Origin of the sequence: Anaerosolibacter sp. (assembly GCF_029240175.1) — a bacterium.
Classification (GTDB): Bacteria; Bacillota; Clostridia; order Peptostreptococcales; family Thermotaleaceae; genus Anaerosolibacter.
In genome coordinates, this window is record NZ_JARBTM010000005.1 from 57,672 (window position 1) to 115,342 (window position 57,671).

General features: G+C 39.3%; 54 protein-coding genes (1 of these 54 only partly in view). 45 read left to right on the plus strand and 9 right to left on the minus strand.

What is annotated here, in order from left to right:
* Positions 1-16: 16 nt before the first annotated feature.
* From K0R93_RS04255 to K0R93_RS04270, 4 genes are all read left to right on the plus strand, one after another.
* Entirely contained in the window at positions 17-898 is an 882-nt protein-coding gene (locus K0R93_RS04255; protein WP_300298037.1) for a GNAT family N-acetyltransferase, read from the plus strand.
* A 164-nt stretch (positions 899-1,062) separates the two neighbouring features.
* Positions 1,063-1,986, plus strand: a complete 924-nt coding sequence (locus K0R93_RS04260; RefSeq protein ID WP_300298040.1) for an MBL fold metallo-hydrolase — start codon at positions 1,063-1,065, stop codon at positions 1,984-1,986.
* A gap of 7 nt (positions 1,987-1,993) precedes the next feature.
* Positions 1,994-3,169, plus strand: a complete 1,176-nt coding sequence (locus K0R93_RS04265) for an MFS transporter (protein ID WP_300298042.1) — start codon at positions 1,994-1,996, stop codon at positions 3,167-3,169.
* 79 nt (positions 3,170-3,248) lie between these two features.
* On the plus strand, positions 3,249-3,797 hold the full coding sequence (locus K0R93_RS04270) for a GNAT family N-acetyltransferase (protein ID WP_300298045.1): 549 nt from the start codon (positions 3,249-3,251) through the stop codon (positions 3,795-3,797).
* 156 nt (positions 3,798-3,953) lie between these two features.
* Here K0R93_RS04270 and K0R93_RS04275 read toward each other — a convergent pair whose 3' ends face one another.
* The 3 genes from K0R93_RS04275 to K0R93_RS04285 form a co-directional block, all read right to left on the minus strand.
* Positions 3,954-4,538, minus strand: coding sequence for a LysM peptidoglycan-binding domain-containing protein (locus tag K0R93_RS04275; protein ID WP_300298047.1), 585 nt, complete (start codon positions 4,536-4,538; stop codon positions 3,954-3,956).
* A 205-nt stretch (positions 4,539-4,743) separates the two neighbouring features.
* Positions 4,744-5,790, minus strand: a complete 1,047-nt coding sequence (locus K0R93_RS04280) for a LysM peptidoglycan-binding domain-containing protein (protein WP_300298050.1) — start codon at positions 5,788-5,790, stop codon at positions 4,744-4,746.
* Positions 5,791-6,121: 331 nt separating this feature from the next.
* Positions 6,122-6,298: a hypothetical protein gene (locus tag K0R93_RS04285; protein ID WP_300298053.1), complete on the minus strand. Its 177-nt coding sequence runs from the start codon at positions 6,296-6,298 to the stop codon at positions 6,122-6,124.
* Positions 6,299-6,499: 201 nt separating this feature from the next.
* Here K0R93_RS04285 and K0R93_RS04290 point away from each other — a divergent pair, with 201 nt between their 5' ends.
* The 3 genes from K0R93_RS04290 to K0R93_RS04300 all read left to right on the plus strand — a co-directional run bounded on the left by K0R93_RS04290 (position 6,500) and on the right by K0R93_RS04300 (position 10,999).
* On the plus strand, positions 6,500-7,225 hold the full coding sequence (locus tag K0R93_RS04290) for a hypothetical protein (RefSeq protein ID WP_330685014.1): 726 nt from the start codon (positions 6,500-6,502) through the stop codon (positions 7,223-7,225).
* A gap of 200 nt (positions 7,226-7,425) precedes the next feature.
* The gene (locus tag K0R93_RS04295) at positions 7,426-10,335 is read left to right on the plus strand and encodes an N-acetylmuramoyl-L-alanine amidase (RefSeq protein ID WP_300298056.1); all 2,910 of its coding nucleotides are present in this window, start codon (positions 7,426-7,428) and stop codon (positions 10,333-10,335) included.
* A gap of 1 nt (position 10,336) precedes the next feature.
* Positions 10,337-10,999, plus strand: a complete 663-nt coding sequence (locus K0R93_RS04300; protein ID WP_300298059.1) for a M48 family metallopeptidase — start codon at positions 10,337-10,339, stop codon at positions 10,997-10,999.
* A 72-nt stretch (positions 11,000-11,071) separates the two neighbouring features.
* Here the strand turns inward: K0R93_RS04300 and K0R93_RS04305 are convergent, their stop codons facing one another.
* Positions 11,072-11,650 (minus strand): hypothetical protein, encoded by a 579-nt coding sequence (locus tag K0R93_RS04305; RefSeq protein ID WP_300298062.1) that lies wholly within the window; start codon positions 11,648-11,650, stop codon positions 11,072-11,074.
* A gap of 195 nt (positions 11,651-11,845) precedes the next feature.
* Between K0R93_RS04305 and K0R93_RS04310 the strand changes: the two genes are divergently transcribed.
* The 11 genes from K0R93_RS04310 to K0R93_RS04360 all read left to right on the plus strand — a co-directional run bounded on the left by K0R93_RS04310 (position 11,846) and on the right by K0R93_RS04360 (position 23,806).
* Positions 11,846-12,610, plus strand: a complete 765-nt coding sequence (locus tag K0R93_RS04310; protein WP_300298065.1) for a MerR family transcriptional regulator — start codon at positions 11,846-11,848, stop codon at positions 12,608-12,610.
* Positions 12,611-12,749: 139 nt separating this feature from the next.
* Positions 12,750-13,613 carry an amidohydrolase family protein gene (locus K0R93_RS04315; RefSeq protein WP_300298067.1) on the plus strand — a complete coding sequence of 288 codons (864 nt, stop codon included), beginning with the start codon at positions 12,750-12,752 and terminating at the stop codon, positions 13,611-13,613.
* 163 nt (positions 13,614-13,776) lie between these two features.
* A complete protein-coding gene (locus tag K0R93_RS04320; protein ID WP_300298070.1) occupies positions 13,777-14,898 on the plus strand; it encodes a coiled-coil domain-containing protein in 1,122 nt (373 codons plus the stop codon).
* Positions 14,899-14,921: 23 nt separating this feature from the next.
* Positions 14,922-15,590 carry a cell division ATP-binding protein FtsE gene (locus K0R93_RS04325; RefSeq protein ID WP_300298073.1) on the plus strand — a complete coding sequence of 223 codons (669 nt, stop codon included), beginning with the start codon at positions 14,922-14,924 and terminating at the stop codon, positions 15,588-15,590.
* A gap of 7 nt (positions 15,591-15,597) precedes the next feature.
* The gene (locus tag K0R93_RS04330; RefSeq protein WP_300298076.1) at positions 15,598-16,485 is read left to right on the plus strand and encodes a cell division protein FtsX; all 888 of its coding nucleotides are present in this window, start codon (positions 15,598-15,600) and stop codon (positions 16,483-16,485) included.
* 420 nt (positions 16,486-16,905) lie between these two features.
* On the plus strand, positions 16,906-18,588 hold the full coding sequence (locus K0R93_RS04335; RefSeq protein WP_300298079.1) for an L-lactate permease: 1,683 nt from the start codon (positions 16,906-16,908) through the stop codon (positions 18,586-18,588).
* Between the two features lie 92 nt (positions 18,589-18,680).
* Positions 18,681-19,484 carry an electron transfer flavoprotein subunit beta/FixA family protein gene (locus K0R93_RS04340; RefSeq protein WP_300298081.1) on the plus strand — a complete coding sequence of 268 codons (804 nt, stop codon included), beginning with the start codon at positions 18,681-18,683 and terminating at the stop codon, positions 19,482-19,484.
* Positions 19,485-19,496: 12 nt separating this feature from the next.
* On the plus strand, positions 19,497-20,498 hold the full coding sequence (locus K0R93_RS04345; protein WP_300298084.1) for an electron transfer flavoprotein subunit alpha/FixB family protein: 1,002 nt from the start codon (positions 19,497-19,499) through the stop codon (positions 20,496-20,498).
* A gap of 1 nt (position 20,499) precedes the next feature.
* A complete protein-coding gene (locus K0R93_RS04350) occupies positions 20,500-21,915 on the plus strand; it encodes an FAD-binding oxidoreductase (protein ID WP_300298087.1) in 1,416 nt (471 codons plus the stop codon).
* 74 nt (positions 21,916-21,989) lie between these two features.
* Positions 21,990-23,267, plus strand: a complete 1,278-nt coding sequence (gene larA / locus K0R93_RS04355) for a nickel-dependent lactate racemase (RefSeq protein WP_300298090.1) — start codon at positions 21,990-21,992, stop codon at positions 23,265-23,267.
* 146 nt (positions 23,268-23,413) lie between these two features.
* On the plus strand, positions 23,414-23,806 hold the full coding sequence (locus K0R93_RS04360; protein ID WP_300298093.1) for a bacteriohemerythrin: 393 nt from the start codon (positions 23,414-23,416) through the stop codon (positions 23,804-23,806).
* A gap of 55 nt (positions 23,807-23,861) precedes the next feature.
* Here the strand turns inward: K0R93_RS04360 and K0R93_RS04365 are convergent, their stop codons facing one another.
* Entirely contained in the window at positions 23,862-25,466 is a 1,605-nt protein-coding gene (locus K0R93_RS04365) for a peptide chain release factor 3 (protein WP_300298096.1), read from the minus strand.
* A gap of 356 nt (positions 25,467-25,822) precedes the next feature.
* Here K0R93_RS04365 and K0R93_RS04370 point away from each other — a divergent pair, with 356 nt between their 5' ends.
* The 5 genes from K0R93_RS04370 to K0R93_RS04390 all read left to right on the plus strand — a co-directional run bounded on the left by K0R93_RS04370 (position 25,823) and on the right by K0R93_RS04390 (position 29,634).
* Entirely contained in the window at positions 25,823-26,461 is a 639-nt protein-coding gene (locus K0R93_RS04370) for a CPBP family intramembrane glutamic endopeptidase (protein ID WP_300298099.1), read from the plus strand.
* Positions 26,462-26,484: 23 nt separating this feature from the next.
* A complete protein-coding gene (locus K0R93_RS04375; RefSeq protein ID WP_300298102.1) occupies positions 26,485-28,026 on the plus strand; it encodes a response regulator transcription factor in 1,542 nt (513 codons plus the stop codon).
* 99 nt (positions 28,027-28,125) lie between these two features.
* Positions 28,126-28,737 carry a methyltransferase family protein gene (locus K0R93_RS04380; protein ID WP_300298105.1) on the plus strand — a complete coding sequence of 204 codons (612 nt, stop codon included), beginning with the start codon at positions 28,126-28,128 and terminating at the stop codon, positions 28,735-28,737.
* Between the two features lie 18 nt (positions 28,738-28,755).
* On the plus strand, positions 28,756-29,340 hold the full coding sequence (locus tag K0R93_RS04385) for a class I SAM-dependent methyltransferase (protein ID WP_300298108.1): 585 nt from the start codon (positions 28,756-28,758) through the stop codon (positions 29,338-29,340).
* A gap of 117 nt (positions 29,341-29,457) precedes the next feature.
* Positions 29,458-29,634 (plus strand): hypothetical protein, encoded by a 177-nt coding sequence (locus K0R93_RS04390; RefSeq protein ID WP_300298111.1) that lies wholly within the window; start codon positions 29,458-29,460, stop codon positions 29,632-29,634.
* 273 nt (positions 29,635-29,907) lie between these two features.
* Here the strand turns inward: K0R93_RS04390 and K0R93_RS04395 are convergent, their stop codons facing one another.
* Both K0R93_RS04395 and K0R93_RS04400 read right to left on the minus strand, forming a co-directional pair.
* Positions 29,908-31,179, minus strand: a complete 1,272-nt coding sequence (locus K0R93_RS04395; protein ID WP_300298114.1) for a sensor histidine kinase — start codon at positions 31,177-31,179, stop codon at positions 29,908-29,910.
* Positions 31,180-31,857, minus strand: coding sequence for a response regulator transcription factor (locus tag K0R93_RS04400; RefSeq protein WP_300298116.1), 678 nt, complete (start codon positions 31,855-31,857; stop codon positions 31,180-31,182).
* Between the two features lie 190 nt (positions 31,858-32,047).
* Between K0R93_RS04400 and K0R93_RS04405 the strand changes: the two genes are divergently transcribed.
* From K0R93_RS04405 to K0R93_RS04510, 22 genes are all read left to right on the plus strand, one after another.
* The gene (locus tag K0R93_RS04405) at positions 32,048-32,734 is read left to right on the plus strand and encodes a DUF4956 domain-containing protein (protein WP_300298119.1); all 687 of its coding nucleotides are present in this window, start codon (positions 32,048-32,050) and stop codon (positions 32,732-32,734) included.
* 210 nt (positions 32,735-32,944) lie between these two features.
* Positions 32,945-33,892, plus strand: a complete 948-nt coding sequence (locus K0R93_RS04410) for a prenyltransferase (RefSeq protein ID WP_300298122.1) — start codon at positions 32,945-32,947, stop codon at positions 33,890-33,892.
* Between the two features lie 201 nt (positions 33,893-34,093).
* Complete coding sequence (gene mtnK / locus K0R93_RS04415) at positions 34,094-35,320, plus strand: S-methyl-5-thioribose kinase (RefSeq protein WP_300298125.1); 1,227 nt, start codon at positions 34,094-34,096, stop codon at positions 35,318-35,320.
* A gap of 32 nt (positions 35,321-35,352) precedes the next feature.
* The gene (gene mtnA / locus K0R93_RS04420) at positions 35,353-36,429 is read left to right on the plus strand and encodes an S-methyl-5-thioribose-1-phosphate isomerase (RefSeq protein WP_300298127.1); all 1,077 of its coding nucleotides are present in this window, start codon (positions 35,353-35,355) and stop codon (positions 36,427-36,429) included.
* A gap of 11 nt (positions 36,430-36,440) precedes the next feature.
* Positions 36,441-37,412 (plus strand): transketolase, encoded by a 972-nt coding sequence (locus K0R93_RS04425; protein ID WP_300298130.1) that lies wholly within the window; start codon positions 36,441-36,443, stop codon positions 37,410-37,412.
* The gene (locus tag K0R93_RS04430) at positions 37,396-38,403 is read left to right on the plus strand and encodes a transketolase family protein (protein WP_300298132.1); all 1,008 of its coding nucleotides are present in this window, start codon (positions 37,396-37,398) and stop codon (positions 38,401-38,403) included. The genes K0R93_RS04425 and K0R93_RS04430 overlap by 17 nt, the downstream gene beginning before the upstream one ends.
* 23 nt (positions 38,404-38,426) lie before the next feature.
* A complete protein-coding gene (locus tag K0R93_RS04435) occupies positions 38,427-39,587 on the plus strand; it encodes a RuBisCO large subunit C-terminal-like domain-containing protein (RefSeq protein ID WP_300298135.1) in 1,161 nt (386 codons plus the stop codon).
* Between the two features lie 303 nt (positions 39,588-39,890).
* Entirely contained in the window at positions 39,891-41,009 is a 1,119-nt protein-coding gene (locus K0R93_RS04440) for a hypothetical protein (protein ID WP_300298137.1), read from the plus strand.
* A gap of 129 nt (positions 41,010-41,138) precedes the next feature.
* Positions 41,139-42,221, plus strand: coding sequence for an FAD:protein FMN transferase (locus K0R93_RS04445; RefSeq protein WP_300298140.1), 1,083 nt, complete (start codon positions 41,139-41,141; stop codon positions 42,219-42,221).
* A gap of 215 nt (positions 42,222-42,436) precedes the next feature.
* On the plus strand, positions 42,437-43,141 hold the full coding sequence (locus K0R93_RS04450) for a FadR/GntR family transcriptional regulator (protein WP_300298143.1): 705 nt from the start codon (positions 42,437-42,439) through the stop codon (positions 43,139-43,141).
* Between the two features lie 546 nt (positions 43,142-43,687).
* Positions 43,688-44,476: an electron transfer flavoprotein subunit beta/FixA family protein gene (locus K0R93_RS04455; RefSeq protein WP_300298146.1), complete on the plus strand. Its 789-nt coding sequence runs from the start codon at positions 43,688-43,690 to the stop codon at positions 44,474-44,476.
* An 11-nt stretch (positions 44,477-44,487) separates the two neighbouring features.
* Positions 44,488-45,708 carry an electron transfer flavoprotein subunit alpha/FixB family protein gene (locus tag K0R93_RS04460; protein ID WP_300298150.1) on the plus strand — a complete coding sequence of 407 codons (1,221 nt, stop codon included), beginning with the start codon at positions 44,488-44,490 and terminating at the stop codon, positions 45,706-45,708.
* A gap of 22 nt (positions 45,709-45,730) precedes the next feature.
* The gene (locus K0R93_RS04465; RefSeq protein WP_300298153.1) at positions 45,731-47,125 is read left to right on the plus strand and encodes an FAD-binding oxidoreductase; all 1,395 of its coding nucleotides are present in this window, start codon (positions 45,731-45,733) and stop codon (positions 47,123-47,125) included.
* Between the two features lie 107 nt (positions 47,126-47,232).
* The gene (locus K0R93_RS04470; RefSeq protein WP_300298156.1) at positions 47,233-48,888 is read left to right on the plus strand and encodes an L-lactate permease; all 1,656 of its coding nucleotides are present in this window, start codon (positions 47,233-47,235) and stop codon (positions 48,886-48,888) included.
* A 194-nt stretch (positions 48,889-49,082) separates the two neighbouring features.
* On the plus strand, positions 49,083-49,595 hold the full coding sequence (locus K0R93_RS04475) for an NADH-quinone oxidoreductase subunit NuoE family protein (RefSeq protein ID WP_300298159.1): 513 nt from the start codon (positions 49,083-49,085) through the stop codon (positions 49,593-49,595).
* Between the two features lie 11 nt (positions 49,596-49,606).
* Positions 49,607-49,999, plus strand: coding sequence for a (2Fe-2S) ferredoxin domain-containing protein (locus tag K0R93_RS04480; RefSeq protein WP_300298162.1), 393 nt, complete (start codon positions 49,607-49,609; stop codon positions 49,997-49,999).
* An 88-nt stretch (positions 50,000-50,087) separates the two neighbouring features.
* The gene (locus K0R93_RS04485; protein ID WP_300298164.1) at positions 50,088-51,734 is read left to right on the plus strand and encodes a NuoF family protein; all 1,647 of its coding nucleotides are present in this window, start codon (positions 50,088-50,090) and stop codon (positions 51,732-51,734) included.
* Positions 51,735-51,752: 18 nt separating this feature from the next.
* Positions 51,753-53,540, plus strand: coding sequence for an NADH-dependent [FeFe] hydrogenase, group A6 (locus K0R93_RS04490; protein ID WP_300298167.1), 1,788 nt, complete (start codon positions 51,753-51,755; stop codon positions 53,538-53,540).
* Positions 53,541-53,663: 123 nt separating this feature from the next.
* Positions 53,664-54,089: an FMN-binding protein gene (locus tag K0R93_RS04495; RefSeq protein WP_300298170.1), complete on the plus strand. Its 426-nt coding sequence runs from the start codon at positions 53,664-53,666 to the stop codon at positions 54,087-54,089.
* A 158-nt stretch (positions 54,090-54,247) separates the two neighbouring features.
* Positions 54,248-55,600, plus strand: a complete 1,353-nt coding sequence (locus tag K0R93_RS04500; protein ID WP_300298172.1) for a CCA tRNA nucleotidyltransferase — start codon at positions 54,248-54,250, stop codon at positions 55,598-55,600.
* On the plus strand, positions 55,593-56,102 hold the full coding sequence (locus K0R93_RS04505; protein WP_300298174.1) for a GNAT family N-acetyltransferase: 510 nt from the start codon (positions 55,593-55,595) through the stop codon (positions 56,100-56,102). Before K0R93_RS04500 ends, K0R93_RS04505 begins: the two co-directional genes overlap by 8 nt.
* Positions 56,103-56,248: 146 nt before the next feature.
* Positions 56,249-56,437, plus strand: a complete 189-nt coding sequence (locus K0R93_RS04510) for a hypothetical protein (protein WP_300298177.1) — start codon at positions 56,249-56,251, stop codon at positions 56,435-56,437.
* A 49-nt stretch (positions 56,438-56,486) separates the two neighbouring features.
* On the opposite strand, the gene K0R93_RS04515 is transcribed toward K0R93_RS04510, so the two are convergent.
* Positions 56,487-56,834 carry a hypothetical protein gene (locus K0R93_RS04515; RefSeq protein WP_300298180.1) on the minus strand — a complete coding sequence of 116 codons (348 nt, stop codon included), beginning with the start codon at positions 56,832-56,834 and terminating at the stop codon, positions 56,487-56,489.
* Positions 56,835-56,933: 99 nt separating this feature from the next.
* Positions 56,934-57,671, minus strand: the 3' portion of a protein-coding gene (locus K0R93_RS04520) for a YeiH family protein (RefSeq protein ID WP_300298183.1). 270 nt of this gene lie beyond the right edge of the window; the window shows 738 of its 1,008 coding nt (coding positions 271-1,008); its start codon lies beyond the right edge, outside the window; it ends in the stop codon at positions 56,934-56,936.

The window sequence follows — 57,671 nt, forward strand, 5'->3', positions numbered from 1 at the left end:
AGGCTGAACGCAGGGGATGGGATATAGTATAAAATTAACTGAAAAACTAAACAAACATGATTATGATGATATCAATCTACTTCAAAATATTTGCTTTGAAGTAGATCAAACAGCACTAAAGCTAGAGCTTGCCTATAAACTAGGTAGATCAGAAGGAAGTGATCCGAGTTTAAACAACATCAATGAATTTATGTATTATGAAAAGGATAATCTTGTTGGGTATATTGGAATTGGTGATTTCGGTGGTGCTGCCCTAGAAGTAAATGGCATGGTGCACCCTGACTATCGAAGAAGGGGCATATTTAAGAGATTGTTTTCTTTGGTAAGTGATGAGTGGAACAAAAGGGATACCAAAAACATGCTTTTACTGAGTGATCCTAATTCTATCGCTGGACGGGAATTTATTCAATATACAGGTGCCCATTATAAGAATTCTGAATATGAGATGTTTTTGAAGAGGAATGGAAAGACAGATTCAATTATGCACAATGTGACCTTGAGAAAAGCTTCAAATAAAGATGCAGAAGAGATTGCAAGGCAAAACGCAGTATATTTTGATATAGAATATAAAGAAGAAGATATTACTTTGCCTGAAGAAGATGAGAGGTGTGGCTTGACTGCATATTTAGCAGAGATTGATGGTGAAATGATTGGAAAGGTTAATGTACAGCTGCTCGATGGCGTGGGAGGTATCTATGGATTAGGTGTACTTCCAGCCTATCGTGGAAAGGGATATGGAAGGGCAATATTAACTTGGGCAGTTGAAAAGCTCAAGGAAAGTAATGCGAAGGAGATCATGCTTCAGGTGGCTGTGAAAAACAATAATGCTTTGAACCTTTACAAATCCTGTGGTTTTGAAGTGACATCTACAATGGATTATTATGAAATTAGCAGATAACAAGCATAAGTTCCCATGAATATAATGGGGACTTTTTATTAGAGAAAAAATCTGAAAATAATACGGGTGAATCTCGTAATAGGATGAAGGAATATGATCGTAGTTTAGGGAATCATTGTATAGGAAAAAAATCGAAGCTGGAAGTTATGCTAGGAGAGAATGAAATGGAAATACAAAACATAAAGGGAAATACATATTGCATTGATACGCGAATGACATGCATACCTTTTTACAAAATAAATGATCAGGATATTATTATGCTTGATTCGGGGTGGGCAGAAGGGGAACAAAAAGGAATCGATGGGCTTCTTGAAAAAAATAAATTCAAGGTGGTTGGTATTATATCTACCCATGCCCATATAGACCATATAGGTAATAATACATACCTAAAAAATAAATACGGCAGCATTATTGCCATGCCAGCTTATGAAGCTTATATTTGCAGTTCTATGGTAAATCTTAAAGCTTACTACAGCGGCCAGACATTGTCTGATCTTGAGAAGCATTATGGACATATGATTTGTGAAACGGATAAGATGATTATAGATAGCCAAGATCAAGTAGATCTGTGTGGCGTCAAGTTTAGAATTCTCCATACACCTGGACATAGTCCTGCCCATATATGCGTGATTACCCCGGATGATGTTGTTTACCTAGGAGATTCCCTCATAAGCTATGAAGTAATGGCGGGAGCAAAGATGCCTTATGCCTTTGTCTTAAGGGAAGATTTAAAAAGTAAGGAAAGACTATATGACGTAAAGGGCAGTAAATATATTGTGGCCCACAAGGGTGTTTATGATGATATTACGAAGCTCATAACGGACAATATCAATTTTTATAAGAGCAGAGCAAAAAGTATTTATGATGTCATAGAAGGTACCATGACCATGGAAGATATTATGAAGGCTGCGATTAAGTCTTTCAATATTCATCTGAAAACTATACATAAATATGTGGTAACAGAAAGAATGTTAAGATCCTACGTGGAGTACTTAAATGAAGAGGGCATGATCGAGCTAATCATGGAAAATGGATTCCTCAAATATTCAAAGAATATAACAGAACTTTCACAGCAGAATTTGGAGTGATAAATCAATGGGTTATATTGAAAAGGGTACAAAGGAATTTCTGGACACCAATGTTGCGTTATTTGCCGGTGGATTTAATACATTTGCAATTTTATACAGTACACAGCCAATACTTCCGTACCTCACCAAAGAGTTTGGCATATCGCCAACCATGGCCAGTCTATCCTTGTCAGTGACCACCATAACCCTTGCGGTGAGTATGCTGGTGATGGGGTCCTTATCAGAGGTATGGGGAAGGAAATCCATCATGACTTTTTCTATTACAGCTGCATCCATCTTGGCCATATTAACTTCTTTTACTCAAGGATTTGCTTCACTGCTTGTCATAAGGGTTTTGCAGGGAATTGTTTTGGCTGGACTTCCTGCAATTGCTATGGCTTATATCAGCGAAGAGGTTGAGAAGACAAGTCTGGGTATGGCTATGGGACTTTATATAAGCGGTAATTCTATAGGCGGAATGGGCGGCCGTATTATCATAGGCTTTCTTACAGATGCTTTTCATTGGAGGATAGCCTTGGGCAGCATTGGGGTTATCGGTATTGCAGCTAGTTTGTTATTTTGGCTGAAACTACCACCCTCTAGGCACTTTGAGGCTCGGGAGTTCGAAATAGGGAAACTATTAAAATCAATGGAGAGTCATTTGAAGAATCCCGGTTTGCTACGCTTGTATTGTATTGGATTTTTATTGATGGGGGGTTTTGTTTCATTATACAACTATATAGGCTTTCAATTGATCGATCCCCCATATTCCCTTGACCCAGCCCTCGTAAGCTTCATCTTCGTAATCTATATTGTAGGGACATTTAGCTCCACCTGGATGGGACGATTAGCCGATAATCATGGTCATCACAAAGTGCTTAGATATGCAATTTTATTAATGTTTGCTGGAGCTGCTACAACACTAAATATGGATCTAGCTTTAAAGGTTTTTGGCATTGCCCTTTTAACTTTTGGGTTCTTTGGGGGTCATTCCATCGTTAGCAGCTGGGTTGGAAGGTTGGCTTCCCATGACAGGGCACAAGCTTCTTCTCTTTATTTGTTTTTCTATTATGCAGGGTCTAGTGTTGGAGGGACTTCTGCTGGTATCTTTTGGACGAACTATGGGTGGGGTGGGGTTATCAGTATGATTACATGCTTTTTGATATCTGCGCTCTTTCTCTCAACTCGTCTTTCATCAAGATAGAGTATGCTTGAATCCCTGTGGTGTAGGTTAAGTATAAACATATGGAGATAAAGGATTGCATGGATGTGGAGGAGAATATATGACAGATATTGTATATAGACAATTAACATTAGAAGAATGTGAACGAATCAATGAAATGAATCCATCCCAGTATATTGGCAAAGCCTGGAGAGAGGTAGATGGAAAGCGCCAGTTGGTCGAGATTAATTATCATGATACAGATTGGCCCAATGGTTATGAACATCATTTAACCCATTTAAAAAGAACTATTTTAGATGGCGGCAGTGCAATTGGAGTTTTTGACAGCAAAGACAAGTTATTGGGCTTTGCAACTGTGGATCGAGCGTTCTTTGGTAATAAATTTAACTATGTTTTATTGGACCAACTATTTATTACGTTAGAGCACAGAAATAAAGGAATAGGTAAAAAGCTGTTTATGCTTTCTGCAAAAGCGGCGAAAGCGTGGGATACGGATAAACTATATATTTGTGCTGGATCTGCCGAGGAGACAGTGGCATTTTACTTTGCAATAGGATGTAAAGAGGCTGAAGAAATAAAGAAAGAACTATATGAAAGCGATCCAAGAGATTTTCAGCTAGAGTTCCCCTTAAGTTTGGTGAATGATTAATGGCCATAGCGAATGTAAGTTATGATTGCTCATAAACATGAAAATGGGGAGAGCCCTTTCGGTTGGGGCACGAAAGGGCTCTAGTGTAGAAATCTCTCAAGAAGAAATTTCAAAAATAATTATAACATACATTAAAACTCAATACAAAATAGTTTACTACGTCGATTGCAGCTGACAACTTCCACCTCGAATTACAGCTTCCAGGACTGGAGCACCAGATATTCCTGTTATTGAATTGGAAGGGCGAATGACCAACCGTGAGTTTGGAATGATGGAAGCAACCGTAGGGATATCTATTCTAGTTGACCAGGTTGGTGGGTCTAAGGGTGTAGGAAAGAGTTGGTTACCGAAGCCGCCAATATCGGGTATCAATATTTCACCGATATATATATCAAAATTGCCGAACATTGCAGGTTGTGGCAATGTTGCTGCAAAGGTTACCGACTGACCTCCCCTAGGAGCAAAACCCACATAAGCTACGCCCCCTGTTCCAAAAGGTACACGGGTTGAAGGTGTTAAAATGATTGAACAAGGATAGGGTATTCGCCCAGGAACACAAAGGACATCACCAGGGAATATGATGTTGGGATTTGGAATATGAGGATTATTTACTGCAAGGGCTTCTATTCTTACTCTGAACATTTGCCCGATCATAAAAAAAGTATCACCTGGCTGAACCGTGTATCTTCCTTGGAATGCAGGTGGACAATTTTGAGGAACTCGTGATTGCTGCCTAAACATAAACGATACCTCCAAACTATATGTTTATTTACATAGATTAAAAGTTAAGCATGATCTCAACCTTTAGAAATTGATAGAATATAATATGAAATAGAATGGAAAAATTCAACCCCCATCTTGTGAATTTCCTCACTTTGAGAAGAAAAATCACGGGATAGGGGTTAAATATATTCAGGATTAAATTCTAACAATGATATGTAAAGGATTATTTAACAGGAATCACAACTTCTACGCGGTTTTCATAAGCATTAGCCACAGCGCCTAGGAAATCGCCATGAGCATCTCTAACGGACATGGTAGCACCGGAAACCACGTCAGCAAGGACAGCCTTTTCTGCGTCAGTAAGCTTGGCTAGCTTTGCAAGCTCATCTTCTTTTTTTGTCGAAGCTTTTATTGGGCGACCTGCTGCAGTTGTATTCTTTTGGAACCATTCTTCTAACTCAGCTACAGTTTTGCCAACAAAGAATTTTTGGAAGAAATCCATTTGCTTATACCATTCATTGGATGGATTCATATGGTAGCTGTCTCCACGTTGACGCTTTGTTTGCCATGCAGCAACTTCAGCAGCAGCGGATTCTTTTGTGTTAACAGATACACCAGACACTTTTTCGGTATCGTGATCTGTTACATTGTACCCTTCTTTATCAGGCCAACCTGAGAAATGAGGCATTGATGCACCGTCATAGTTTGGTGTAGAAACTTCATAACCATCTATGTATACGCTAAGGATTCTTCCTTCTGCATCGAAGGTAGCTTGAGCCATAGCAATATTGAAGCTATATACCGGTACGCCTTCACTGTCTGAGCCAGGGCCATTTCTGAAAGCAGTAGTATATCCTAACCCTTGATAAACTTTCACGTTTCCAGCTGGAGCAGGAGCTGCAGCAGCGACTGGAGGCGTATGCTTAACAATGATTTGTTGGCCTACAGATAATTGATTTGGATTCTTTAATTGTGGGTTAAGTGCTAAAAGCTGTTCAAGGGTAAGATTATGCTTCTGGGCAATCTTCCAAAGAACATCACCGTTTACGACGACATATACCTGGTGGTCCCCTGAAACAGGAACTACTGTTTCAGTTTGTGTTACCTTGGGCGTTGTTGCTTTTGGAGCCGGTGCAGGTTTAACTGGCGCTTCTTCTACCCATGTAGTAGCTGCGGCAACAGTATCTACATGGGATGGTGGTTCAGCATAAACTACGGCTGACGATAGGAGAAGCAACAGTGTTAGAGTTTTTGCAATTTTCTTTTTCACGTGTGATACCCCCTACAATAAATTTAGCGTTGATTAACTTTTCATGAAGAATTAAAATTAAATTTCACAAAGAATTAATCGCTGATTAAATATTAGCACCTTTTGGAAGAATATTCAATTTATTTCCTGCAACACCAATCGATAAAATATGTCAAAAAATTAGAACTAGAGGGAGATTTAGCAACCTTACATTCGTGTATGGGTTTTAGAAATACAAATGAACTGAACTGGATAATATTTTACATGGAGTCAGAAAAAACACCTTACTATGAATGTATCATAGTAAGGTGTTTGTGGTGCATTGGTTCATGAGAGTCAAACCTAATAACGACTAGTCTTGGTATCCAGATAGTTGTTGTTGTGCAGAATTAAGTGAATTTATTGCTTGTTGAATTCTATTCTTATTATCTTGCTTTTCCGCTGAACTAAGAGCTTGTTGTAACGAGCTAACTGCTGTTTGAACAGTGGCCATGGTTTGATCAACTTGTTGCTTTGCTTTTCCAGGCATAGGTTTCACCTCCTTGATTTAAACACCTCAGAAATAGTATGATCTAAGTTCAAAAATCTATTCATTTTCTTTTATCTATACGTATTAGATAATCATATTCAATATTAATGAGTTACGATGATATGGGTGTACGTTAGCACATCTTCGCCAGAAAAGACATATGATAACAATAAATCTGAATTACTTTTGGAGGGGAATTGTGTGTACAATTGGTATCGTAATCCAAACCCGATGAATCCAAGAATTGTGTATTCTACGTGGGGAGATGTAAACGGTGATGGTATACTCGATCATGTCTATCTTACTGGAGTAACAACTCCTGATAGTCCATTTACTCAGAAAATTACGCTTATGATTCAAGACGGGAGTACAGGGATGACTCAACATGTTCCTCTTAAATCTGATGCTGGATATAATCCAACGCTGTTTTTAGGGGATTTCACAGGTGATGGGATAAAAGATATACTGATCAGCATTAATTCTGGTGGAAGCGGTGGAATCACATACTATTATGTGTATTCTGACGTCATGAACACACCTAGGTTGCTATTTGACTATGAAGTCTTTAACGATGCCTATAAGTATGATGTAGCCTATAAAGACCATTACAAGGTAGAAGTTGTTAACACCACGGAGCATACAAGATATTTGATTGATATCTCTGACAGAGGAAAAGACTACCTGAGTGAAATATATGATAAAAACGGTAAGCTGAAGGCACCTATTGAAGGTTGGGTAAATCCTTTAAGCGGTCTTTATCCAGTCGATTTTGATGGAGATGGTGTATATGATCTGTTTGGATTCCAAAAGATTGCAGGCAGGTACAATGCAGATTCATTGGGCTATGTTCAAACCACGTTGTATTGGGATAAAAGGCAATTTAATCTTTTAGACCAGTATGTAGCTATTTTCGGGTCAAAAAAATAGCATGTGATAGGATAAAAAGGGTTTTATATTGATAGTTAAGATAGAAATTCGCCAGAAAACTGAAGGGAAGTCCTTCAGTTTTTTTGATGCTCAGCAAATATTACAATTCCATGATAAATGGTTAAAAGAGGAGGTTGTTTAGACAGATATGTAGAAATATTGTACATATGATTGTTTTACTAAAAGATGAGGGGTGAACCATGAAAAAGACAGCAAAAATCACTATGTTTATTATTCTGGTTACGATGTTCCTGCATATGCTGCCTTCTGAAATTACTTCTAATGCAATGGCAGAAGATGAGATGCGGGGAGTATGGGTGGCAACGGTGCTAAATATTGATTATCCATCCCAAGCAACCATCGAACCTGAGGTTCTGAAGAATGAAGCCGTGCAAACACTTGACCATGCCGTTGATACGGGATTCAATGCTGTTTTCTTACAGGTTCGACCATCTTCAGATGCAATTTATAAATCAAAAATTTTTCCCTGGTCAAAGTATTTAACTGGAGCCCAGGGGTTGGCACCGAAAGATGATTTTGATCCTCTAGAATTCTGGGTTGAAGAAGCCCATAAGAGGGGGATAGAATTGCATGCGTGGATTAATCCTTATAGAGGAACAAAAAAAATAGCTGGAGAGCCAAATCATGACATAGCTGTACTAGATTCTTCAAATCCTATTCGTATGCATCCTGAATGGATCGTGAATCATTCTGATGGAAATCTATACTATGACCCAGGTCTTCCAGAGGTTAGAAAGCTAGTTATCGATGGTGTTTTAGAAATCATTGAGAATTACGATGTTGATGGAATTCACTTTGATGACTATTTTTACCCAGGCAAGGACTTCAATGATAAAGAGACCTATGAGAAATATGGTGGAGCCTTCGGAAATATCAGCGATTGGCGAAGAGAAAATGTTAATATACTTATTCGAGAGTTATCTCAAGCTATAAAGAGCACAGGAAAAGATGTGAGATTTGGGATTAGTCCTGTGGGTATATGGGCAAATAAAAAAACAAATCCCTTAGGCAGTGATACCCAGGGGATGCAGGCATATTATGATCAATTCGCTGATTCGAGAAAATGGGTAAAAGAGAAATGGATTGATTATATTGCACCTCAGATTTACTGGAATATTGGATACACAGCAGCAGATTATAGTAAATTATTGTCTTGGTGGAAGGCTACAGTCCAGGGTACAGGAGTAGACCTATATATTGGACAAGCAGCTTATCGGGCAGGAAATGCCAATCCATCCAGTCCATGGCATGGCAACTTGGAAATTGAAAGACAGCTTAAACTTAATGCGGATCATACGGAAATAAAAGGAAGCATCTTTTTTAGTCAAAAATCTTTGGTGAATAATCCAAGCCTTACTGCAATGATCACAGTTATGTATCAGCAGAAGGATGAAATGATTGCAAAGAAACCGCTAAGCATTTCGAGGCCCTCTGATAATATTCGAACAAGTTTAGAACAATTTTATTTGAATGGTTCTTCAGACCCACAGCAGCCGCTGCTTGTGAATGGACAATCAGTGGATAATCGAACGAAACAGGGATATTTCGGCGTGCTTGTGCCCCTTATTGAAGGGGAAAATGAATTTGTGTTTACCCAAGAGGGCACGCAAGTTATTCGGATAATCCATAGAGAGTCTTCTTCTACGACGCCAAAAGAAATGAACGAGGTAGAAATTCCTTCAGATTCTGTTTTTCCACAATCTCAGCAGTACTGGACGTCGGGAGAAAAAATAACCTTCTCTTGCCAGGCACCCATGGGAGCAGATGTAACAGTGAAGATTGATGGGAAAAGCTATGCTATGAAGCCATCAGGATTAGCACTCAAGGGAGAAAAAATTTATAAGGATACCTATACCTATGAATACACTATTTCTGACTATAAAGGTACACCCCGTAATATTGACCTAGGGGCGCCAGTATATACGATGAATTATAAGGGCACAGTAAATACACGAACGGCTCCTGAGAAGGTGGGTGTAATCATGAAGAACTCCCCTTTCTATGCTGAAGTAATCAAGGAGGTCATAGACACCTATGGGGTACCGACTTCATCTAATGGAGCGGAGTACGAAATCTACAGTGGAATGACTGATTACATTACGGGCATGACAGGTAACTTTTTACGATTATCTTCAGGGCAATGGGTAAATAAGGAAGGTGTGAAAACCTATACAACACCAGCTCAATTGCAAGGGGAGGTTAAGGCTGCTGAATATAGCATAGGGGAAAAATGGGATACGCTTAAAGTGAACATTTCATCCCCAGTAACAGCATTTTCAGCTTTTGATGGAAGATCCATCAGTCTTGATATCTTAAATACTTCATCGGCAGTGAAACCCGTTTTGCCAGAGGGAGCTCTCTTCTCATCTGTTGACTTTGTAAGCAATGGCAATAAAGCACAATATATATTGACATTAAAAGATCGTCATAGGATTGACGGATATTACATCGAAAAAATAGATACGGGGCTGATGCTGCATGTCAAGAGACCAGTAGCTGCGAAGGAAGGAGCAACACCCCTTGCTGGAATAACAATCATGGTCGATCCGGGCCATGGAGGAAGTGATACAGGCGCCCAAGGTCCTTTAGGACAGGCGTACTCAGAAAAAATAATAAACCTAAATACTGCCATGAAGCTGCGGATAGAGTTGGAGAAACTTGGAGCCGATGTTCTGATGACAAGGACTGAGGACAAGAATGTAACCCTTCAAGAACGCCTTTCAGCCTCAAGAAGTGCGAAACCCGATCTGTTTATCTCCATCCATGGGAACAGTATGGGGGACAATGTAGATATATCGAAGGTAGATGGATTCTCAGTCTTTTATCGAGAAAAATTTGCTCAGCACCTTTCAGAAGAAGTTTTGAATCATACGGTAAATAAATTGGGGAGAAATAACAAAGGAATTCACAATAAAAATCTTTATGTTACCAGGGCTACATGGGCACCCTCTGTATTAATCGAAAGTGGGTTTGTACCCAACCCATATGAGTTTGAATGGTTAATTAACAAAAACGAGCAAAAACGATTGGCAAAGACCATAGCAGATGCTGTTCTTCAATATTTTAGCATAAATAAGGATGTTGAATAAGATGGTACGCATGAAGGTAGAAATAGATCAAGGTGTTATAGAGTGCGATATCCAATATGGAAATCGGAAGAAATTATCCATTCACATGGATGCCATCGGTCTCATAACAGTGAAAGCGCCAAAAAATCTTAGTGAAGAGATTATTATAAATGCCATAAAGCAGAATGGCCAATGGATACAAGGAAGATTGGATGAAATTTCAAAGCTGCAAGAAACACCCCAAAAAAGAGCCTATGAGGATCATGGGAAATTCTTATACCTCGGCAAAGAGTATTCTCTCCATGAATTGATAAAGACAAGGGATTTGGAAGAGGAAGAACTAAAGAAGAATCTCAAAAAATTCTACATTACCAGCTGTACAAAAATTATTGGAGAACGAATAAAGATCTATCAGCAGCAGTTAGGCGTAAAGCCAAAAGCCGTTGAAATAGTTGAATCTGACAGCCAATGGGGAAGTTGTAATTCATCCAAAAAAATAACTTTCAACTATAGGCTTGCCATGGCCCCTATGGACGTCATTGATTATGTAATAGTCCATGAACTATGTCATTTGATTCATATGAACCATGATCGATCTTTTTGGCGACGTGTAGGGAGCATTGTACCTGACTATAAAAAAAAGCAGGAGTATTTGGCCAGGTTTGGGCATTATATGACACTATAAGAAAATAGAGAAGAAGTCCTAATTAGCATGGTTTAAGCCCATGTCGATTAGGACTTCTTCTATTTTAAAATATTACTGCTGTAATTTCGTTTCACCAGTTACCTTGCTGTTATCATCCATTTTGAAAGTATCTTGAGCTTCCTTTGTAGTAAAGAATAGGTTGCCTTCAACCGTTGCATCAACAAGTTCAAAGTTTTGAGCAGAAACATAAACATCGCCTTTAAAAGTACCGCTTTGAATTCTGGCATTAGGGCTATTGATTGTCAATTTTGGTGCTGTCAAAGTGAATCGTGCAGTTACTTTACGATTCTCATCTTGGGTGTAAAGGGCGATTTTACGTTGAATAATATCTTTACCCGCATCATCCTTCTTTCCATTTTTGAATTCTCCATCAAGAACAAGATCATTCTCTGTGGAGATGTCATTTACAGTAGCGATAAGCCATGTACCACTGTTGCTTATGGCTGCTTCAAAAGCTTCAGCATTGTCTACGATGGATGCTGTGGTGGTCACATCTGGTGTAGTTTCTGGCGGTGTTGTTTGTGGTGGTGGTGTTGGGTCTGGAGCAGGTGCTGGCGCAGGCTGCTGTGTACAGCCTACAAAAAGTGAAGTAATTAGAAAGAATGTTAATAATAAAGCTTTAACTTTCATTGAAAATCCTCCTTACAATAGTTTGATTTTTACTTCAAAAACATTATTTCCAAAATGATAGAAATTAATGTAACATGTCGTGCTTTTACACGTTTACGCCTATTGTCATATATTTATTGCAGAAAAAAATTGAAAATATCCGTTGACATTCACGTTACGTAAAGGTGTATAGTTGTATTATCAGGAGGTGATCACATGGAATATACAGTGCAGAAGTTAGGAAAGTTAGCAGGTGTGAGTACGAGAACGCTGCGATATTATGACGAAATAGGAATTCTTAAGCCGGCAAGGATCAATTCGTCAGGATATCGTATTTATGGCCAGGGTGAAGTAGATCGATTACAGCAGATATTGTTCTACAGAGAATTGGGGGTCAGCTTAGAAAATATCAAGGAAATTGTGACTTCACCTTCCTTTGATGGAGCAAGCGCACTTAAGGAACATCGTGAAAAGCTTCTTGAAAAGAGAACACAATTAGATTTATTGATAGCCAATGTTGATAAAACCATTGGACGCATAGAAGGGAGAATAAGTATGACAGATAAAGAAAAATTCGAAGGATTTAAGCAGAAAATGATTGATGACAATGAAACGAAATATGGAAAAGAGATTCGAGAAAAATATGGTGATGATGTAGTAAACAAGTCCAACGTGAAATTAAAAAATATGACCCAGGAAGAACATGAAGAAATTACACGATTGGCGGAACAAGTAATAAAAACCTTGGCTGAAGCCTTTAAGAATGGTGATCCAGCCAGCCCGTTAGCACAAAAGGCGGCCGATTTACACAAGAAATGGTTAACTTATTATTGGACTGAATACAGCAAAGAGGCCCATGCGGGGCTAGCACAAATGTATGTGGACGATGAAAGGTTCAAAGCTTACTACGATAAAGAACAGCCAGGTACAGCAGAATTTTTAAGAGATGCCATTTTGATTTACACAGGGATGACAAAATAGGTTCGTAGGGAATATGAAAAAGCCATTGTAAAAAAAGCAATGGTTTTTTCATATTGCTTAGAAGAAAAACAATATCTTATGCAGAAGGAACATAGAATATGATAAAATTTAAGAAAAGGTTGTGATAGGGGGATTGTCTTTGAAAATAATTGATGCACATCTGCATTTTTCCAACCACGATGGACTAAAAGAAACTGCCAGAGAAATTGGGCAGGTTGATTATAGTGCAAAAGGACTTATAAGAGAGTTTAAGGAGGCAAATGTGGTTGCGGGCATTGTAATGACCACGCCAAGGGATGATGGAAGTCAATGTGATGACACCATGTGGATGGATTTGAAGAAAGAGGCACCAGATCTGTTGTTTTCTTGTGTGGGGATTAACCCTATTCGATTACAAGAAGATCCCAACGAATTGGGTAGAATTGAAAAAGAACTAAACAAAAGCCATGTAGTGGGAATTAAGCTCTACGCTGGATATTTTCACTGTTATGTCTATGATCAAGTGTATAATCCTATCTATGGGTTAGCTCGAAAATATAATGTTCCAGTGGCGATCCATTGTGGTGATACCCAATCCCCACGGGGGGTATTGAAATATTCCCATCCGTTAACCGTTGATGAGTTAGCTGTAGCCCATCAGGATATTCATTTTATCATATGCCATTTAGGTGTTCCTTGGGTGATGGATACATCAGAATTGATTTTAAAAAATCCCAATGTCTACACCGATGTATCAGGACTTATTGCTGGAAACAAGGAGCATGTGAAGGAAATGAAAAACACAAGATTTTTTACAGATCCTGTTCAACAGGGATTCGTGTACGCCAATCGATATGATAAGATTCTATTCGGAACGGACTGGCCTCTAGCGCCGATTAAGCCCTATGTAGAATTTGTTAAACATATCATACCAGAGCGATATCAAGAGGATGTATTTTATAATAACGCCCTAAAGGTATTCCCTAAAATGAAAAGTATGATTGATGCTCAAACAAATAAATAAATGATAAAAATCGATAAAGGCACCTATAGGTGTCTTTATCGGTCATTAGGAAAGATTTTCTTATTGAAAGAGGATTGCATGATATGGCGTTGAACTATTATATGTACACTTAGAAAAACGGTAATACCTATGGATGAAATGATCGTGTCGAGAGGAGAACTTCATGTTTGCTATAAAGAGAATTAGATACAAAAGCGCTTTAATCTTGATATTGGTGATTATTATGATGGTCTTCCCAGCGAGTAGAGGTTCTGGCTTAGTAGATTCCAGTTTAGAAGTACAGAAAAAGCTGGCTGAGATTTCTGATGAGGAAAGAGAAATTCTTCAAAACTTATTTACCATAACCCAGGAAATCAAGGAACTAGAGAAAGAAGAAGAAGAAATCTCCTTGGAGAAGGGTATTATTGTAGAGGAAATTGAAGCTTTAAAAACGGTATTGAAAAATGAAACGATAGATTTTGAAAAAAAGAAAACCGTGTTAAAAGAGGTACTCAAGAGCTATCAAAGGAGAGGCCCAGGAACATATTTAGAGATTATTCTAGACTCGGACAGCCTGGTGAGTCTTCTAAGACGGATCAATGCTTTGCGTGATCTTACCCATAACACAGGGGAATTGCTTGATGGTTTGGAAGCAAGCAGAGGAAAACTAGCTATTGAAAAATCAGAATTAGAGGAAAAGCTAGCCTTAGCGGAAGAAAAACAAAAAGCTATAGATGAAACTTTAGGGAAAAAGTTACTGCGCATAAAAGACCTAGAGATTTATTTAGCATCACTTAAAGATGAAAAAGATTATTATCAAGGACAACTAGGGAATATTGAAAAGATGTGGGAGGAGCTCAAGGTTGTTTTCATGGATATTTCTCAAGAATTCTCTTCTATGATTGAATCTAATAATCTACCACCAAAAGCTATAAAAATGAGCATTTCTTTATTTGGGGTAAAAGGATCTGTAGAGGAACAAGTATTTAACGAAATAATTGTAGACAATCCTCGCCTTCCAAAGTTGACCCTTTATTTTTATCCAGGCCAGGTTAAAATGGATATACCTGAAAAGAATCTTGTACTGACAGGGACATTTATTATTGTAGAAGGGAACAAGCTGCAGTTTAATGTTGATGAAGGCAGTTTCTATGGGATTGCTTTGGGTCACGGGGCCTTGGAGGACTTGATGGAAGGTGGCTATCCTACTTTGGATCTGAAACCATTGTTAGGTAATTATGTGATGAAGTCTTTGCAAATAGAAGAGGGACAATTAGAATTTGTAGTAACACCTAAATCATTTTAGTACAGGGCTAGGAGGAGAACAACATGATCGAAGCACAAGGTGTTTGTTTAAAATATGGGGATGGAACGGTAGCATTAAACGATGTTGACTTACAAATTGACTATGGTGAGATGGTATATATTACTGGGCCCAGCGGTTCTGGAAAGACAAGTCTTCTAAAGCTTCTTATGGCGGTAGAATACCCTACATCAGGGTCTTTAAGGGTATTAGGTCAATGTATGAAGCCAAATCATGAAATAGATATTCAGAGATTGAGAAGGCGTATTGGCCCTGTATTCCAAGAGTTCAAGCTCATAAAGGGAAGAAGTGCCATGGAGAATGTGATGTTAGGTATGCGCTTTCTAGATATACATCCCAATAAGATAAAAGAAGATGCCTATCATGCGCTTGTAAAGGTGGGACTAGCACATAAACTGTCCGCCTCAGTAGAAAATCTATCTTGGGGTGAAAGCCAGCGAGTTGCCATTGCCAGGGCAATCGCTAGAAAACCAGCGCTTATTTTAGCCGATGAACCTACGGGTAATTTGGACACAGACAATGCTTTAAATATATTGGAGCTTTTGGCCTCCCTAAAAGATGAACAGACATCCGTAGTGATTACTACCCATGCAACCCACTTAATTGATGATAGAAACCTCGACAAACTTATTCAGGTTGATGGTGGGCGTGTTTGCTGTGAAAGGCTGGGATAATGTGAAGATGAAAAATTTTTTAAATAATATAGGATATTTTGTTAGAGAGGCGAAAACGACCATCAGATTAGATCTAACGTCTAATATTTTTTCACTTTTCAGTACCACGTTGATTTTCTTTATCCTTGCCATGGTCATATCTGGATGGTGGATGAGCAACCAAGTTATTGAAGTCATTCAAGGCGAAGCAGAAATAAATGCTTATTTCGATGAGCAACTTGAAAAGAAAGATATAATAGAGCTGGTTGAAAGTATGAATTCCATAAAGGGTGTGGAGGCAGCGCGATTGGTGGGTGAAGATGAAGCCTATGGGCGTATGGCAGAAATTCTAGGGAAGGATGCTCAGGTATTGGCGTATTTTGAGGATAATCCCTTCCATTCATTCGTAGAAGTAAAGATCCACTTGGATGAAATGGATTCTGTTCTATCCCACATAAGCGCCATGGAGGGGGTTTCCTATGTAAGGGACAACAGGGAAGTTTTAGAACGTCTTCATCACATAGCGGGAATATTGGAACTGCTAGGGTATGTGGTGGTAGGCGCTGTAGGAATATCCACTTTGGTTATTATATCCCATATCATTCGACAGGGGATATACAGCAATAGGGAACAAATAAATACCCTAAGGCTTCTTGGTGCCCCTGAAATGTTTATAGCGTTCCCTTTCGTATTGGAAGGATTGTTTCTATCGGCAGCAGGGGGGAGTTTGGCGGTAGTGTTGGCAGGCTTCTCCATAAAATATATGTATGTTCAAATGGCTGGGCCTCTTCCCTTTATTCCATTACCTTCCCAGGAAGTGTTGATAGTGAATATGGGGATATTGATCATAGGACTAAGTGCCTGCATGGGTATCATAGGAAGTATGATGGGGTTATCATCGGCAAAGAAAAATTAAGAGTGTAAATAATAGTAAGAGCAGGCTTTTTAGCCTGCTCTTACTATTATGGCATAAAAATGTATACAGGATTCAATATACTATTCGACAAAATTCGAGTAAGTTGACAAATGGATAACAAGCAAACTTGCAAAATTTATTGAAATTCAGATCTGCCAGCATGATTAAAATGGCCAAAACCGTTGAAAGTAGTTAAAAAAATAACGCTAAAAAGTTATTGGAATTTTCAAAAATAAGAAGGAATAATGAAATATAAATTGAATAAACTTCTATATGGTCAGACCATCGGATGGATGGATGACTATAATAAAAGAAAGGAGGATTTAATGGAAGATTGACATCAGATGAGTAGGCGATCTATTCTCAGGGGTGGGCAAACGTTACCAGCAGGATTAAATAAGAAAAAGGGGGTCTTTTTCAATGTTAGCTATTTTAGCAGCAATACCGATTTTACTAACGATAGTATTAATGGTTGGCTTTAACTGGCCAGCAAAAAAGGTTATGCCTGTGGCATGGGGTGTAGCAGTGGTTTTGGCCGCACTTAAATGGGGAGTGTCATTCCAATGGTTGGCAGGATCTACTGTATTCGGTGCCCTAAGTGCATTTAATATTCTTATCATTGTGTTTGGTGCAATATTATTGATGAATACACTAAAAAACAGCGGTGCAATCAAGGCGATCAATAAGACTTTCTATGGTATCAGCCCCGACAGAAGGGTTCAGGCTATTATAATTGCTTTCTTATTTGGTGCATTTATTGAAGGGGCTGCTGGCTTTGGTACGCCTGCAGCGTTGGCAGGACCACTACTGGTTGGCCTTGGTTTCCCACCATTGGCAGCAGCTATGCTGGCTTTGGTAGGAAATAGTACACCTGTAAGCTTTGGAGCAGTTGGCACACCTATTTTAGGTGGTGTATCTTCCATATTGGGCTCCCCTGAAATTATGGCAAAACTTGAAGCAGCAGGATTTACAGGACCTAGCTTCCTTCAAAATGTAGGGATATGGGCAGCATTACCCCATGCGATCATGGGCACATTTATGCCTTTGATCATCGTATGTATGATGACAAAATTGTTTGGTGAAAAGAAATCCTTTAAAGAAGGTTTTGAGGTTGCACCTTTTGCCATCTTTGCAGGTCTTGCATTTGTTGTACCTTACGTATTTATTGCATTTGTATTTGGTCCGGAACTACCTTCTTTAGCCTCTGGATTAATTGCCATTGCCATCGTTATCACAGCTACAAAAAATGGTTTTCTTCAGCCAAAAACAACTTGGGATTTCGCCAATAGCAGCAAATGGGACAGCTCATGGTTAGGTGCATCTGAAAGTGCAGCTACAACAGAAGATGATACCCCAGAAGTTAGCAGTTTCTTAGCTTGGCTTCCGTACATTCTCGTATCATTGATATTGGTTGTTACAAGGATTCCACAGCTAGGATTAAAAGCGATTTTAACAGGTCCAACCTTTACAATCTATTGGAAAGAAATCTTAGGAACGAAGTTGAATTATTCCTTACAATACTTATATTTGCCTGGAACAATAGCATTTATCTTGGTATCAGTTATCACAATCTTTATGCACAAAATGAGCAGCGTTAAGGTGAAAGAAACATGGAGAACCTCCTTTAAGCAGGTGATACCAGCGGCTATCGCTTTAAGCTTTGCAATTGCAATGGTGCAGGTAATGTTAAACTCAGGTAATAACGGCACGGGTGAAGTAGGTATGATGGTTGCGTTGTCAAGAACAACAGCTGATATTTTCCAAGGCGTATGGCCTATCTTTGCACCGTTTATTGGTATATTGGGGGCTTTCATGTCTGGTAGTAATACCACATCCAATATTTTATTCTCAGGCTTCCAATTTGGGGTAGCCGATCAAATAGGCATGTCTAGACTGATCATTCTTGGCCTGCAAGTAGTTGGCGGCGCAGCTGGAAATATGATTTGTATACACAACGTGGTGGCTGCATGTACAACCGTAGGCGTACTAGGTAAAGAAGGTAAAGTAATCCGTACCAACGTCATACCTTGTTTCGCATACGCTTTGGTAGCTGGTATTTTTGCTTACCTTGCCATGTATCTCTTCGTACCAGGACTATTCTAAAACAATCATGGCATAAATAGCTATTCAATAAAAGATGCAGGACGACTAGAAGCGTGTCCTGCATCTTAACAATCAATCATGATGAGGAGGGAATGAAATTGAACATTATTATTCCAATTAAGCAGGTCCCCGAAACGAGTAATGTAAAGATGGATAAGGAAACAGGCACTATGATCCGGGATGGAGTAGTAAGTGTAATAAATCCATTGGATCTCTATGCTATTGAGGCGGGCATTCAACTAAAGGAGCAGTTCGGCGGTAAGGTAACCGTATGTACAATGGGACCACAAACAGCTACAAAGGCATTAAAAGAAGCAATCGCTATGGGCTGTGATGAGGGAATCCTTATTTCTGATAGAAAGTTTGCCGGGGCTGATACATGGGCTACCTCCTATACATTGTCAGAAGCAATTAAGCATATAGGCGATTATGACTTGGTTCTTGCAGGAGAGCGGGCTACCGATGGTGATACTGGTCAAGTAGGCCCTGGGATTGCAGCATGGTTGAATATTCCCCTGGCTACATATGTCAGTAAGATCGATGAGATTACAACAGAAAGCATTACGGTTGAAAGATTGGTTGAAGATGGGTATCAGGTATTGCAAATGCCTCTGCCGGCGTTGCTAACGGTAGTGAAAGAAATCAGTAATCCAAGGCTTCCTACCCTTAGAGGTAAGAAAAAAGCAAGAGTAAGCGAAGTTCCAGTCATGTCAGCTGCAGATTTACAGTTAGAGGAATCTTATATCGGATTAAAGGGATCTCCTACAAAGGTAGTAAAGATTGGATATCCAAAGGTTACAAGGGGCGGCCAAGTTGTAAAGGCTGCAGGCGAAGAGGGAGTCAATGAGGCAGTCGAAGAATTGATTAGATTCTTGGAAGCAAAAGAATTGATATAGGGGGGATTATAGATGAGTTATGTATGGACGATTGCCGAGCAAAGTAAGGGCAAACTAAGGGAAGTTTCCTTCGAACTATTAAGCAGAGGAAGAAAATTGGCTGATAAAATGGATACAAAGCTTTGTTCAGTTTTATTGGGCAGCAATGTTTCTGATGAAACGTTACAAGAGCTGATATATAGAGGCGCTGATGAAGTATATTTTATAGACGACCCGCAGTTAGAAAACTTTATTGTTGAGACTCACAGCAATGTATTGTCGGATTTAATCAAGACGTATCATCCCCATTCAATTCTAGCTGCTGCCACTTCAAGCGGAAGAACCTTGATGCCCTATGTAGCTATTCAAGTGAGTACTGGTTTAACTGCAGATTGTACTGAACTAGACATTGAAGAAGGAACAAATCATCTACTACAAACACGTCCGGCCATTGGTGGGAATATTATGGCTACGATTAAAACACCAAGTCATAATCCACAGATGGCTACAGTAAGACCGAAATCCAGCAGGCCATTACCACTGGATACGAGTAGAGAAGGTAAAATCATACGGTTAGTATTGAAAGATGAACTTGTAGATCATCGTGTAAAAATGGTAGGCTTTAGAAAAGATGTAGAGGAGTTTGTGAACATTGAGGAAGCAGAAGTAGTTATCGCTGGTGGTAAGGGGATGAAAAAACAAGAAAACTTTGCTCTTCTGCGGGATTTAGCCAAGCATTTTGACGGGGTATTGGGCGCTAGTAGAGATGCCGTAGATAGGGGTTGGCTGCCATATCCTCATCAGATTGGTCTAAGCGGAAAGACAATTTCACCGAAATTATACATCTGCGCTGGTATCTCTGGCTCTATTCAGCACTTGGCAGGAATCAAAACCTCTGAATATATTGTGGCAATCAATCAAGATCAGGATGCAAATATATTCCAACTGGCAGACTTTGGTATCGTAGGTAATCTCTTCGAAGTGATTCCAAAGATTAATGCCAGGTTGGAAGCGTATAAGAAGGAGGCGAAATAAGATGAGATATAATCCCGTTACCATAGAGATTGTCGAAGAGTTGAAGGGGATCGTAGGCGCTAAAAATGTTTTCAGTGATGAAGAAAAAATGGAAGCCTACTCCCATGATGAAACAAATGCAGAAGAATATGGTCATATGCCTGAGGTAGTTGTTACACCATCCACAGCAGAAGAGATCGCACAAATTGTTAAACTTGCGAACCGAGAGCTTATTCCCATAACACCAAGGGGTGCAGGCAGTGGTCTTTCAGGCGGAGCTATACCAATATTTGGGGGAATTCTTTTATCTGTGGAAAAAATGAACAAGGTTCTGGATATAGATTATGGAAATATGATGTTGACGGCTGAGACAGGTATCGTAACCAACGAGATCAACTCACTTATAAAAGAAAACGGACTCTTCTACGCTGGCTATCCAATGAGCTTGGAGACTTGTTACCTGGGTGGTAATATAGCTGAGAATGCTGGTGGCGGTAGGGCTGTAAAATATGGCGTAACTGGCCGATACATTATGGGAATGGAACTTGTTACACCGAAGGGCGAAATTGTAAACCTAGGAGGTAAGCTGTCTAAAGATGTTACGGGTTATGATCTTAAGCAGTTGGTGGTAGGTTCTGAAGGAACACTAGGAATTGTTACGAAGGCAACGATTCGATTGACTGGTTTGCCTACAGCGAAATCTAATCTTCTTGTGTTATATAAAACACCAAAAGATGCCATCGACACTGTACCTGTTATTATGGCCAAAGGAACTATTCCAACTAGTATGGAATTTATGGATAAGTTGTCCGTTCAGACCGCTTGTGAATACCTGAATGAAAGTTTGCCATATCAGCAAGCGGGAGCCATGTTATTGATTGAAGTTGATGGTACAAACCAAGAACAGGTTGAGCTAGACGCAGAGGCTATAGGTGATCTGTGTATGGAAAATGGAGCCATCGAGGTTTATGTTGCCGATAACTATACGACCCAAGAGAGGATATGGAGCGTTAGAAGGAATATTGCTGAGGCGTTTAAAGTAGTGAGTCCAATTCAAAGCTTAGAGGATATTGTTGTGCCTATAGCAGCCATCCCTGATATTATTCCTGAGTTGGATCGTATTTCTGAGAAGTATGATATAAAGATTCCTTGCTATGGGCATGCAGGTGACGGCAATCTCCATGCAACCCTTGTAAAGAATCCAAATCATACCTTGGAGCATTGGCATGAAATCGAGCCAAAGGCTTTGAGGGAACTATATCTGGCAACGAAAGAACTGGGTGGTAAGATCAGCGGTGAGCATGGCATCGGTGTGAAACGTAAAGGTTATATGTTGGAAAATATGGACCCGGCTGAATTAGATTTAATGAAAGCAATCAAAAAAGCATGGGATCCAAACTATATCATGAACCCTGGAAAAATGTTTGATTTAGATTAATACAGATGGGAGTCTTCTATGAAGGAGACTCCTGCCAATATTTATCTGTAGGAAAATAAAAGGAGGTACTGACTGTGGCGACTATAAAAATACCCTATTCCAAAGGCTTTGTTGATTTAGAAGTAGCAGATAAGAATCTGTTGGCTGTATTAGAATCCAAAGCTCATCATTATAAGACAGATGAGGACCAAGTGACCATTGCAAGGAAAGCACTAGAGAATCCTATCGAATCACCTAGATTGAAGGAACTGGCAAAGGGAAGAAACAATGTGGTCATTATTACCAGTGACCATACAAGACCTGTACCCAGTAAAATAACACTGCCATTACTGTTAGAGGAAATTAGATCGGGTAATCCCAATGCGGATATTACCATATTAATTGCTACGGGTTTTCATCGATTAACAACTGAAGAAGAAATGATCAATAAATTTGGAGAAGAAATCGTTAGGAACGAAAAGCTCGTAAACCATGATTGTCGGGATAAAAGCAGCTTGGTGGATGTAGGGATATTGCCATCGGGCGGAAAACTGATATTGAATAAGCTGGCCATGGAGGCAGACTTGCTGGTGGCAGAAGGATTCATTGAACCCCACTTTTTTGCTGGTTTTTCCGGTGGCAGAAAAAGTGTACTGCCAGGTGTAGCTGCTGGTACAACCGTACTCGCCAATCATTGTTCTAAATTTATCGCCAGTGAATACGCTAGAACGGGAATCCTAGATGGAAATCCGATTCATAAGGATATGGTATATGCAGCAGAGGTTGCCAAGCTAGCATTCATTTTTAATGTGGTCATCGACAGCGAAAAAAGAATCATAAATGCATTCGCTGGCAATCGGGTAGCGGCCCATGAGAAAGGCTGCGGTTTTGTTGCTGAATTGGCCAGTGTGAAGGCCCAGCCGGCAGACATTGCGATTACATCAAATGGCGGATATCCATTAGATCAAAATATTTATCAAGCGGTAAAAGGTATGACAGCAGCAGAGGCTACTGCGAAAGAAGATGGGATCATAATTATTGCAGCTGCATGCAACGATGGGCATGGTGGCAAAGCCTTCTATGATACCTTCTTAGAAAACGCCACTGCCCAAATCATCATGGATAAAATTATGGAGATTCCCATGGAAAAGACGATTCCTGATCAATGGGAATCACAAATATTGGCAAGAATACTTATAAATCATAAGGTGATTCTTGTTACCGATCAATGTGATCCAAAGATGGTAACAGATATGCATATGCTCCATGCCTATACCCTAGAGGAAGCATTAAAGATGGCCTACGAAATAAAAGGAGCCGATGCAACCGTTACAGTTGTACCCGATGGTGTTTCAGTTATCGTACAAAGCTAGATTAGTCTGTTGAAAAAAGAGCCAAGGCTCTTTTTTTCTTGGAAAGTAAAACGTGTCGAATTGTAAAAGAATGTGTTGGAGATTTAATGTATTTATGGTATATTATTGATATTATGTAACTACGGTGGTGGAAGGGAGAAATCTACATGTTGGTATGGAAAGAGGAGTATGCCATAGGCGTTGAAATGATTGATGCCCAGCATAAACATCTCTTTGAAATTGGCAATAGTGCCTATAAGCTTCTAAGAGATGAGTTTTGTACGGATAAGTATGACAAGATTGTTGAAATCATCGAAGATTTGCGGCAGTATACCATGTTTCATTTTAAGTCGGAAGAAGAATACATGAAGAAAATTAATTATCGCAAATATTTTAGTCAGAAGGTAGAACACGACGATTTTATTAGAAAAGTCAATGCAATAGATTTTGATAATGTGGACGAAAATCCTGAAAAATACTTAGAGGATATATTGGCGTTTATTTTTAACTGGACATTAGAGCATATATTACAAAAGGACAAGTTAATCAAAGCAGAGTGATAAAAAAAGCCCACTACTTGAGGAATTACCGATGGTAGTGGGTTTTTTTATTAATTTATTTACGTAAGGATATTTCTTTTAGGACAGCATTTTTGTTTCGATCCTTTACTTGATTGATGGACCATTCGTTTTGGAATAACAACACTGGATGTCCATCTTCATCTTCAACAATCATTGTATCCATGGTAATGCTAAAGGTCTTTGGATCAAAACGATCCATTTCAACCCAGCGGATATATCGATAGGGAAGATTTTGCATAATGATTTCCACCCCATACTCATTTTTAAGACGGTATTCCAAAACTTCAAACTGAAGGGCACCCACTACACCAACGATCAATTCCTCTACACCAATATCAGGTCGTTTATAAACCTGAATGGTACCTTCTTCAGCCAATTGGGTAATTCCTTTGATAAATTGCTTGCGTTTTAGAGCATTCTTTGTATATATTTTAGCAAAATGCTCAGGGGCAAATAAAGGTATACCTTCATACTGTAGTTTTGATTGATCCTGGCATAGGGTATCACCTATTTTAAAAATTCCTGGATCATGGATTCCGATGATATCGCCAGGATATGCAGTTTCTACTACAATACGATCTTGGGCTAAAAACTGCTGGGGTTGTGACAATCTTACCTTTTTGTTTTCTTGCACATGATTAACAGACATACCCTTTTCAAACTTTCCAGAACAAATCCGTAAAAAAGCAATTCGATCTCTGTGGGTAGGATTCATGTTGGCCTGAATTTTGAAGATAAAGCCAGAAAAATTATCTGATTCTGGGTTAATTTCACCTAAATTGCTTGGACGGGGCGTTGGAGGCGTGGTGATGTTTAAAAATGATTCTAGAAAAGGTTCAACGCCAAAGTTTGTCAAAGCACTTCCGAAGAATACAGGTGTTAGCTCACCATTTAAAATCTGCTCTATATTGAATTCATCTCCGGCCACATCCAATAGGCTGATATCATTCATCAATTGTTCATGAAGGTCTGCGCCTAGGAGATCTCTAAATTTTTCATCAGTAATGTCTCCCACCATAGCTTTGGCAATGGATTGTCCGTGATTGCCATCACCAAAGAGCTCAATTTGCTTTTTCTGACGATTGAAAACCCCTTTAAAATTTCTGTCAGTACCAATGGGCCAATTCATAGGGCAAGAGCGAATGCCTAAAACGTTCTCGATGTCTTCTAAAAGTTCAAAAGGATCTCTTCCGGCACGATCGAGTTTATTAATAAAAGTAAAGATGGGAATGCCCCTCATTTTGCATACATGAAATAATTTTTTTGTTTGATCTTCGACCCCTTTAGAGCAGTCAATCACCATAACGGCACTGTCAGCAGCCATAAGGGTTCGATAAGTATCTTCACTGAAATCCTGGTGACCAGGTGTATCCAAGATGTTAATGCAATAGCCATTGTAATCAAACTGGAGCACACTGGAAGTAACAGAGATACCTCTTTGTTTTTCAATTTCCATCCAGTCAGATACGGCATGATTCTGGGCTCTTCTTGACTTAACAGATCCGGCCAAGCGGATAGCGCCACCGTATAATAATAGTTTTTCTGTCAGGGTAGTTTTACCTGCATCGGGATGAGAAATGATTGCAAAGGTTCTTCTTCTTCGCACTTCATCTATAAAGCTTAAAGTTTCTTCAGCCATCGTTTACCTCTTTCTTTATCTTAAATAATCTATGATAATGGAATTTATGTTTTAATACAACCTTTTAAATTTTATACTTCTATTCCTGCTGTGTCAATTGCTATTCTTAAGAGAAAAAAATTTAAGGAAAAGTGAAACCTTTATCATGTAGAGATTATAACATGATAAAGTATGATATATACATGGATATTAAAGGGAGTATGAATGATAAATTAGTAGATCGCAAACTAGTAAGAAGAGAAACAATCGAATAATGATTGAAAAAAATAAATGGAATGTCGAAAGTTGCTATAAAAATATAGAGGACATCTTTCTTCCTTAGAGAATCAACACAGAGTAAGGAGCGTGATTGAAAAGTGGATCAAAGGGCATATGTATCGAGATTTGTGAGCATGCTCATCGTACTTGTTGCATCAGCCATTATTTTAAAGCCAGTATTAATAATGCAACATCAATCATCTATATTTGAGATTATTTTATTTGAAATAATGGTTATTAGCATTACAATTATCTTGGGCATACAAGTAAGTAATAAACTGGAGATTGCAATTTGGAAGAAGTCTTCTGACACAAAAAGAACAATTGTTATTGGAGCACTTTGCACATTTGTGAACATGAGCATTTACTTTATTAGCAGAGATCAGGTTCTTCAATGGATGCCTTTTATGGAGACATTGACTCCTGTGGATGCGATAGCTCTATCTGTAAGGGCTGCTATACAGGAAGAGATTGTTTATCGTGTATTTCTTATGCCTTTATTTGTTTTGATTCTCAGAAGTTTTAAAATTGATACTAACCGTATAGTAGCTATAGGGGCTATTTTATCTAGTATTTTCTTTGGCTTAAATCATCCAGGATTTTTTATTGCCTTTTCTTATGGATTGGTATTGTGCTATGTTTATTATAAAGATGGTTTATTGCCAGCTATGATTGTACATTTCTTTGCTGATGCAGGTCCTTTCCTTTTGTTAACAGTGATGCAAAAGGGTTTATAGAACATTTTCAGGGGTGAGATAATTTGATAGAAAAAAATAGATTACAGATGGAATTAGAGGATCTTATTGATAAGAGATCCCTACAGGAGCTTTACATTTTTATGGAAAATCACATCATTGAATTTTTTTCAACGCCTGATATTTCAAAGTATTATAAAACCCTTAAAAATGTTGATTATTCAGAAACAAAGAAATTAACGCCCAAAATAATGCTGGCATGGATGGCGTTCTTGAGTGGCGATCATGGCAATCTGTTTTTAATCATTCGGGACATCGATGAAATGGCTTTGAAAGGTCCGGAAGAAAGTTCTTTATTTTATTCGCTGAAGGCAATGATTGGGTATATGATGAATCCTACAGAAGGGCTTCGTTATGCCAAGCTATCCATTGATATACTTTCAAAAGAAAAAACAAGCTTTTATATGGGGAATGCTAAGTTAACCTACGGACAAATGCTGGCCAATACGAACCAATATCGTTTGGCTTCTGAAATGTTTTCAGCATCTCGTGGGATATTTCAAAGATTAAATCATCATTTCTTAGCTTTGATCGCAATGATAAATGAACTTTTGAATCGATATAAGCTTGGTGAATTCGAGTTTGTAGTAGATAAATGTAAAGAAGAACTCTTTATGGCAAGCAGCTATACGGAAGAAATGCAGACGTACGTAAATGCTATACATCTTCCCCTAGGTATGTGCTATTATGAGATGAATAGACCCCATTTGGCTATCAAGCATCTAGCCTTGGCGAAGGATAGCATTGATCAACTAGGCTTATTTCATATGCATGGACTGATAGAATTATATCTTTTTAAAGCGTATTACGTGACATCGGATACTTTGGCTATGGAGCAGTTAAAAAATGAAATGATCCTGACCTTTGAAAAGATGAATTACAGGCAGACGGATTTGTTGATATCTATGTTCAAGGTTTTTACAGCTGAAAAAGGTGGATTGCATCTGGTTGAAGTGGATATAGAGAAATTTGAATTGGAGTTTGGAAAAAGTGGAATTGACAGTCATTCTATCATCATTGAGTCCCTTGTTTACCTAAAGCTGAAGGGCTTTAGCCATATGATTCGTATTCAAGATATTGAAAAAAGACTGGAGAATCTAAAGTATATTGGAATGATCCCCCATATACAAATGACAATGCTCCAGCTGGCTGAATTGTATTATTTGGAAAAAAATAAAAAAATGGCAGTTTATTATTTAAAGGAAGCGATACAAATCTATAAAGACTATGGGATCTGTGGCTGTTTTTGTGCATTGCCCCTCCATACCACAGCAATACTACAAGAAACAGATGAGAGGTTTTATTCCATGATACATAAGAACGTAAAAGCCATAGACATAGTCAGGGTAGATTCCATGCTGACTGCAAGGGAAAAAGAAATCATGAACCTTATAGCCGCGGGCAAAACCAATGAAGAGATTAGTAAGATATTGTTTATCAGTATTGGGACAATAAAATGGCATACGAATCATATTTTTGGAAAGCTAGAAGTGAAAAATAGAGTACAGGCTATTCAAAAAGCAAAAAAGCTTGGTGAAATAACATAAAAATTGTTAAAAACCTAACCAATACCCTAACCTTGGTTAGGATTTTTTTTATTTGAGATATAGTACACTGAAATCAAGTAAAAAAGGAGGTTATATGAAATGGAAACTTTTCAGAGTCATTATCACCAATGGGGAGCGGTGCTGTTTTTTACCGTTATATATGGATTAGCACTTTTGTTTGTACCCTTTTATAGAAAGATGGATAGAAAGCCTGCCACGGCATATATGGCTTTTGTTTTGGCCTTTGCCATTGAAATGCATGGTATTCCTATGAGCATGTACTTGGTATCCTGGATCATTGGAAGAAACTTACCCGAGGGAGTTTTATGGGGGCATACACTGTTTCATCAGATAGGATATACAGGGATGTATATAAATATTATACTTTCTACCATCGCATTATTTGTCATTGGTAATGGTTGGTATAATATCTATCATAAATACTGGTCATTGCAGAAAGGCAAAGGAAAGGTTGTAAAAACAGGTGTATACAGATATATTCGTCATCCCCAATACACAGGGTTTATGTTATTAACCTTAGGAATGATTATTCAGTGGGCCACTTTACCAATGCTGATCATGTGGCCATTTATTGCTAGGATGTATTACAGACTAGCCAAAAAAGAAGAACGGGATATGCTCACTGAATTCGGTGAGGAATATATGATGTACAAGAGAAAAACAAAGATGTTTCTCCCTTTCATTGTATAGAAAGGCAGGGGAAAATTCATGACCGTCCATAGAGAATATGTATTTAAGCCTTCAAAACTTGAAATTTTGCTGACGGAATCATTAGGGTATACATTGCTGCAAAGATACTATACCAATTTTGTAACCTATTTAGGTATAAAAGGGAATGAAAAAGTATTGGATTACTGTTCGGGTAGCGGATTCATTGCGAAACGAGTAGCACATCGACTGAATGATGGCCAATTGATCTATGGAGATATATCCAGCAGATGGTTAAAGCTTGCTGAAAAAAAGCTATGGAAATATAAATTAGCCAAAGGGCTTCTAATCCATGATTTCACGGATCAGATAGAAGAAGGCGGCTATGATAAAATAATCATTCACTATGCGCTACACGATTTTCCGGCAGATTATCGCATGCCCATCTTAAAACAATTGATTGAAAATCTAAATAAGGAGGGCATATTGTTCATACGAGAACCCGTGGGGATAGAACATGGGATGCAGATCTGTGAACTAATCAATCTACTTGAGAAAAACAAAGAGTTAGTATACGAATATAATATTGCGACGAGATGGGTTATGGGAGCATTTATAGATGTTAGGTGCTGGCTAAAGCCATGAGGTCGATAGAATATTCTTTAAAATATGCTGTAAGTATAAAGGAAATTTTAAAAAAGTCTAGAATAGTTACAAATGTATAATAATATTCTGAAAATTATCATAAGGAGGACTGAATACATGGAGGATGTGCTAACCCGTTTGGAAGATGAGTTGATCTTGCTATGTATTCAGGTAATTGATATGCTTGATCGTTTAAAAGCAGCGGGGATATTAAGCGAAGAGGAGTATCAAAAGCATATGAGAGAAAAACAAGCCTTTCTCGATAAGAGATTTCATCAAGAACTATCGTTGTAGGGGATGAAGAGAATATTTATCACAAAAATAGGAATACCTTTGACAGTATAACTAATAAGATTCGGATTATTTGAAAATTTAAATAGGTGCTAATTTTATCGAAAGGCAAACAAAAAAGCTACCCGCGTGAGCGGGTAGGAAAAAAGAAGGGTTTAAATGTAGGACAAAGGGGATTTGTCCCAGTACATCATATACATAGGATGAAAAACAGTTACAAAATCATAGAATATACACTAAAAATAAAACCACTGAGTTTTTTCAGTGGTTTTATTTTTAGTGTATATCGGGTAACTCAACATGAAAGGTAGTTATATCATTTGGAATACTTTTTACTGATATTTTCCCATTATGCTGATTTATGATTGTTTTGGCAATAGCTAGTCCTAGACCATAGCCCCCCGTTTGGCGAACGCGGGATTTATCGGGGCGATAAAATCTGTCAAAGACCCTGTGAATATGTTCTAATGAAATTCCTTCACCGGTATTGGAAACAGATAATACGATATGCTTATGGTGCTTTTTCAACGATATATCGATGATTCCTTTAGGGTTGGTATATTTTATAGCATTGTCCAGAAGAATCATAGCTGCTTGCTGAATCTGTTCACGATTACCATGGATCATCAAGTGTGGTTCTATATCGTATTTTAATGAAACATTGCTTTCGAAGAATACAGCTTCCATGGTCAATATGACATTTTCAACCAATTCGCTGAGATTAAAATCTGTAAAAATCATTTTTATATCGGAATAATCCACTTGCGTCAGGTACAGAAGATCATTTGTCAGCTTTGTCATTCTTTCAGCTTCGGATTTGATGTAGTAAAGCCATTTTGATTGTTGATAAATAGCATCTTCCCCATTAGATAAGAGTACATCGACATTGGTATTGATGACAGCTAAAGGGGTTTTTAACTCGTGAGATGCATCAGCAATAAATTGTTTCTGTTTATCAAAGGATTCCTGTATGGGTTGTATAGATTTATTTGCGAAGAATCTACTGATAAAGAAAATAACAATCAGCATAATCACTGCAACAACACAGAAGGTATAAATAAGATTCGTTAGAATTGCTTGCCGGGCAGTAATATCTAAGAAAACTATTCGAAAGCCCTCTGGAAAAGTCTTTATGATAAATGCCCAATGATTATCTTCTAATTTGAACTTGCCTGTACTGGACGCAGAGGAGAGAGCGGCATTTTTGGCAGCTTCATAGAAGCTATCATCCATATCGAAGATGGATATGATTTTCATCGTATTCCATTGTGGATCAGTCACTAGGGTAAAAGAGACTGATCGATCTGGTGGCTGAGGACGATCGTAATCTGATGAAGGTTGTCCCATATTAAAATCATTAGGCGGTGCTGTGTCAATATCCATATTGGATTTACGCTTCATATCAGAAACCTTATGAAGTTCCATAGAAATATCCCTCGATACATTGTTGTAGGTAATTAGATAGATGGATGCAAAGGCAATGATCATCATGACAGAAATAATGACCAGATTCAGGATAAGAAATCTATTTCTAAGTTGTTTAAACATCTATCTTTCCCCCTCTAATACATAGCCGATCCCCCGGACGGTTTGTATTGACACAGCTGATTCTAAGAAAGTCAATTTTTTTCTTAAAAAAGAAATATATACTTCCACATGATTATGCTCTACCTCAGCATCAAAACCCCAAAGTTTTTCGATGATCAATTCTTTGGAGGACACAAGCCCTTTCCGCAAAACAAGAAACGCAAAAAGCTCGCTTTCTTTTAAAGTGAGTTTAACCTCTTTATTGTCCTTTGATAACTTTAAGATTGAGGTATTCAATTCGATATCCCCGTATTTCAAGGCGCTATCTACGATGATCTCTCCTTTTCGTCTTGTCATGGCTCGTATTCTTGCCAACAGTTCTTCAGTTGCAAATGGTTTTGCCAAATAATCATCGGCGCCGCTGTCCAAACCGGTTACCTTATCGGAAACTTCCCCCTTTGCAGTGAGGAGTATAACTGGTGTTGTGAGTCCTTCTTTTCTTATGTTTTGCAATACGCTGATACCATCCACCTTTGGAAGCATGATATCTAATATGATTAAGTCATAGATATTAGACAAAGCATTATCTAATCCAGATTCCCCATCATGGACTGCATCGACAGAATAATGGTTCTTCTTTAATATTTGAACCAATGCTTCTGCCAAATGAAGTTCGTCTTCTACCAATAGTATGCGCATGATATCACCTCGGATTTTATTTCCTCTTTCGCATTAGTATTATATCATGGCAATCCTTAAAACAACCTTAAATGTGAGGAATCTGAGAATTATAATATTCTCCTGAAATATTTAAGCTTCCTTTAAGGTTTCATTCTTAAAATGGAATTAAGGAAAAACAAACATTTATATTGAAAGGAGAAAGAAAACCATGATTGAAACAATATTCAACACAACATCAGCGAGTGGCTCAATATCTTTAAGCAGCGCAATCCTTACAATCGCTGTATCGTTCCTTTTAGGAGGACTGATTAGCTTAACTTATATGAAGACCAGCAATAAAATTGCCTATTCTCAGAACTTTTCACTCACACTAATCCTTGTACCTACAGTGATCGCTATCATTATTCTTTTGATTGGAAGTAACGTAGCAAGGGCATTCAGCTTGGCAGGCGCATTCTCTATCATCCGGTTTAGAAGCGCCCCTGGAGATCCAAAGGATATCGCATACGTCTTGCTTACCATGGCCACAGGGCTGGCATGCGGAACAGAGCTTTACGGGTACGCTATCTTGTTTACCACAGTCCTATGTCTTTTAATGGCCACGTTACATTTCACGAATTTTGGAGGGAAGAAATTTTCTCAGAAACTGTTGAAAATAATTATCCCAGAGGACTTAGATTATGAAGGCGCATTTGATGAGGTATTTGAAAAATTTACAATAAGCCACGACCTTAGAAAAGTAAAGACCACAGATTTAGGAAGTCTTTATGAGCTTGTGTATATGGTGTCACTAAATGAAAATGTGAAGCAAAAAGAATTCCTTGATGCACTGCGGTGCAGGAACGGAAATCTAAACATTACACTATCAATGGCTGCCGATGCAGCAGAATATTAAAAATGTAGGAAAACAAGATAGTCATCAATAGTGCCATGAGAGGTAATAGAGAGCATTTATCGAATGAGATAGATGCTTTCCATGTTCAGTGCATTGCAAAGAAAACATTAGATGCGGCATAAATGATAATAACTTTGATTATTCCATCTGTTCATGATAAAATTTTAAGGGTACAACTACTTCATGATAACAGGGAAAGGAGTTCTATATATGACAATCGACAGCTTTTTAAAACTAGTAGAAATTCAAACAAAGGTAGCAAGTATCATTCCCTTCTTACTTGGTACCTTTTATGCTGTATATCGATTTGATACGTTTAATCTTAAAAATTTCCTGCTGATGCTTGTATCACTATTGTGTATAGATATGGCCACAACAGCCATCAATAATTATCAGGATTTTAAAAAGGCAAAGAAAAAGCATGGTTATGGATATGAAAGCCATAATGCCATGGTGAGCCATAACCTAAAAGAATCTACAGCATTGGCTGTGATCTTTATTCTTTTAGGGACGGCTATTGTATTTGGGCTCTTATTGTTTTTAAATACAAACATTACAGTATTAATCTTGGGGGTAGTATCCTTTGGGATTGGGGTACTTTATTCCTTTGGCCCTATTCCCATATCCCGTACGCCGTTCGGAGAGATTTTCTCAGGTGGATTCATGGGATTTATCATCCCTTTTATTGCCATATATATTCATGTGTTTGATTTGAATGTAGTCAATATCGCCTTTGATGGGGGGAGAATCAGCCTAGATATGAATCTGCTGGAAATGCTATTCATATTTCTCATATCCTTGCCGTCAACGGTTGGAATATCTAATATTATGCTTGCAAATAACATATGTGATATCGAAGATGATATTGAAAACAAAAGGTATACCCTGCCAATTTTTATCGGAAAAAATTCTTCATTGAAAATTTTCAGAGCGTTGTATTATATCGGATATATTGCTTTGATTATATTATTAGTGCTAGGGGTAGCGCCTTTGGTTACTGCAATTACGTTAGTCACTTTTGTCCTTGTGAATAAGCATATAAAGATTTTTTATGAAAAACAGAGCAAAAAAGATACTTTTATCGTAGCAGTTAAAAATTTTGTGGTGATGAATATGACATTTGTTGTTACCTTTGCTGTAGCATTAATCATCAAGTAAGAGCGATAGTATAAACAAAATTATGACTGTGGTAGACACTCTAAATCCTCAAAAGGGATACAGAGTGTCTTGTTCTATTGTTATAGCATTCAGTTGATAAGCAAATAATACTTCCATCACTGTATTCAATATAGAAAATGAGAAATAATTATAATACAATATAGTTATATGAGCCAAAGAAGATAAGCTTGGGGGGATATTATGTCAAAGTTTTCTAAGGGTTATTTTACGATGAAGGAAGCAGATGTCCTTGAATACGCAAAGGATGTGTTGAATTGCTTTGATTTCGATGCAGTGCTAAGCTGTAAGGAGATTGGGGATGGAAACCTCAACTATGTCTTTAGGATTGCAGATGAAAAATCCGGGAAATCTATTATACTTAAGCAAGCAGGACCCTGTGCTAGAATTTCAGAAGAATTCAAGGTGTCGCCAGACCGTAATCGAATTGAGAGTGAAATACTTCAGCTTCAATATCAATTGGCAGAGGGGTTTGTTCCTAAAGTTTTTAAATATGATCCAATCATGAATTGTTGTATCATGGAAGATTTATCGGATCATGTCATTATGCGTAAAGCTTTAATGGAATATAAAAAATTTCCCCTCTTTGCAGACCATATCACCACCTTTATGGCAAGGACACTGCTCTTAACCTCGGATGTGGTGATGGATCACAAGGCAAAGAAAGCCCTCGTAAAGAACTTTATTAATCCCGAACTATGTGAGATTACGGAGGATCTTGTCTACACTGAACCTTTTTTTGACTGCTCTAGAAACGACGTATTTTCAGCCACTAGGGAATATGCGAAGAGAGAACTTTGGGCTGATGAGACCCTTCTTCTAGAAACCGCCAAACTGAAGTTTGAATTTATGACAAATGCCCAATCATTGCTCCATGGAGATTTACATACGGGATCCATTTTTATTAAGGAAGATTCCACCAAGGTGATAGACCCAGAATTTGCATTTTATGGACCTGCAGGCTACGATGTAGGGAATGTGATTGCCAATTTGATTTTTGCCTATGAACATGCGGAGGCAGCCTTAGAAGATCAGCAGCAGAAGATGGATTATAAGGGATGGTTGGAAGAGACGATCATTCAAGTGATGGATCTATTTGTTCAAAAGTTTATGGCGTTATGGAAAGAACACGGAACTGAGAGAACCTCAAAGTATAAAGGATTCGACAGCTATTATCTCGATAATATCCTTCGAGATACGGCGGCTGTGGCAGGCTGTGAATTGTGTCGTAGAATTTTAGGGATTGCCCATGTGAAGGATATCACTTCTATTGAGAATTTAGAAAAAAGAGCTCGGGCAGAAAAAATCTGTCTCTCCATCGGAAAGACTTTTATACTCCAGCGTGGAACATTAAAAAGCGGTAGAGACTTTATGGATATTGTGAAGAATTGGGAAGAAAAAATAAAGTAATTAAAATATGGTTTCAATAGGAAGGTGCAAAAATGGAAAAATACATGGAGGCAGGTGCTACAGTTGTTCAATCAGTACGGTTGGATGATGAAAAGGATGTATTGATCATTCTTGATCAAACGCTGCTGCCAAACGAGAAAAAATTCTTAGAGATTCATAAAATAGAGGATTTATGGGAGGCTATTCATTCCCTAAGAGTAAGAGGTGCACCAGCCATAGGCATCGCAGCAGGCTATGGTGCTTACTTGGGCATTAAGGATTGTGATGCAGCTACTTATGAGGAATTGTATGAAGCGTTTAAAAAGGTAAAGACCTATCTAGGCTCTTCTAGACCTACTGCTGTGAATCTTTTTTGGGCTCTTGATCGAATGGAAGCACGACTAAAGAGGGAGGAAGGTAAAGCTATAGAACAAATCAAGACATCCCTCAGAGAAGAGGCTGAAAAAATTCGTATTGAGGATGAAAAGGTGTGTGAGGCCATCGGGAATTATGCCCTTTCCCTTTTGGAGCCAGGGTGGGGAATACTTACCCATTGCAATGCAGGTACCATAGCAACAGCGAAATATGGCACTGCTTTGGCACCAATCTATTTGGGACATGCCAAGGGATATGACTTTAAGGTATATGCAGATGAAACGAGACCCCTGCTGCAGGGTGCTCGATTGACTGCCTGGGAGTTAAAGGAAGCTGGTGTGGATGTAACGCTGATTTGTGACAATATGGCATCCATCGTTATGAAGGAAGGTCGTATACAAGCCGTGTTGGTAGGCTGTGACCGTGTCGCCGCCAATGGGGATGTTGCCAACAAAATAGGAACCTCTGGGGTTGCGATTATGGCCAAGCACTATCAAATTCCTTTTTACGTTTGTGCACCTCTATCTACTATCGATATGAATTGTAGTGATGGTGAAAAGATTCATATCGAACTTCGCAGTGATGAGGAAATTACTTCAAAATGGTATGAAAAACCAATGGCACCGGCTGGTGTGAAGGCATATAATCCTTGCTTTGACGTAACAGACCATGGATTGATTACAGCCATCATTACAGAAAAAGGTATCGCTTATCCACCGTATCACGAGAGTTTATCCACCATGTTTAATAAATAGGAGTGAAACAAATGATGAAAAATAAAACAGATGAACAAATGACGCCTTTACAGCAAAGGATTTATCAAGCTGCAGAAGGCATCAGACACAGGGTAATGGAGCATACCATAAAAAACAATGGTGGTTATCTCAGTCAAGCTTGCTCAGCAGCGGAAATATTTGCAACCTTATATTTAGATGTTTTACATATGGGAATGCCTGAGCAGCCTTTGCTGCCTGGATCATTTCTAGGCGTACCAGGTCCTGAAAATCCCAACCATCTTACAGGATCAGCCTTTCACGGCATAAAGGCACCAGAATACGATAGATTCTTTTTGTCACCGACCCATTATTCATTGGTATTGTATGCTGCCCTTATTGAAGCGGGCCGCATGGATGTCAAAGGATTAGATGCGTTTAATAAGGATGGCAGCGTCGTAGAGATGATTGGTGCTGACCATTCTCCAGGGATGGAAATTATGACGGGCTCACTGGGACAAGGAATCAGCCAGGCTGCAGGAATTGCATTAGGTAGAAAGATGAAAAATGAAACTGGTAGAGTGGTTGTATTCCTATCCGATGGAGAATGCCAATCAGGTCAATTCTGGGAGGCTGTACAAGCCATGTCTTATCATAAGCTCGATAATATGTTGGCCTATGTAGATATTAATGGATATCAGTGTGATGGAAAAACCACAACTGTCATGAATATCGAACCCTTTGATAAACGGCTGGAGTCATTTGGAGCGAGAGTCTTTAGAATCAATGGCCATGATGTGAATGCTTTAGCAGAATTAGGAAAGCTTAAGCCCGATGGAAGACCTACCTTCGTCCTCTGTGATACAGACCCATGCAGAGGAGTAGATATTTTGAAAAATCGGATTCCTAAGCTTCATTATGTACGATTTAATAACGAGGAAGAACGGGAACAGTACAGAACGGTCTTTCATAATATGGCGGATTTCGCTGGGCAAGGAGGGAAGCTAAATGGAGATATTATCTAAGGTTCATGCAAAACATCTAGTAAAATGGGCAGCTGATAAACCAGAGGTAGTGGTACTTTCCGCAGATTTAACAAGTTCTACAGAAATTGATGCATTCAGAGATACCTATCCCCAACGCTTTTTCTCTATGGGAATCGCTGAGCAGAATATGATGAGCTTTGCAGGGGGACTTGCTAGGGAAGGTTATAAACCATTTATTCATACCTTTGCTGTTTTCATCTATAGAAGGGCATATGATCAGATTGCCATGTCCATTGCTTATCCAAACCTACCGGTGATCATGTTTGGATTTCTGCCTGGAATTATGACACCGGGTGGAGCAACCCATCAAGCAATAGAGGATATATCGGTTATGAGGTCACTGCCCAATATGACCATTCTTGAGTGTGGGGATGCAACAGATGTAGAATCTGTCTTGGATGTAGCAAATAGTATAGACGGTCCTGTTTATATCAGAATGCTCCGGGGAGAAATACCACGTCTTTTCCCTGCATCAGAGGCAATGGAACTTGGAAAATCAAGACTCGTCAGCGAAGGGGAAGACATTGTTCTCTTGACCAGCGGAATTTGTACGGAAGAGGCACTACGGGCGTCAAATGCATTGAAGTCAAGAGGCATATCGATCCATCACAGACATGTCACAACCCTCAAGCCATTCAATGATCCAGCTATCATGGAAGCCATTGCTGGATCAAAATACGGTGTAATTACCATGGAGAACCACTCTATCATAGGGGGTCTGGGAACGATTGTTGCTGAAAAAATGGCAGAAGCAGGCATGGGAAAAAAATTGACCAGGATCGGTATTAAGGACACCTTTGTCCATGGAGCCAGCAAGCAGTATTTAATGAAAGAATATGGTTTGGACGCCATAGCTTTAATAAACGAAATTGAAAGAATGATAGGCAGAGAGTTGAATATCAATGAGGATGAGTTAACGGAAGCATTTATTGTAGAGGTTCACAGCAAGGCAAAAGCAGAAGCACTGTAACATAATTGAAAGGGGTCTATAACATGTTTTTTTCAGGTATGAGCAAACTAGCCTTGCCCAGTGAGCGGTTTAGGGTTAACTATAGAATTTTAGGGAGCGAGAAAGAAGCCTATGACAAAGCAAAGGATATCTGTCTTGAGCAGACAGTAGAGTTTCCTGAAGAACTAGTGCCACAGGGCGTAATTGCTGATCATATTGTGGGAAGGATAGAATCCTTTGAAGCCTATGACAGTGAGAGCTTTTGTGTAGAGATAAGCTATCCTGTAGACTGTGCCGCCAACGAGTTGACCCAGCTGCTAAATGTGGTATTTGGAAATATCAGTATCAAACCTGGTATAAAGGTTCTAGGTTTAGATCTTCCAGATTCAATACTGAATGATTTCAAGGGACCTCGTTTTGGCAGGGAAGGACTGAGAAGACTGTTGGGTGTGGCGGAGCGTCCACTACTCTTTACAGCATTGAAGCCCATGGGCCTTACCAATGAAGAACTTGCGGAGCTTGCTTATAAATTTGCTCTTGGCGGGATTGATATCATAAAAGACGATCATGGTCTCTCCAATCAATCCTTTTCAACATTTGAAGAAAGGGTGAAGCTATGTGCTGAGGCAGTACATAGGGCCAATCATGAGACGGGAAATCGAAGCATTTATATGCCAAATATCACAGCGCCCTACGGGGAAGTTCTTGATAGAGGAAGGCTTGCCAAAAGTTTGGGTGCAGGCGGTCTATTGATTGCCCCGGGCCTTACAGGACTGGATGCCATGAGAGCTGTGGCCGAGAACGATGATATTGGGCTGCCCGTCATGAGTCACCCTGCTTTTCAAGGCAGTTATGTCCTTGGAGACAGTGGTCTTTCCCATCAGGTACTGTTTGGTCAGATTCCACGCTTGGCAGGGGCTGATGGTACTGTTTATCCGAATTTTGGGGGGAGATTTTCCTTTAGCAGAGAAGAGTGTCAAGGAATTGCAAGGGCAAGTATGCTGCCTATGGGACAATTAAAGCCTATTTTCCCATGTCCAGCCGGGGGAATGAGCCTTCAAAGTATTCCGGAATCCTTAAAGGTATATGGAAAAGATGTCATATTCTTGATAGGAGGCGGCTTGTTTAAGCAAGGACCTGACATCATTGAGAATAGTAGATATTTTAAGAAGCTTGTGGAAGAAATAAGCAACAAAGCAGAATAATACTTTGAATTCACACACTCGGGTTGATTTGTTTAACGATAGAGTGTGTGAATTTTTTATTTATTTTTTGACTGAAATCTATAGTGATCATTATTTTGATTTTGATTCTAAATTTTAATTGCATATATACAAGCATTGGAAAAACTATATTATAAATAATTTTAAAAGGATAAAGATTATCTTCAAACAATGGGTATTATTTCATAAATAAACTTTTACTTCCAATAATATTGTTTATTTTTAAACAATGTGTTATGATTAAATCGTAGTACATATTATATTTTAAAAATTGGAGGGGGAACCATGAAAAAAGCACTATCGATTTTTTTAGTACTTATGTTAACGCTTTCCTTAGTCGTAGGCTGTTCAGCACCAGCTCCGACTACAACTGAGACACCTGCGCCAGCAGCACCGGAAGCACCGGCGGCTAGTGATACAGGTATCGTAAAAATGGGTATCGGCCACAGTACTTCAATTGCTAAATCGAAGGATCTTGGTACAGATAAGGATGGTAAGGAAGTTCTTCCACTTGGCCAAGTTGACACTGTAATTGTTGCAGCAGCCTTTGACAAAGATGGAAAGGTTGTTTCTGTGACAATAGACAATGCCCAGACAAAAGTCAATTTTGATAACAAGCTACAATTAACATCTGATCCAAAGGGTGAGTATAAAACAAAGGTTGAACTCGCTGGTGAATATGGAATGATTAAAGCTTCCAGCATCGGCAAAGAGTGGTATGAGCAAGCTGCAGAGCTTGAAAAGTGGATGATTGGAAAGACACTGGATGAAATTAAAGCAATGAAGACAAAGCAGAGAGATGAAGCCCATCCTGCAGTACCTGATGTTCCAGAACTTGCATCTACAGTTACGATCACAATTCAGGATTATGTAGGTGCATTGGAAGAAGCATATAACAATGCTGTTGAAATTGGAAGCGGTGCAGAGAAATTAGGTCTTGGACACAATATTGCTATTGGAAAGTCTAAGGGTCTTGCTACACAAGATGGTAAGGAGGTTCTTCCTCTTGCCCAGGTGGATACAGTAATGGCAGCAGCAGCTTTCGATAAAGACGGCAAAGTAGTAGGTGTTGTGATTGACAATGCCCAAACAAAAATCCAATATGACAAAGATGGTAAAGTAACTTCTGATAAGAATGCTGAATACAAAACGAAGGTTGAGCTTGGTATGGAATACGGCATGGTTAAGGCTTCTACCATTGGAAAAGAGTGGTTCCAGCAGATAGCCGAGCTTGAGAAGTGGATGGTAGGAAAGACAGTTGAAGAAATCCAAGGCATGAAGACAAAGGCAAAGGATGAAGCCCATCCAGCAGTGCCAGATATTCCAGAGCTTACATCTTCTGTAACCGTATCTGTTGAGCATTATACGGAAGCTGTAGCTGAGGCCTTTGACAACGCGAAATAATAACATCTGATAAACTCCCTCATGTTAATGGGGGAGTTTTCAATATTTAGGAGATGACTCTAGTATAGCGTTCTTATATGTATTTGAATTCTTATTTCCTTTTTGATAGGATAAAAGTAGGTGATGAATATGAAAAAAAAGGTAATTATGCTGATCATTATAGGGTTGAGTGGGTTATTCTTAAATGGGTGTCAGCCAAAGTATACTAAATATAGCGAGAGTTTTTTCGATACATTCGATACCATGACACAAGTCGTTGGTTATACAGAAACAGAGGAAGAGTTTAAGGGGCATATACAAAAGATTCATCAACGTTTTGAAGAGCTTCACATGCTTTACGATAAATATAATGATTATGACGGGATAAATAATATCAAAACCATCAATGATTATGCAGGAATCAGACCAGTGAAAGTAGAAAAAGAAATCATAGACCTCATACTTTTTGCGAAGGACTGGTATATCAAAACCGATGGAAGGACCAACATTGCCATGGGTTCAGTTCTTGAGATATGGCATAGGTATCGTGATGAGGCTAACTATGACCCCCGAAATGCCAAAATCCCTTCCATGGAGGAGCTTTCAGAAGCTTCAAAACACATGGATATAAACAAGATTATTGTAGATGTGGAAAACAGCACTGTATATTTAGCCGATGGAAGGATGAGCCTTGATGTTGGTGCTATTGCAAAGGGATATGCCACTGAGATTGTAGCCAGGGAAATCATGGAAGCGGGCTTTGGTTCCGGCATTATTAGTGCTGGTGGAAATATCCGTGTGCTGGGTAAGCCTCTTGATGGGGTTCGCGAAAGATGGGGTGTAGGCATCCAAAGTCCTGATCGAGCGGTGGTTTTTGATGAGGAAAATATGCTGGATACCATTTTTGTGAACAATGCTTCTGTAGTTAGCAGTGGAGATTACCAAAGATATTATATCGTGGATGGAAAGGTAATACATCATCTGATTGATCCAAGTACCCTTATGCCAGGTGATTATTATCGTGCAGTAACTGTGCTTTCTGAAGATTCTGGGGTAGCAGATGCCTTGTCCACGGCAGTGTTTTTAATGCCGTTTCCAGAGGCGAAAGCCCTTATTGAAAGTTTGGAAGGAACAGAGGCCATATGGGTAATGGATGATGGCAAAATAGAAGCTACTGGTGGCATGAAAGGAATTATGAAGAGCTATGGTGCTACAGGAGCCAAAGCAAAGTAGCTTGATGCTATGGCATTGGAGAAATTTAGAACAACAAAAATTAAAACCATTATTATAAAATAAATCTATTTGGAATTATACAATTAGTTGAATCAGAGGGGCCAGTATGATAGACTTAATTCTATCAAGATATATATGGACGAATAGCTTTTTATGATACAATAAGAATAGTTAGGAATAGCTTTAAATTTTGCGGGCGAAAGAGGTAAGTTTACATGTTTACACCAATAAAGAGTAAAAAAGTCTATCAGCATGTAATTGAACAGATCCAGGTCATGGTTATGGATGGAACCCTAAAGAAGGGGGATAAACTGCCTGCAGAGAGGGAACTGGCAGAGACTTTGGGTGTCAGCAGGACATCCATTCGAGAGGCCCTGCGGGTATTGGAGATTATAGGAACCATTGAGAGTCGACAAGGCGAGGGGAATTTTATTACAGCTAGTATGGAAAAAAGCCTTTTTGAACCTTTATCTGTTATGTTTAAGATTCATCAAGGTAAGTCTTTGGACATCTTAGAGCTTCGAATTATCATTGAGAATGAAGCTGCAAGGATTGCAGCAGAGAGAATTGAACAGGAAGATATGGATGTTTTAAATGAGCTGATTCAGGCCCTTGCAGAGGCGAAGGATGAAAATGAAAGTACGATCATCGATAAAGAAATTCATTATAAGATTGCAGAAATCACAGGAAATTATCTTATTCTAAGTGTATTAAATGCGATCTCCACATTAATGGAATCATTTATAAAGGAAGCAAGAGTAAGGATCATCAACTGGAGAAAAGAAAGAAATCTATTGCTCCAACAGCACCAGGAAATATGTGCATCAATCATTGCCAAAGATCCAGACCGTGCATATAGAGCCATGCAAGCCCATTTCCAATCAGTTATCGATAGTATGAAGGACTTGGAAACCGAATAAACAAAACAAATTAAAACCACACAGTAGGTTACTGGGTGGTTTTGTTATTTTTAAGACAAAGAATGATGACAGAATAGAGTAAATAGATTTTTTTTTTGTCAACGAATAAAAATTGCAAGGTAAACCAATGAATTGAATTATTTTATGAAAGATAAATCTGTTAATTAATAAACAATTATAGAAATATTATTAATATTATGATATTTTATTTAAAAGTGGTATTACCATAGTACCATTACTGTGAATATGGGGTAAAATTTTTAACAGGAATTCATCATATGAAACGAAGGGGTGTGAAGGTGAATGAATACCTGTTAGATATAGCCAATGGGAAAGCGTTATCAAAAATAAAAATTCTGTTGGCAGCCCCATCCCTTGAATTCTTTGGATAGAGATATGCTCAATTCCCTAATTTAGCAATAAATGTTTACTCGAGGGCTTCCATAGAAATGAAACTTTATCATTTATCTCAAGTGCTGCAGAGCACTTCTTTAAAAAAGAAAATTGGTAAGACCATAATACCACAAAATAAAAGGAGGATATTCAATGGAAATACTTGTCTGTATTAAGCAGGTGCCTGGGACTTCTGAGGTAGAAGTAGACGAAAAAACAGGTGTATTAAAGAGGGACGGCATTGATTCAAAGCTCAATCCATATGATCTATATGCGATTGAAACAGCATTGAAAATGAAAGAAGAAAAAGGCGCTAAAGTCAATGTGATCACCATGGGACCACCTCAAGCGGCTGAGATTATTCAGGAAGCATTCATGATGGGTGCTGACAACGGTGCATTACTAACGGATAGGAAGTTTGCAGGTGCCGATGTGTTGGCAACGGCGTATACCTTATCTCAAGGGGTTAAGAAAATGGGGAATATTGATTTGATCATCTGTGGAAAGCAGACGACAGATGGAGATACTGCCCAGGTGGGACCTGAAATGGCAGAGTTTCTTGGTATACCCCATGTGGCAAATGTAAGAAGAATTGTTGAGCTAAAGGAAGAGTCCATTGTTGTTGAGATGGATATGCCGAACACCATCGAAGTGGCAGATGTAAAGTTTCCATGCTTGATTACTGTGGAAAAGGGTATTTTCCAACCAAGGCTGCCATCCTTTAAATTAAAGATGGCTACCAAGGATAAAGAAATTCCTTTCTACAGCATGAATGACTTCGAAGATCAAAACGAAAAGAATTACGGTTTAAATGGATCACCAACCCAGGTTTTAAAAATATTCCCGCCAGAAGCAAATACCGATCATGAAATGTGGGAAGGCACAGGGGAAGACCTTGCCGATCGATTGTTAACAAAATTAAAAGAACTAAAATTTGTATAGGAGGGAATAGTATGGCGAAAATAATTATTCATCAAGATAAGATAACAAGCCCTGAGGAATTGGTAAAACTTTGCCCCTTTAGTGCGATAGAATATGATAACCAATATTTGTCTATAAATGCTGCTTGCAAAATGTGTAAGATCTGTATCAAAAAAGGATCTGGAGTATTTGAATGGGTAGAAGAGGAAGTTTTAGGTATAGATAAAAGCAAATGGAAGGGCATAGCTGTCTATGTAGACCATGTGGAAGGAGAGATCCATCCAGTTACATTAGAATTAATTGGAAAAGCAAAGGAATTGGCTGCAAAAATAAATCACCCTGTTTATTGTGTATTTATGGGTCATGAGATCAAAGAAAGAGCCAATGAGCTTCTCCATTATGGTGTAGATGAGGTATTCGTTTATGATGATGAAGCCCTAAAGGATTTTAGAATAGAGCCATATACAGCAGTGTTTGAAGATTTTATTCAGAATTTACAGCCAACCATCGTATTGGTTGGGGGAACCACCGTGGGAAGATCCCTTGCACCAAGGGTAGCGGCAAGATTTAGAACAGGTCTTACAGCGGACTGTACAATATTAGGGGTTCAGGAAAACACAGATTTAGACCAGATTAGACCGGCATTCGGCGGAAATATTATGGCGCATATCTACACACCAAATCATAGACCACAATTTGCGACAGTTAGATATAAGATATTTTCAGCACCTGAAAGAATAGAAAGTCCTACAGGAAAAATAACAGTCTGTGAAATTGGCAAGGAAGCACTGGCATCAAAAATCACAGTACTTGATGTAAAACAAAAAGAAAAAGAGATGAGCATTGAGGACGCAGAGGTTGTGATTGTGGCTGGAAGAGGTATAAAGAAACAAGAAGATCTGGACATGATCCACAAATTGGCAGATATTTTGGGTGCCCATGTAGCAAGTACACGCCCGTTGATCGAGGCAGGCTGGACGGACCCTAGAAAACAAATCGGACTTAGCGGTAGAACCGTAAAACCAAGATTGATTATTACATGTGGTGTTTCAGGAGCAATTCAGTTTGTTGCTGGGATGAACAATTCGGAATGCATCATTGCCATTAATCAAGATGAAAACGCACCAATCTTTAAGGTAGCTCACTATGCCCTAAAAGGTGATATTTATGAGATCATTCCAAAGCTTGTACAGAAATTGAACAGCCTTGGAACCAGTATATCTATCGAACATTTGAAGCAAGTTGTATCATAAAAAGTGAATGGGAGGGAATCGCATGAATTATAAAGCAATAGATAGTCAGGATATCGAATACCTGATTTCAGTTTGTGGAAAAGGGCGGGTATTTGTAGGAGAAGAGATCAATGAAGATTTTGCCCACGATGAGCTAGGTGGTATTGAGAGATTGCCAGAGGTTATGGTAGAGGCAGTTTCTACGGAAGAAGTGTCTAAGATTATGAAATATGCCTTCGATCATCATATCCCTGTAACACCAAGGGGACAGGGAACTGGACTGGTAGGAGGTTCCGTTGCAATCCATGGCGGAATCATGTTGAATTTAACCAAGATGAATAAAATTCTAGAACTGGACGAGGAAAATCTAACATTAACGGTTGAGCCAGGGGTTCTATTGATGGAAATTTCAAAGTTTGTTGAAGCCCATGACTTGTTCTATCCGCCAGATCCAGGCGAAAAAAGTGCTACCATTGCAGGAAATATCAATACCAATGCAGGTGGTATGAGAGCTGTGAAATATGGTGTGACCAGGGACTATGTAAGAGGTCTTGAAATCGTTCTGCCAAATGGAGAAGTAATGGAAGTAGGCGGAAAAATCGTAAAGAACAGCTCTGGCTATAGCTTAAAGGATATGATAGTTGGTTCAGAAGGAACTTTAGCTATCGTAACAAAAGCTGTATTGAAATTGTTACCGCTGCCTAAAAAAGCCATCAGTTTATTGATTCCTTTCCCTGATTTGGCCATGGCTATTGAGACGGTTCCTAAAATCATCAAATCCAAAACAATCCCAACAGCAGTAGAGTTCATGGAAAGCGCTGCCATATTGGCAGCAGAAGAGTTTTTGGGTATGAAGTTCCCAGATAAATCCTCTGATGCATATCTGCTCCTTACCTTTGATGGAAACAGCAAGGAAGAAATAGAGAGGGCTTACGACAAGGTAGCTCATATTTGTCTAGATTCAGGTGCCTTGGATGTACTGATTTCAAATACCCAAGAGAGGCAAGAGTCCATTTGGAAGGCTAGGGGTGCTTTTCTTGAGGCAATCAAAGCTTCAACCACAGAAATGGATGAATGTGACGTAGTTGTGCCAAGAAATAAGGTTGCTGACTTTATAAAATACACCAATGAGCTGCAATCACAGTTCCAGGTTAGAATTAAGAGCTTTGGACACGCAGGAGATGGAAACCTCCACGTATACGTACTAAGAGATGAGCGGACAGAAGAAGAGTGGAAAAAGACCCTTGGGGATGTATTTGAATGTATGTATAGCAGAGCTAGAGAATTAGGTGGTCAGGTATCGGGAGAACATGGTATCGGCTATGCAAAAAGACCGTTCTTGATTGAGTCTATGGGTGAAAATGGCATGCAGCTATTAAAGAATATTAAATTAGCCTTTGACCCAAAAAACATTTTAAACCCAGGAAAAGTTTGTTAGATAGTGAAAATTTACGCCTTACCTTACCAGCAGACATTGAAGGTAAGGCGTAATATTTATCATGATAGAACATAGAAAGCTACTTAAATTGAAGGGGGAACTTGATTATGTATGCATTTATGGCTTTTTTACCAATTTTACTAACCATTATCCTAATGGTAGGATTCAACTGGGCTGCCAAGAAAGCGTTACCAATCTCATGGTTGCTCGCATCCGTGATTGCCATTGGAGTTTGGAAAATGAATATCCATAACGTAATGGCCTACTCTGTCTTTGGGGTACTAAAGGCAGTGGACGTTTTGATCATTGTCTTTGGGGCGATACTCATCTTAAATACCCTAAAACAATCGGGTGCTATGACAACCATCAACAATGGCTTTAATGGAATCACAAAAGATAGACGTATTCAAGCGATTATTATCGGATGGATGTTTGGTGCCTTTATTGAAGGTGCTGCGGGATTTGGTACACCGGCAGCCTTGGCAGGCCCTCTTCTTGTAGGATTAGGATTCCCTCCACTGGCAGCAGCCATGGTGGCGCTGATCTATAACAGTACACCAGTTTCCTTTGGAGCTGTTGGAACACCGATATTTGGTGCCATGAGTACCATTGCAAACAACCTACAGGGTGTAAATGCTGACCCAGAACTGTTTAAAATGACCATGACAAAATGGATTGCATTGTCCCATGGTACAGTCGGTATATTTATACCATTGCTAGGTATCTGTATGCTAACGAAATTCTTCGGAAAAGAGAAATCAATCAAGGCTGGATTAGAGGCAGCACCATTTGCCATATTTGCAGGTTTAGCTTTCGTAGTTCCTTACATCTTAATTGCTACAATATTTGGTCCAGAATTACCATCCTTGGTAGGTGCCTTTATAGGTCTGGCAATCGTTGTCCTAGCAGCAAAGAATGGATTTTTAGTGCCGAAGAAACATTGGGACTTCCCTGATAAGTCAGAGTGGCAAGAGGATTGGAAATCTAAGGTAGATACGGGCAATGTAGGAGAAGCGAAAATGTCTCTTCTTAAAGCGTGGACGCCTTATATACTCATTGCAATCATCCTTGTTGTTACACGTATACCATCCTTTGGATTGAAAGCATTGCTCATTGCCCAGCAAATTAAAATCCCAAATGTATTAGGTATTGAAAATCTAAATTATGGATTGCAGTGGGCGTATCTTCCAGGTACAATTCCATTTATCCTCGTTGCCCTTATTACCCATGTCATTCATGGAATGAATGGACAACAGGTGAAAACAGCTTGGTCAAGTACATTTAAGCAGCTAACTGGTGCTGCCATCACATTGTTCGCTGGTGTCGCTATGGTACAGTTAATGCTAAATTCAGGTGTAAACAACGCAGGATTGGCTAGTATGTTAACAGAAATGGCGAAAACTGCAGCAGGATTAGCCGGATCGGCGTATCCATTCTTTGCTCCATTTATCGGTGTATTGGGTGCATTTATGTCAGGTTCCAATACCGTATCCAATATTCTATTCTCCTCCTTACAGTTTGAAACCGCAACTATTTTAAATATGCCACAGGTATTGATTGTAGCCCTTCAAGTCATTGGTGGAGCCGTGGGAAATATGATCTGTATCAATAACGTGGTGGCTGTTTGTGCTACGGTAGGATGTGAAGGAAATGAAGGAAAGATCATTAGAAGAAATGCAGTGCCGTGTTTTATTTATGGTATTGTTGTTGCAAGTGTTGTAGCAGCCCTTATTTATAGTGGGTTTAACCCATTCCCCCTTTAGGCATGAAGCCGATCAATCCTATGGATTGATCGGTTTTTTTTCACTATATAGGCTTTAATATAAAAAACGGTAGGAGAAGTACGCCTACCGTTTTTTATATTAAAGCACCAAAAAATGTATTAAATGATTTGAGATACGGAAATATTAGTGGGGACAGAGATTTTTTGAAACAGTTGGAAAGGATGGTGAGTATTATGACAAAACCACAGACCATTAGTGTAACAAAACCCGTAAGTGAAGATTTGCCTGAGGAGAAGTTTAATGAATTGGAAAGCTTTATTGATCATTTAGAAACCACAAAGGGGGCATTGATCGAAATCCTTCATAAGGCCCAGGATATATTTGGATATCTTCCAAGGGATGTGCAGTTGTATATTGCCAGAAAGCTAGGTATTCCAGGAGCAGAAGTATTTGGTGTTGTTAGCTTCTATTCTTATTTTACAACAAAGCCAAGGGGAAAACATACCCTAAGCATTTGTATGGGGACTGCCTGCTTCGTTAGGGGTGCTGACAAGGTCATTGAGAAATTCAAGGAAAAACTGGGCGTTGAATCCAATGAAATAACGGAAGATGGCCTCTTTACCTTGCGGGATGTGCGCTGTATAGGCGCTTGCGGCTTGGCACCCGTCGTTACAGTCGGTGATAAGGTATATGGAAGGGTCAAGGAAGAAGACATAGATGAGATTATCAAAGCATATCGCGGTTAGGAGGAATCAGTATGAAGATCAAAAGCCTAGACGAACTAAGAAAGATAAGGGAAGAGCACTCAAATCAAGTAAGACTTCGGGAATATGGTGAAATGGCTGGAGATAAAATTGAGATATTGATTGGTATGGCCACATGTGGAATTTCTTCAGGTGCTAGAGAAACGTTGAATGCATTTGTAAACGCGTTATCTAGTGAAGATATTGACAATATCAAAGTAGTACCTGTGGGCTGTATAGGATATTGTCATTCAGAGCCTACGGTGCAGGTCAATATACCTGGACAAAAGCCTGTACTTTATGGGAATGTAAAGGAAAATAAGGTTCGAGATATTATAGAAAAACATATCAAAGGCGGAAAGCCGATTGAGAATCTCATTTTGCATGTAGACTTCGAAAGAGCTTAAAGGATACGCAGAAACAAGGAGAATTAATTGGGACTGTGTAGATAGAAGACAATAGATTTAAAGGTAAATTAAGTAGAGGAGGTTAGCCATGGCAAGCACTCGTACAAATATCATGGTTTGCTGCGGAACTGGTTGTTTGGCAAGCGAAAGTGAAAAGGTCTTAAAGAATTTAGAGGTTATTGCAAAAGCCCGAGGATATGCTGAGGAAGTACAGATTATCAAAACAGGCTGCTTTGGCTTTTGTGAACAGGGGCCTATCGTGAAGGTCGAGCCCGATAACGTATTTTATGTCAGGGTAAGCCCTAAAGATGCCAAGGATATCATTGATGAGCATATCATTAAAGGCAGAAAAGTTGAACGACTCCTATACATGGAGCCAAATGAGAATGAAAGAATAAAGAAACAAGAAGATATGCCCTTCTATAAAAAGCAGCTGAGGGTCGCCCTGAAAAACTGCGGGCTGATTAATCCAGAAGATGTCTATGAGTATATCGCATTGGGAGGATATGAAGCATTAGGAAAAGCCATTACCAAGATGACGAGAGATCAAGTGATCGATACAGTGAAAAGGTCAGGATTAAGAGGACGAGGGGGCGGAGGTTTTCCAACAGGTCTTAAATGGGAGATCACGAAAAAACAAGAAAGCGATGTAAAATTTATGATTTGCAATGCCGATGAGGGAGATCCAGGGGCATTTATGGATCGAAGCATATTAGAGGGTGATCCCCACAGCGTACTTGAAGCCATGGCTATTGGGGCCTATGCCATAGGCGCTGATAAAGGGATTATTTACATTCGTGCAGAATACCCATTGGCTATCGCGCGATTGAATACCGCACTGAAACAGGCAAGGGAGCTAGGCTTATTAGGAAAGAACATCTTTGGAACAGATTTTAGCTTTGATATCAATTTAAAATATGGTGCAGGTGCATTTGTATGCGGGGAAGAAACAGCGTTAATCAATTCCTGTGAGGGCAAAAGAGGGGAACCTAACTTTAAGCCTCCTTATCCAGCTGAAGAAGGATATTGGGGTCATCCCACCTGTGTAAATAATGTAGAGACCTTTGCCAACATTCCTTCCATTATCATGAAGGGGGCAGATTGGTTTGCAGCTATGGGTACAGAAAGGAGTAAAGGAACAAAGGTTTTTGCTTTGGCAGGGAAAATCAATAATGTAGGACTTGTGGAAGTGCCTATGGGGATCACCCTTCGTGAAATTATCTTTGATATCGGTGGGGGGATTCCAAAAGGAAAGAAATTCAAGGCTGTACAAACCGGCGGCCCATCGGGAGGCGTAATCACAGAGGAAGGTCTAGATACACCTATTGATTATGACAGTCTCATTGAAAGAGGCTCTATGATGGGATCAGGTGGTATGATTGTCATGGATGAGGATGACAATATGGTAAATATTGCAAAGTTCTATCTTGAGTTTACGATGGACGAGGCCTGTGGAAGATGTGGCCCAGGGCGGATTGGTACCAAAAGACTGTTTGAAATGCTCCATAAAATATCCAGTGGAAAGGCGACAATGGCAGACTTAGATGCTTTGAAACAGCTAGCCTATATGGTGAAGGACAGCTCCCTCTGTGGTCTATGTCAGACGGCACCAAACCCAGTAATAAGCACCATGAAACATTTCTGGGATGAGTACGTTGCCTTGGTCAAGGATGAAGACCATCCCCAGGGAGAAGGTAGATATGTTCCGAAGAACAAGATTGGCATGAAATCATAAATTAAGTGAGGTGAAAGTATGGCTGGAAGCCCAGAAAAATATAAAGATAGAAAAAAGATTCAAATTAAGATTAACGATGAGGACCTAACGGTACCAGAAGGAATAACGATTTTAGAGTCCGCCCATGAGGTAGGGGTAAAAATTCCAACTCTGTGCCATTTGGATCTCCATGATTTACAACTGTATAACAAAACAGCATCTTGTAGAGTTTGCATGGTGGAACTGGTTGATGGAGGCAATCAAAATCGAAACAAGCTGGTGCCTGCCTGTGTTACAAAGGCATATGAGGGAATGACGATCCGTACAGATACCCTTCGCGCCATCAATGCTAGAAGAATGGCCGTAGAACTTTTGCTGTCCAATCATCCCAATGAGTGCTTTACATGCCCTAAAAACCTTGAATGTGAGCTTCAGGCTTTGGCAGAAGAGTTGAACGTTAGGGAAATCCGTTGGGAAGGGGAACGAATGGATTATCCAAAAGATTTTTCAAGTGACGCCATTGTAAAAGATTCTAACAAATGTATCTATTGTAGACGATGTGAGACCGGCTGTAATGAGATACAAACCTGTGGTATACTATCGGGAATCGGCAGAGGTTTTAATGCATTCGTAGGTCCTTTTGCCAATATACCTATGGTGGAATCCTCATGTACCTATTGCGGGCAATGTGTGCAGGTATGTCCTACCGCAGCCCTTACGGAAGTATACCATGTGGATAAGGTATGGGAAGCCTTAAATGATCCAGATAAACATGTCATTGTCCAGACTGCACCAGCAATTCGGGTCGCTTTAGGTGAACTATTTGGAATGGAAGCAGGAACCATTGTAACAGGAAAGATGGTAACAGCCCTAAAACGTATGGGGTTTGATGCGGTATTTGATACGGATTTTGGTGCAGACCTTACCATTATGGAAGAGGCATCAGAACTGATCTACAGAATAAAGAACAATAAGACGCTGCCGATCCTGACAAATTGCTGCCCTGCTTGGGTAAAGTTTATAGAGCATCAGTTCCCAGAACTGCTCCATGTACCGTCCACCTGTAAATCACCCCATATCATGTTTGGTACTATTGCAAAAACCTATTATGCAGAGAAAAATGGAATTGATCCAGACAATATTGTGGTGGTATCCATCATGCCATGCATTGCAAAGAAAGCAGAGGCAAAGCGTCCTGAACTGACAAAGGACGAGCACAACAATGTAGACATCGTAATCACTACGAGGGAATTGGGCGCGATGATTAAAGAAGCAGGCATAGAATTCAATAGCCTGCCAGACAGTGAGTTTGATAGGCCATTGGGAGAGACGACAGGTGCTTCCGTAATATTTGGAACAGCCGGCGGTGTGATTGAAGCTGCGATCCGTACAGCCTATGAATGGATGACGGGTGAAACACTAGAAAATGTTGAATTTGAACAATTAAGAGGAATGGAAGGCGTTCGAAAGGCTACGGTTAGGATCGGAGATCAAGACTTGAAAATTGGCATAGCCAGTGGATTAGGGAATGCTCGGGTAATCCTAGAAGAAATCAGAGACGGCAAGGCTGATTATCATGCCATTGAGATTATGGCATGCCCTGGAGGATGTATAGGTGGCGGTGGTCAGCCGTACCATCATGGTAACCACGAGATTGTCAAGAAACGACGTGAGGCAATTTATGAGGAAGATAGAAGAAAGAAAATTAGGAAATCTCATGAAAACCAGGAAATATTGGAGCTCTATAGAGAATATCTAGGAGAACCTTTTGGAGAACTAGCCCATAAGCTTTTACATACCCATTTTGAAGAAAGAGAAAGAATTTAGGGATATCCAATGGTGAAAAAGGAGAAGCGGTGAAGGAGTAAAGCACTCCTTCATCTTTTTTTTCTTATCAGAAGGAATTTTATGTCATAATGAGAATATAAGTGATTGATGGAGGTGTTTGAAATGACAAGGAAGATAAAATGGATATATATAGTAATCCCCGTGTTAATCATTGTTGGAGGGATAGGCGGTTATAGGTATGTTGATTATCACAGGACACTGGCAACGTATCGCCAAATGATTGCAGACATTACCATAGACGAGGTGGATTTGTCTAAAATCGAAGATGGTATCTATACAGGCACCCATGATGCAATCTGGGTTGGTGCGGATGTAACGGTGACTGTGAAGGATCATAGGATTACAAATATCAAACTAGAAAGGCATTTGAATGGCCATGGTGAGCCTGCGGAAGTTATACCTCAAAAGGTGATAGAGACCCAATCCTTAAAGGTAGATACCATTAGTGGTGTAACATCAAGCAGCAAGGTAATTCTAAAGGCCATTGAGAAAGCATTATTAAATCCACCAGAGTGTCTTCATAAGTGAAGTGTTGGGTAGATAGATGTATGTTGAATAGAATATCAATTATATGAAGCACTTCATGATTATATGGGCTGGTAGCGAAGCCATTGTATGTAGATGACATTGGCAGATTCATGTTGGGTTTTGATGATGAAACTAAACAAGTAGAGGAGCAGAAAAAGATGAAGATCGAGATCCCTGAAAAACTTGAACAGATTATAGGAATATTAGAAAACCACGGTTTTGAGACATATTTGGTGGGCGGTTGCGTAAGGGATTGTTTATTGGGCAAGTCTGCCATGGATTGGGATGCATGCACCAGTGCAAAGCCGGAAAGGGTAATATCTATTCTAGAAGGGAATGGATATAGGGTTGTACCCACAGGCTTACAACATGGTACTGTGACAGTAATTGCCCAGGGAGAGTCTTATGAGATCACCACCTTCCGGGTGGATGGGGACTATGAAGATCATCGGCGCCCTACTCAGGTTGCATATACAACGGATATTGTACAAGATTTAGGGCGTAGAGATTTTACCATGAATGCCATGGCATATAATCACCAGCGGGGTTTGATAGATCCCTATGGGGGAAGGATAGATTTACATCATAAGATTATAAAATGTGTGGGCAGTCCAGGGACCCGTTTCCAAGAGGATGCTTTGCGGATGCTCCGAGCTATTCGTTTTTGTGCACAATTGAACTTTGCGTTAGAGAAGGACACAAGTGAAGAAATACTGAAGAATGGAAAACTACTGGAGAAAATTAGCCAGGAACGGATTCGGGATGAGTTAAATAAAATACTTTTGACAAGTACACCTTCTAAAGGAATTTCCCACTTGATAGAAAAAGGATTAATGACATATATCATTCCTGAATTGTTAGCTTGTATAGGTTTTGAACAGCATAATCCCCATCATGATAAAGATGTGTTTCGCCACATACTAGAGGTTCTGGATCATACAGAAAGGGATCTGTACTTGCGATTGGCAGCACTCCTCCATGATATCGGAAAACCCCAGACGTTTACGCTGGATGAAAAGGGAGTCGGCCACTTTTATGGGCATCAGCTGAAGGGGATGGAAATGACCAGCCATATACTGAAAAGATTAAAGTATGACAACAAGGCTATTGACATCGTACAAATGCTAGTCAGAGAGCATATGTCAAGACTCCAGCATGTTAAACCCAAGGCTGTAAAAAGATTGATTCAGCGAGTAGGGATAGAAAATATTGATCGGTTCTTTAAATTGCAGCTGGCAGATAAAAGGGGAGCAGACTGTGATGATAGACAAATAGTGAGGGTATGGGAAGAAGCGAAGAAAATCATACGTGAAAAACAGCCTTTATTTGTGAAAGACCTTGCTATAGATGGGACTGATTTGATAGCCATTGGGATACCACAGGGTAAGAGGATAGGGCGAGTATTAAACACGCTGTTGGAGAAGGTTTTGGAGGAACCAGATTTAAATCATCGGGAAATCTTATTAAGGATGGGAGAACAGGACTTCACAAGGGGGCGAAGACGTGAATAGGTTTGAAGATGTTTGGGAAATCTATACGGAAGCATTTCCTGTGGATGAAAGAAGAAGCCGTATCAGTCAATGTAGAATAATGAACAATACTAGATACCAAATAATACCCTATTTGAGAGAGGGACAGCTGATAGGATTTATGGGATTATGGAAACTCCCTTCATTTGTTTTTTTAGAACATTTCGCTATAAAGAAAGCGTTTAGGGGTTTAGGATATGGTACGGAAATGCTCAAAGAACTCTTGATACTTCACGGAGAAAGAGTGATTCTTGAGGTTGAGCCTCCAGAAAACCATGTGGCACAGAGCAGAATTTCATTTTATGAACGACATGGATTTTCACTAAATACTTATAAATATATACAACCGCCCTATGAGGATGGACAAAGGGCGTTGCCTCTATTTTTGATGTCTTATCCCAAGTCATTAGCAAAGGAAGCTTTTGATGGAATTGTGGGAGAACTCTATCAATTTGTGTATGAAGTTTCTGCAGATAAGGTATAGTTCTTGATAAATAGGGTTTGAAGCGTTAAAGTATTACATAAACATTAAGGTAGAGACAAGAAAGAAACGTTGGAATGGTAATGTATTTATAATAAAACTTATGTTAAGCAAGAACTTTAACTTTGCAAGGGACTGGAGGATTTTTCATGAGCAGGGAAACAAAAATTATTTTGGATGAATTGAATTTCTCCATTGGAAGAATCAACGAGCAGGAGAAAAATGGAAAACCGCTTAAGGAGAGCCAGTATTGGTATCGAGAAGGGCTAAAAACAGCGAGAGATATTGTTATTCATGTGGTGGAACTTGAAGAAAAAAGTAAAACAGAGAAAATATAAATGTTATTAAAGTTAGAGGAAGTGTAGAATTTCTACACTTCCTCTAACTTTAATAACAGGTAAAGGTATCAATGTTGTTCAAATCCGTTCCCCAGAAAAGCCATCTGGACCCAGTCCATCGAAAACCTGCCACTGATGTAGGACCTACGTATATAATGTAAGTCCAAAATTCTTTAGGACCTGTGCTGCCTTTTTTATCTTTTAGCCAGATATAGGTAAATTGGAGCCTACAGGGTGCGATACCGGCGGGGTCTACTTTTAACGCAGAATATAATTTTTTTGGTGTCTTCCCAGGCGGAGGGCCTGAAGGCTGAGATGTACCAAAAGGTGGTCCTGGCATTTGTCTCATCATAGATTGCTGATGTGGGCATTTGAAATAAGGAAAATTGTTGTACATGTGAATTCCCCCTTATAAAACTTATTACATCATATTCCAATCATTTGAAAATGATACGGGGGTAGTTTGTACAATTCAATGCGACTATGGTTAAAAAATCTAAATCTGTCCAGTTGAAAATTGAACGACCAGGCTGACGGCAGAGACAATAAACCATACAAGGAAGCCAAGGAACATCGGCTTTACACCAGTTTTGAGCATTTTACGAAAATCTGCACTTAAGCCAATGGCAGATAGAGCCATGACAATCATAAACTTGCTTAGAAATTTAAAGGAACTTAGCCAACTGGCAGGGAATAGTCCCAGAGTATTCATCAGAGATGCTGCCAAAAACCAAAGAATGAACCATGGGAAGATGCTCATGATCCTGAATGAAACATCCTGGTTATTTTTTGCTTCCTTTTTCTTCGCAGCCGCTGTGATAAAAGCAAAAACCAAGGAAATAGGAATAATCATGGTAGTTCTGGTGAGCTTTACAATGGTAGCATAGTCCCCAGCTATGTTACTAAAAGCATAACCTGCGGCAACCACAGAAGATGTATCATTGATTGCCGTACCAGCCCATAAGCCAAAGGCTTGGTCAGACAACCCTATGAGATGGCCCAAGGGTGGAAAAATCAAGACGGCCATCACGTTAAATAAAAAAATGGTCGAAATCGAATAAGCAATTTCCATTTCATCGGCTTCGATAATTGGGGATACGGCTGCAATGGCAGAACCGCCGCAAATGGCAGTTCCAACCCCAATCAAGGAAGTAAGGCGAAACGGTATGCCCATCAGTTTTCCAAGGCCATAGGCTCCTGCAAAGGCTGCAGAGAGGGTAAAGAGCATGACATA

Excerpts from the sequence above, each read along its gene's own strand:
- K0R93_RS04255 (WP_300298037.1), top strand. The coding sequence starts at position 17 with ATGGGATATAGTATAAAATTAACTGAAAAACTAAACAAACATGATTAT.
- K0R93_RS04385 (WP_300298108.1), top strand. The coding sequence starts at position 28,756 with ATGACCGTCCATAGAGAATATGTATTTAAGCCTTCAAAACTTGAAATT.
- K0R93_RS04500 (WP_300298172.1), top strand. The coding sequence starts at position 54,248 with ATGAAGATCGAGATCCCTGAAAAACTTGAACAGATTATAGGAATATTA.
- mtnA (WP_300298127.1), top strand. The coding sequence starts at position 35,353 with ATGGAAAAATACATGGAGGCAGGTGCTACAGTTGTTCAATCAGTACGG.
- K0R93_RS04480 (WP_300298162.1), top strand. The coding sequence starts at position 49,607 with ATGAAGATCAAAAGCCTAGACGAACTAAGAAAGATAAGGGAAGAGCAC.
- K0R93_RS04305 (WP_300298062.1), bottom strand. The coding sequence starts at position 11,650 with ATGAAAGTTAAAGCTTTATTATTAACATTCTTTCTAATTACTTCACTT.
- K0R93_RS04445 (WP_300298140.1), top strand. The coding sequence starts at position 41,139 with ATGAAAAAAAAGGTAATTATGCTGATCATTATAGGGTTGAGTGGGTTA.
- K0R93_RS04395 (WP_300298114.1), bottom strand. The coding sequence starts at position 31,179 with ATGTTTAAACAACTTAGAAATAGATTTCTTATCCTGAATCTGGTCATT.
- K0R93_RS04475 (WP_300298159.1), top strand. The coding sequence starts at position 49,083 with ATGACAAAACCACAGACCATTAGTGTAACAAAACCCGTAAGTGAAGAT.
- K0R93_RS04380 (WP_300298105.1), top strand. The coding sequence starts at position 28,126 with ATGGAAACTTTTCAGAGTCATTATCACCAATGGGGAGCGGTGCTGTTT.
- K0R93_RS04360 (WP_300298093.1), top strand. The coding sequence starts at position 23,414 with ATGTTGGTATGGAAAGAGGAGTATGCCATAGGCGTTGAAATGATTGAT.
- K0R93_RS04325 (WP_300298073.1), top strand. The coding sequence starts at position 14,922 with ATGATCGAAGCACAAGGTGTTTGTTTAAAATATGGGGATGGAACGGTA.
- mtnK (WP_300298125.1), top strand. The coding sequence starts at position 34,094 with ATGTCAAAGTTTTCTAAGGGTTATTTTACGATGAAGGAAGCAGATGTC.
- K0R93_RS04345 (WP_300298084.1), top strand. The coding sequence starts at position 19,497 with ATGAGTTATGTATGGACGATTGCCGAGCAAAGTAAGGGCAAACTAAGG.
- K0R93_RS04340 (WP_300298081.1), top strand. The coding sequence starts at position 18,681 with ATGAAATTGAACATTATTATTCCAATTAAGCAGGTCCCCGAAACGAGT.
- K0R93_RS04320 (WP_300298070.1), top strand. The coding sequence starts at position 13,777 with ATGTTTGCTATAAAGAGAATTAGATACAAAAGCGCTTTAATCTTGATA.
- K0R93_RS04405 (WP_300298119.1), top strand. The coding sequence starts at position 32,048 with ATGATTGAAACAATATTCAACACAACATCAGCGAGTGGCTCAATATCT.
- K0R93_RS04260 (WP_300298040.1), top strand. The coding sequence starts at position 1,063 with ATGGAAATACAAAACATAAAGGGAAATACATATTGCATTGATACGCGA.
- K0R93_RS04265 (WP_300298042.1), top strand. The coding sequence starts at position 1,994 with ATGGGTTATATTGAAAAGGGTACAAAGGAATTTCTGGACACCAATGTT.
- K0R93_RS04275 (WP_300298047.1), bottom strand. The coding sequence starts at position 4,538 with ATGTTTAGGCAGCAATCACGAGTTCCTCAAAATTGTCCACCTGCATTC.
- K0R93_RS04335 (WP_300298079.1), top strand. The coding sequence starts at position 16,906 with ATGTTAGCTATTTTAGCAGCAATACCGATTTTACTAACGATAGTATTA.
- K0R93_RS04515 (WP_300298180.1), bottom strand. The coding sequence starts at position 56,834 with ATGTACAACAATTTTCCTTATTTCAAATGCCCACATCAGCAATCTATG.
- K0R93_RS04330 (WP_300298076.1), top strand. The coding sequence starts at position 15,598 with ATGAAAAATTTTTTAAATAATATAGGATATTTTGTTAGAGAGGCGAAA.
- K0R93_RS04390 (WP_300298111.1), top strand. The coding sequence starts at position 29,458 with ATGGAGGATGTGCTAACCCGTTTGGAAGATGAGTTGATCTTGCTATGT.
- K0R93_RS04400 (WP_300298116.1), bottom strand. The coding sequence starts at position 31,857 with ATGCGCATACTATTGGTAGAAGACGAACTTCATTTGGCAGAAGCATTG.
- K0R93_RS04300 (WP_300298059.1), top strand. The coding sequence starts at position 10,337 with ATGGTACGCATGAAGGTAGAAATAGATCAAGGTGTTATAGAGTGCGAT.
- K0R93_RS04485 (WP_300298164.1), top strand. The coding sequence starts at position 50,088 with ATGGCAAGCACTCGTACAAATATCATGGTTTGCTGCGGAACTGGTTGT.
- K0R93_RS04470 (WP_300298156.1), top strand. The coding sequence starts at position 47,233 with ATGTATGCATTTATGGCTTTTTTACCAATTTTACTAACCATTATCCTA.
- K0R93_RS04350 (WP_300298087.1), top strand. The coding sequence starts at position 20,500 with ATGAGATATAATCCCGTTACCATAGAGATTGTCGAAGAGTTGAAGGGG.
- K0R93_RS04490 (WP_300298167.1), top strand. The coding sequence starts at position 51,753 with ATGGCTGGAAGCCCAGAAAAATATAAAGATAGAAAAAAGATTCAAATT.
- K0R93_RS04510 (WP_300298177.1), top strand. The coding sequence starts at position 56,249 with ATGAGCAGGGAAACAAAAATTATTTTGGATGAATTGAATTTCTCCATT.
- K0R93_RS04430 (WP_300298132.1), top strand. The coding sequence starts at position 37,396 with ATGGAGATATTATCTAAGGTTCATGCAAAACATCTAGTAAAATGGGCA.
- K0R93_RS04410 (WP_300298122.1), top strand. The coding sequence starts at position 32,945 with ATGACAATCGACAGCTTTTTAAAACTAGTAGAAATTCAAACAAAGGTA.
- K0R93_RS04435 (WP_300298135.1), top strand. The coding sequence starts at position 38,427 with ATGTTTTTTTCAGGTATGAGCAAACTAGCCTTGCCCAGTGAGCGGTTT.
- K0R93_RS04450 (WP_300298143.1), top strand. The coding sequence starts at position 42,437 with ATGTTTACACCAATAAAGAGTAAAAAAGTCTATCAGCATGTAATTGAA.
- K0R93_RS04460 (WP_300298150.1), top strand. The coding sequence starts at position 44,488 with ATGGCGAAAATAATTATTCATCAAGATAAGATAACAAGCCCTGAGGAA.
- K0R93_RS04295 (WP_300298056.1), top strand. The coding sequence starts at position 7,426 with ATGAAAAAGACAGCAAAAATCACTATGTTTATTATTCTGGTTACGATG.
- K0R93_RS04455 (WP_300298146.1), top strand. The coding sequence starts at position 43,688 with ATGGAAATACTTGTCTGTATTAAGCAGGTGCCTGGGACTTCTGAGGTA.
- K0R93_RS04465 (WP_300298153.1), top strand. The coding sequence starts at position 45,731 with ATGAATTATAAAGCAATAGATAGTCAGGATATCGAATACCTGATTTCA.
- K0R93_RS04365 (WP_300298096.1), bottom strand. The coding sequence starts at position 25,466 with ATGGCTGAAGAAACTTTAAGCTTTATAGATGAAGTGCGAAGAAGAAGA.
- K0R93_RS04425 (WP_300298130.1), top strand. The coding sequence starts at position 36,441 with ATGATGAAAAATAAAACAGATGAACAAATGACGCCTTTACAGCAAAGG.
- K0R93_RS04310 (WP_300298065.1), top strand. The coding sequence starts at position 11,846 with ATGGAATATACAGTGCAGAAGTTAGGAAAGTTAGCAGGTGTGAGTACG.
- K0R93_RS04285 (WP_300298053.1), bottom strand. The coding sequence starts at position 6,298 with ATGCCTGGAAAAGCAAAGCAACAAGTTGATCAAACCATGGCCACTGTT.
- K0R93_RS04495 (WP_300298170.1), top strand. The coding sequence starts at position 53,664 with ATGACAAGGAAGATAAAATGGATATATATAGTAATCCCCGTGTTAATC.
- K0R93_RS04270 (WP_300298045.1), top strand. The coding sequence starts at position 3,249 with ATGACAGATATTGTATATAGACAATTAACATTAGAAGAATGTGAACGA.
- K0R93_RS04440 (WP_300298137.1), top strand. The coding sequence starts at position 39,891 with ATGAAAAAAGCACTATCGATTTTTTTAGTACTTATGTTAACGCTTTCC.